The 55,822-nt window shown below is 69.9% G+C and carries 52 protein-coding genes (1 of these 52 cut by a window edge); 23 read left to right on the forward strand and 29 right to left on the reverse strand.

Annotated features, from left to right (window positions below; translation table 11 throughout):
- Positions 1–103 precede the first annotated feature (103 nt).
- The 8 genes from speB (at position 104) to GE300_RS16275 (ending at position 10,640) form a co-directional block, all read left to right on the forward strand.
- Positions 104–1,072, forward strand: a complete 969-nt coding sequence (gene speB, locus GE300_RS16240) for an agmatinase (protein ID WP_154447966.1) — start codon at positions 104–106, stop codon at positions 1,070–1,072.
- An 18-nt stretch (positions 1,073–1,090) separates the two neighbouring features.
- Entirely contained in the window at positions 1,091–2,455 is a 1,365-nt protein-coding gene (locus GE300_RS16245; protein WP_154447968.1) for a glutamine synthetase family protein, read from the forward strand.
- A complete protein-coding gene (locus tag GE300_RS16250) occupies positions 2,455–3,762 on the forward strand; it encodes an NAD(P)/FAD-dependent oxidoreductase (RefSeq protein ID WP_154447970.1) in 1,308 nt (435 codons plus the stop codon). The genes GE300_RS16245 and GE300_RS16250 overlap by 1 nt, the downstream gene beginning before the upstream one ends.
- Before the next feature lies 1 nt (position 3,763).
- Entirely contained in the window at positions 3,764–4,582 is an 819-nt protein-coding gene (locus tag GE300_RS16255; RefSeq protein WP_233417105.1) for an alpha/beta hydrolase, read from the forward strand.
- Positions 4,583–4,698: 116 nt separating this feature from the next.
- Complete coding sequence (locus GE300_RS16260; protein WP_154447974.1) at positions 4,699–7,245, forward strand: GcvT family protein; 2,547 nt, start codon at positions 4,699–4,701, stop codon at positions 7,243–7,245.
- Between the two features lie 278 nt (positions 7,246–7,523).
- Positions 7,524–7,826 (forward strand): DUF6280 family protein, encoded by a 303-nt coding sequence (locus tag GE300_RS16265; RefSeq protein ID WP_154447976.1) that lies wholly within the window; start codon positions 7,524–7,526, stop codon positions 7,824–7,826.
- Between the two features lie 386 nt (positions 7,827–8,212).
- Positions 8,213–9,724, forward strand: coding sequence for a glycerol kinase GlpK (gene glpK, locus GE300_RS16270; RefSeq protein ID WP_154447978.1), 1,512 nt, complete (start codon positions 8,213–8,215; stop codon positions 9,722–9,724).
- A gap of 25 nt (positions 9,725–9,749) precedes the next feature.
- Complete coding sequence (locus tag GE300_RS16275) at positions 9,750–10,640, forward strand: NAD(P)-dependent oxidoreductase (RefSeq protein WP_154447980.1); 891 nt, start codon at positions 9,750–9,752, stop codon at positions 10,638–10,640.
- A gap of 37 nt (positions 10,641–10,677) precedes the next feature.
- Here GE300_RS16275 and GE300_RS16280 read toward each other — a convergent pair whose 3' ends face one another.
- From GE300_RS16280 to GE300_RS16310, 7 genes are all read right to left on the reverse strand, one after another.
- The gene (locus tag GE300_RS16280; RefSeq protein WP_154447982.1) at positions 10,678–11,064 is read right to left on the reverse strand and encodes a VOC family protein; all 387 of its coding nucleotides are present in this window, start codon (positions 11,062–11,064) and stop codon (positions 10,678–10,680) included.
- A 5-nt stretch (positions 11,065–11,069) separates the two neighbouring features.
- Complete coding sequence (locus GE300_RS16285) at positions 11,070–11,771, reverse strand: orotate phosphoribosyltransferase (RefSeq protein ID WP_154447984.1); 702 nt, start codon at positions 11,769–11,771, stop codon at positions 11,070–11,072.
- Between the two features lie 156 nt (positions 11,772–11,927).
- The gene (locus tag GE300_RS16290) at positions 11,928–13,139 is read right to left on the reverse strand and encodes an MFS transporter (protein WP_154447986.1); all 1,212 of its coding nucleotides are present in this window, start codon (positions 13,137–13,139) and stop codon (positions 11,928–11,930) included.
- A gap of 113 nt (positions 13,140–13,252) precedes the next feature.
- Positions 13,253–13,588 (reverse strand): hypothetical protein, encoded by a 336-nt coding sequence (locus GE300_RS16295; RefSeq protein ID WP_154447988.1) that lies wholly within the window; start codon positions 13,586–13,588, stop codon positions 13,253–13,255.
- A complete protein-coding gene (locus tag GE300_RS16300; protein ID WP_154447990.1) occupies positions 13,585–14,007 on the reverse strand; it encodes a hypothetical protein in 423 nt (140 codons plus the stop codon). The genes GE300_RS16295 and GE300_RS16300 overlap by 4 nt, the downstream gene beginning before the upstream one ends.
- A 286-nt stretch (positions 14,008–14,293) precedes the next feature.
- Positions 14,294–14,410 (reverse strand): entericidin A/B family lipoprotein, encoded by a 117-nt coding sequence (locus tag GE300_RS16305; protein WP_154447992.1) that lies wholly within the window; start codon positions 14,408–14,410, stop codon positions 14,294–14,296.
- A 134-nt stretch (positions 14,411–14,544) separates the two neighbouring features.
- The gene (locus tag GE300_RS16310) at positions 14,545–15,483 is read right to left on the reverse strand and encodes an aldo/keto reductase (protein ID WP_154447994.1); all 939 of its coding nucleotides are present in this window, start codon (positions 15,481–15,483) and stop codon (positions 14,545–14,547) included.
- 166 nt (positions 15,484–15,649) lie between these two features.
- Between GE300_RS16310 and GE300_RS16315 the strand changes: the two genes are divergently transcribed.
- A complete protein-coding gene (locus tag GE300_RS16315; protein WP_233417106.1) occupies positions 15,650–16,321 on the forward strand; it encodes a helix-hairpin-helix domain-containing protein in 672 nt (223 codons plus the stop codon).
- A gap of 78 nt (positions 16,322–16,399) precedes the next feature.
- Here GE300_RS16315 and GE300_RS16320 read toward each other — a convergent pair whose 3' ends face one another.
- Positions 16,400–16,831, reverse strand: a complete 432-nt coding sequence (locus GE300_RS16320; protein WP_154447998.1) for an FKBP-type peptidyl-prolyl cis-trans isomerase — start codon at positions 16,829–16,831, stop codon at positions 16,400–16,402.
- Between the two features lie 201 nt (positions 16,832–17,032).
- Here GE300_RS16320 and GE300_RS16325 point away from each other — a divergent pair, with 201 nt between their 5' ends.
- Positions 17,033–17,962, forward strand: a complete 930-nt coding sequence (locus tag GE300_RS16325) for a DMT family transporter (protein WP_233417107.1) — start codon at positions 17,033–17,035, stop codon at positions 17,960–17,962.
- 418 nt (positions 17,963–18,380) lie between these two features.
- Here GE300_RS16325 and GE300_RS16330 read toward each other — a convergent pair whose 3' ends face one another.
- The 8 genes from GE300_RS16330 to xdhA form a co-directional block, all read right to left on the reverse strand.
- Positions 18,381–19,457 (reverse strand): BMP family ABC transporter substrate-binding protein, encoded by a 1,077-nt coding sequence (locus tag GE300_RS16330; RefSeq protein WP_154448000.1) that lies wholly within the window; start codon positions 19,455–19,457, stop codon positions 18,381–18,383.
- Entirely contained in the window at positions 19,444–20,181 is a 738-nt protein-coding gene (locus tag GE300_RS16335; protein ID WP_154448002.1) for an ion transporter, read from the reverse strand. The genes GE300_RS16330 and GE300_RS16335 overlap by 14 nt, the downstream gene beginning before the upstream one ends.
- 4 nt (positions 20,182–20,185) lie before the next feature.
- Positions 20,186–21,220 (reverse strand): ABC transporter permease, encoded by a 1,035-nt coding sequence (locus tag GE300_RS16340; protein WP_233417116.1) that lies wholly within the window; start codon positions 21,218–21,220, stop codon positions 20,186–20,188.
- Between the two features lie 107 nt (positions 21,221–21,327).
- Complete coding sequence (locus tag GE300_RS16345; RefSeq protein WP_407647729.1) at positions 21,328–22,392, reverse strand: ABC transporter permease; 1,065 nt, start codon at positions 22,390–22,392, stop codon at positions 21,328–21,330.
- Positions 22,379–23,911, reverse strand: a complete 1,533-nt coding sequence (locus GE300_RS16350; RefSeq protein ID WP_154448006.1) for an ABC transporter ATP-binding protein — start codon at positions 23,909–23,911, stop codon at positions 22,379–22,381. The genes GE300_RS16345 and GE300_RS16350 overlap by 14 nt, the downstream gene beginning before the upstream one ends.
- On the reverse strand, positions 23,908–24,894 hold the full coding sequence (gene xdhC / locus GE300_RS16355; protein WP_154448008.1) for a xanthine dehydrogenase accessory protein XdhC: 987 nt from the start codon (positions 24,892–24,894) through the stop codon (positions 23,908–23,910). Before xdhC ends, GE300_RS16350 begins: the two co-directional genes overlap by 4 nt.
- Complete coding sequence (gene xdhB, locus GE300_RS16360; RefSeq protein WP_154448010.1) at positions 24,891–27,311, reverse strand: xanthine dehydrogenase molybdopterin binding subunit; 2,421 nt, start codon at positions 27,309–27,311, stop codon at positions 24,891–24,893. Before xdhB ends, xdhC begins: the two co-directional genes overlap by 4 nt.
- Complete coding sequence (gene xdhA, locus GE300_RS16365) at positions 27,308–28,732, reverse strand: xanthine dehydrogenase small subunit (RefSeq protein ID WP_154448012.1); 1,425 nt, start codon at positions 28,730–28,732, stop codon at positions 27,308–27,310. Before xdhA ends, xdhB begins: the two co-directional genes overlap by 4 nt.
- 226 nt (positions 28,733–28,958) lie before the next feature.
- Here xdhA and dnaE point away from each other — a divergent pair, with 226 nt between their 5' ends.
- The gene (gene dnaE, locus GE300_RS16370; protein WP_154448014.1) at positions 28,959–32,459 is read left to right on the forward strand and encodes a DNA polymerase III subunit alpha; all 3,501 of its coding nucleotides are present in this window, start codon (positions 28,959–28,961) and stop codon (positions 32,457–32,459) included.
- Between the two features lie 3 nt (positions 32,460–32,462).
- On the opposite strand, the gene GE300_RS16375 is transcribed toward dnaE, so the two are convergent.
- Complete coding sequence (locus tag GE300_RS16375) at positions 32,463–32,669, reverse strand: SlyX family protein (protein WP_154448016.1); 207 nt, start codon at positions 32,667–32,669, stop codon at positions 32,463–32,465.
- 337 nt (positions 32,670–33,006) lie between these two features.
- Between GE300_RS16375 and GE300_RS16380 the strand changes: the two genes are divergently transcribed.
- Positions 33,007–33,483, forward strand: a complete 477-nt coding sequence (locus GE300_RS16380) for a flavin reductase family protein (RefSeq protein WP_154448018.1) — start codon at positions 33,007–33,009, stop codon at positions 33,481–33,483.
- 5 nt (positions 33,484–33,488) lie between these two features.
- Here GE300_RS16380 and GE300_RS16385 read toward each other — a convergent pair whose 3' ends face one another.
- Positions 33,489–33,974 (reverse strand): cell wall hydrolase, encoded by a 486-nt coding sequence (locus GE300_RS16385; RefSeq protein WP_154448020.1) that lies wholly within the window; start codon positions 33,972–33,974, stop codon positions 33,489–33,491.
- Positions 33,975–34,147: 173 nt separating this feature from the next.
- Between GE300_RS16385 and hisS the strand changes: the two genes are divergently transcribed.
- The 4 genes from hisS to panC are packed head-to-tail and all read left to right on the forward strand — an operon-like array spanning position 34,148 to position 38,331.
- Entirely contained in the window at positions 34,148–35,644 is a 1,497-nt protein-coding gene (gene hisS, locus GE300_RS16390) for a histidine--tRNA ligase (protein WP_154448022.1), read from the forward strand.
- Positions 35,645–35,648: 4 nt separating this feature from the next.
- A complete protein-coding gene (locus GE300_RS16395; protein WP_154448024.1) occupies positions 35,649–36,776 on the forward strand; it encodes an ATP phosphoribosyltransferase regulatory subunit in 1,128 nt (375 codons plus the stop codon).
- The gene (gene hisG / locus GE300_RS16400) at positions 36,773–37,486 is read left to right on the forward strand and encodes an ATP phosphoribosyltransferase (RefSeq protein ID WP_154448027.1); all 714 of its coding nucleotides are present in this window, start codon (positions 36,773–36,775) and stop codon (positions 37,484–37,486) included. The genes GE300_RS16395 and hisG overlap by 4 nt, the downstream gene beginning before the upstream one ends.
- Positions 37,477–38,331 (forward strand): pantoate--beta-alanine ligase, encoded by an 855-nt coding sequence (gene panC, locus GE300_RS16405; RefSeq protein WP_325063282.1) that lies wholly within the window; start codon positions 37,477–37,479, stop codon positions 38,329–38,331. The genes hisG and panC overlap by 10 nt, the downstream gene beginning before the upstream one ends.
- A 21-nt stretch (positions 38,332–38,352) precedes the next feature.
- On the opposite strand, the gene yghX is transcribed toward panC, so the two are convergent.
- Complete coding sequence (gene yghX, locus GE300_RS16410) at positions 38,353–39,249, reverse strand: YghX family hydrolase (protein WP_154448031.1); 897 nt, start codon at positions 39,247–39,249, stop codon at positions 38,353–38,355.
- Positions 39,250–39,415: 166 nt separating this feature from the next.
- Here yghX and GE300_RS16415 point away from each other — a divergent pair, with 166 nt between their 5' ends.
- The gene (locus GE300_RS16415) at positions 39,416–40,156 is read left to right on the forward strand and encodes a TetR/AcrR family transcriptional regulator (RefSeq protein ID WP_154448033.1); all 741 of its coding nucleotides are present in this window, start codon (positions 39,416–39,418) and stop codon (positions 40,154–40,156) included.
- Here GE300_RS16415 and GE300_RS16420 read toward each other — a convergent pair.
- The 3 genes from GE300_RS16420 to GE300_RS16430 form a co-directional block, all read right to left on the reverse strand.
- Positions 40,119–40,616: a cytochrome P460 family protein gene (locus GE300_RS16420; RefSeq protein WP_233417108.1), complete on the reverse strand. Its 498-nt coding sequence runs from the start codon at positions 40,614–40,616 to the stop codon at positions 40,119–40,121. The two genes, GE300_RS16415 and GE300_RS16420, sit on opposite strands and share 38 nt — an antisense overlap.
- Positions 40,613–40,921, reverse strand: a complete 309-nt coding sequence (locus GE300_RS16425; protein WP_233417109.1) for a cupredoxin domain-containing protein — start codon at positions 40,919–40,921, stop codon at positions 40,613–40,615. Before GE300_RS16425 ends, GE300_RS16420 begins: the two co-directional genes overlap by 4 nt.
- A 117-nt stretch (positions 40,922–41,038) precedes the next feature.
- Positions 41,039–41,479 (reverse strand): DUF1489 family protein, encoded by a 441-nt coding sequence (locus tag GE300_RS16430; protein WP_325063283.1) that lies wholly within the window; start codon positions 41,477–41,479, stop codon positions 41,039–41,041.
- A gap of 288 nt (positions 41,480–41,767) precedes the next feature.
- On the opposite strand from GE300_RS16430, the gene GE300_RS16435 reads away from it, so the two are divergent.
- Positions 41,768–44,035: an adenosylcobalamin-dependent ribonucleoside-diphosphate reductase gene (locus GE300_RS16435; RefSeq protein ID WP_154448039.1), complete on the forward strand. Its 2,268-nt coding sequence runs from the start codon at positions 41,768–41,770 to the stop codon at positions 44,033–44,035.
- A gap of 553 nt (positions 44,036–44,588) precedes the next feature.
- On the opposite strand, the gene ccmI is transcribed toward GE300_RS16435, so the two are convergent.
- The 7 genes from ccmI to GE300_RS16470 all read right to left on the reverse strand — a co-directional run bounded on the left by ccmI (position 44,589) and on the right by GE300_RS16470 (position 51,351).
- Entirely contained in the window at positions 44,589–45,746 is a 1,158-nt protein-coding gene (gene ccmI / locus GE300_RS16440) for a c-type cytochrome biogenesis protein CcmI (RefSeq protein ID WP_154448124.1), read from the reverse strand.
- Positions 45,746–46,222 (reverse strand): cytochrome c-type biogenesis protein, encoded by a 477-nt coding sequence (locus tag GE300_RS16445; RefSeq protein ID WP_233417110.1) that lies wholly within the window; start codon positions 46,220–46,222, stop codon positions 45,746–45,748. The genes ccmI and GE300_RS16445 overlap by 1 nt, the downstream gene beginning before the upstream one ends.
- A complete protein-coding gene (locus tag GE300_RS16450) occupies positions 46,219–46,782 on the reverse strand; it encodes a DsbE family thiol:disulfide interchange protein (RefSeq protein WP_154448041.1) in 564 nt (187 codons plus the stop codon). The genes GE300_RS16445 and GE300_RS16450 overlap by 4 nt, the downstream gene beginning before the upstream one ends.
- Before the next feature lie 6 nt (positions 46,783–46,788).
- A complete protein-coding gene (locus tag GE300_RS16455) occupies positions 46,789–48,789 on the reverse strand; it encodes a heme lyase CcmF/NrfE family subunit (protein WP_154448043.1) in 2,001 nt (666 codons plus the stop codon).
- Positions 48,790–48,902: 113 nt separating this feature from the next.
- A complete protein-coding gene (locus GE300_RS16460; protein ID WP_233417111.1) occupies positions 48,903–49,202 on the reverse strand; it encodes an SHOCT domain-containing protein in 300 nt (99 codons plus the stop codon).
- Positions 49,203–49,219: 17 nt separating this feature from the next.
- Positions 49,220–50,629, reverse strand: a complete 1,410-nt coding sequence (locus tag GE300_RS16465) for an ATP-binding protein (protein ID WP_154448044.1) — start codon at positions 50,627–50,629, stop codon at positions 49,220–49,222.
- On the reverse strand, positions 50,629–51,351 hold the full coding sequence (locus GE300_RS16470; RefSeq protein WP_154448046.1) for a response regulator: 723 nt from the start codon (positions 51,349–51,351) through the stop codon (positions 50,629–50,631). Before GE300_RS16470 ends, GE300_RS16465 begins: the two co-directional genes overlap by 1 nt.
- A gap of 171 nt (positions 51,352–51,522) precedes the next feature.
- On the opposite strand from GE300_RS16470, the gene GE300_RS16475 reads away from it, so the two are divergent.
- From GE300_RS16475 to GE300_RS16495, 5 genes are all read left to right on the forward strand, one after another.
- Positions 51,523–52,119 (forward strand): EF-hand domain-containing protein, encoded by a 597-nt coding sequence (locus tag GE300_RS16475; RefSeq protein ID WP_233417112.1) that lies wholly within the window; start codon positions 51,523–51,525, stop codon positions 52,117–52,119.
- A gap of 147 nt (positions 52,120–52,266) precedes the next feature.
- The gene (locus GE300_RS16480) at positions 52,267–52,653 is read left to right on the forward strand and encodes a DUF302 domain-containing protein (RefSeq protein ID WP_154448048.1); all 387 of its coding nucleotides are present in this window, start codon (positions 52,267–52,269) and stop codon (positions 52,651–52,653) included.
- A gap of 17 nt (positions 52,654–52,670) precedes the next feature.
- Positions 52,671–53,726, forward strand: coding sequence for a ferric reductase-like transmembrane domain-containing protein (locus tag GE300_RS16485; RefSeq protein ID WP_325063284.1), 1,056 nt, complete (start codon positions 52,671–52,673; stop codon positions 53,724–53,726).
- 123 nt (positions 53,727–53,849) lie between these two features.
- Positions 53,850–55,175, forward strand: coding sequence for an APC family permease (locus GE300_RS16490; RefSeq protein WP_154448050.1), 1,326 nt, complete (start codon positions 53,850–53,852; stop codon positions 55,173–55,175).
- A gap of 205 nt (positions 55,176–55,380) precedes the next feature.
- Positions 55,381–55,822 carry the 5' portion of a L,D-transpeptidase gene (locus GE300_RS16495; protein ID WP_154448052.1) on the forward strand. 221 nt of this gene lie beyond the right edge of the window, so the window shows 442 of its 663 coding nt (coding positions 1–442); the start codon lies at positions 55,381–55,383; its stop codon lies beyond the right edge, outside the window.

Here is a 55,822-nt window from a genome sequence, read left to right on the forward strand (position 1 = left end):
CGACGATCATCCTGGTGGTGGTGGCGCTGGGCGTGGCGCTGGCCGGGCTGGCGATGCGCCGGCGCAACTGACGGCGCGGCGCGAGACTGGAAGGAGAACGACGATGAGCGAACGGGGCGACCAGGCCTTCCGCAAGACCGACCCCCGCGGCCGCTGGGCCGAGATGGGTTATGCCGGCGCGCTGAGCTTCCTGCGCCGGCCCTACAGCCGCGACGCGGCCGGCGCCGACGTGGTGGTCAGCGGCCTGCCCTGGGACGGCGCGACCAGCAACCGGCCCGGCTGCCGGCTGGGACCGCGGGCGATCCGCGCCGCCTCGGCCGAGACGGCGCAGCTGAACGCCTTTCCCTGGGGGTTCGACCCGTTCGAGACCCTGCGTGTGATCGACTGGGGCGACGCCTGGATCGACCCGCACCATCCGCAGACCGTCGCGCCGGCGATCGAGGCGCATGCCGCCGCGATCCTGGACGCGGGCGCGCGCATGCTGACCCTCGGCGGCGACCACTTCGTGACCTGGCCGCTGCTGAAGGCCCATGCGGCGAAACACGGCCCGCTGGCGCTGATCCAGTTCGACGCGCACGGCGATCTGTGGGAGGACGATCCCGAGCGCATCGACCACGGCACGATGATGGGCCGCGCCATCCGCGACGGGCTGGTCGACGCCGCGACATCCGCGCAGGTCGGCATCCGCACCTTCCACGACAGCGACGAGGGACTGGAGATCCTGACCGCGCCGTTCGTGCACCGCGAGGGCGTGGCCGCGACGGTGCAGGCGCTGCGCGCGCGGGTCGCCGGCGCGCCGGTCTACGTCTCGTTCGACATCGACGTGCTGGACCCGGCCTTCGCCCCGGGCACCGGCACGCCGGTGCCGGGCGGGCTGGCCAGCTGGCAGGCGCTGGAGATCCTGCGCGGGCTGTCGGGTCTGAACCTGGTGGGGCTTGACCTGGTCGAGGTCTCGCCGCCCTATGACCATGCCGAGATCACCGCGATCGCGGCCGCGACCGTGGCGCACGACTGGCTGTGCCTGCTGGCCGAGGCGAAGGGCGCGCCGCGCCGCGCGGTGGGCAGGCTGTGAATTGCGAACGGTGAGATCATGACAACCCAGGATTGGACAACGCGGCTGCCCTCGGCGGTGCAGACATGGCTGGCCGGCCGCCGCGTCGAGGAGGTCGAGTGCGTGGTCGCCGACATGGCCGGGATCAGCCGCGGCAAGGCGATGCCGAACGCGAAGTTCATCCGCGGCGACCGCATGTACCTGCCGATGTCGATCTTCTACCAGACGATCGACGGCGCCTATGTCGACATGGACATCACCAACCAGTGGACCGAAAGCGACATGGTGCTGGTGCCGGATTTCGGCGCCGCGACCTCGTCGCCCTGGGCGCAGGACGTGACCGTGCAGGTGATCCACGACATCCTCGACCACGACGGCAACCGGATGCCGCTGGCGCCGCGCAACGTGCTGAAGCGGGTGGTGGAGCTGTACGCCGCCGAGGGCTGGAAGCCGGTGATCGCGCCCGAGATGGAGTTCTACCTGACCAAGCCGAACACCGACCCGGACCTGCCGATCGAGCCGCCGATCGGGCGCACCGGGCGGGTCGTCGCCTCGCGCCAGGCCTATTCGATGACGGCGGTGGACGAATACGGCCCGGTGATCGACGACATCTACGATTTCGCCGAGGCGCAGGGCTTCGAGATCGACACGATCATCCAGGAAGGCGGCGCCGGGCAGATCGAGATCAATTTCACCCATAGCGACCCGGTGGCGCTGGCCGATCAGGTGTTCCTGTTCAAGCGCACCATCCGCGAGGCGGCGCTGCGGCAGAACTGCTTCGCCACCTTCATGGCCAAGCCGATGCAGCACGAGCCCGGCTCGGCGATGCACATCCACCAGTCGGTGGTCGACATCGAGACCGGGCAGAACGTGTTCACCGGCCCCGATGGCGAAAGCACCGAGCTGTTCGGCGCCTTCATCGCCGGTCAGCAGACCTATCTGCCGCAGGTGATGCCGATGCTGGCGCCCTATGTGAACAGCTACCGGCGCTACGTGCCGCACGGCTCGGCCCCGATCAACCTGGAATGGGGTCCGGACAACCGCACCACCGGGCTGCGCATCCCGGTGTCCGGCCCGGACGCGCGCCGGGTCGAGAACCGGATCGTCGGCATGGACGCCAATCCCTACCTGGCGATCGCCGGCTCGCTGGCGTGCGGCTACCTGGGCATGAAGAACCGCGTCACGCCGCGGCCGCCGGTCGGCGGCGAGGCCTATGATTTCGACTACGCGCTGCCGCGCGGCCTGCTGGAGGCGGTGGACGGCTTCGAGGGCAACGACGAGCTGGAACAGGTGCTGGGGCGCAGCTTCTGCACGGTCTACGCGCGGCTGAAGCGGCACGAGGCGGAAAGCTTCCTGGCGGTGATCAGCCCGTGGGAGCGCGAACACCTGCTGCTGAACGTATGATGGACCTGCTGCGACTCAACGAACCCGACGGCGAGCACCCGCAGAGCTACTACGCCGCCACCGCCGGCCCGGCGCCGGCGTGCGAGCCGCTGCGCGGCGCGCGTACGGCGCAGGTCTGCATCATCGGCGCCGGGTTCACCGGGCTGTCGGCGGCGCTGTACCTGGCCGAGCGCGGGCTGGACGTGGTGGTGCTGGAGGCGAACCGGGTCGGCTGGGGCGCGTCGGGGCGCAACGGCGGGCAGCTGGGCTCGGGCCAGCGCCTGGGGCAGCTGGAGCTGCGCCGGATGCTGGGCGCGCCCAAGGCCGCGGCGCTGTGGCAGCTGGCCGAGGACGCCAAGGCGCATGTGCGCGCGCTGGTGGACGAGCACGGCATCGCCTGCGACCTGAAGCGCGGCCACATCCGGGCCGAGCTGACCGAGGCCGGCGCCCGCGCCGCCGCCGACGAGGCCCGGCACCTGCGTGACGACCTGGGCTACGAGCGGATCAGCGTGCTGGACCGCGACGCCGTCGCCCGGCATACCGGCTCGCGCCTCTATGCCGGGGGCACGCTGGACACCGGTGCCGGGCACCTGCATCCGCTGAGCTTCGTCCGCGGCCTTGCCCGCGCCGCCATCGACGCCGGCGCGGTGATCCACGAGAAGAGCCGCGTGCTTTCGGTCGGCGAGGATCGGCCGCACGTCGTGCGGACCGAACACGGCAGCGTCACCGCCAGGCGCGTGTTCTTCGCGCTGAACGGCTATCACGGCGGGCTGGAGCGGCGCTCGGCGCGGCGGGTGATGCCGATCAACAACTTCATCGTCGCAACCGAGCCGCTGAGCCCGCGGGCCCACGCCGAGATCCTGCCCGGCGACGTCGCGGTGGCCGACAGCAAGTTCGTGGTGAACTACTGGCGCAAGTCGGCGGACAACCGGCTGCTGTTCGGCGGCGGCGAGACCTACCGCTACCGCTATCCCGGCGACATCGGGCGCCTGGTGCGGCGCAACCTGGCGCAGGTCTACCCGCAGCTGAAGGACATCCGCATCGACTATGCCTGGGGCGGCACGCTGGGGATCACCCGCTCGCGGCTGCCCTTCTTCCGCGCCATCGGCGGCACGCGGCTGGTCGCCGGCGGCTTCTCGGGGCACGGCGTGGCGCTGGCGACGCTGGCCGGCCGGCTGATGGCGCAGCACATGGTCGGGCGGCACGACGGCTTTCGCACCTTCGCCAGCCTGGCGCCGCCGCCGTTTCCCGGCGGCGGATGGGCGCGCCAGCCGCTGCTGGTGGCGGCGATGAGCTGGTATGCGCTGCGCGACCGGCTGGGGGTCTGACATGCGCATCGCCGACTGGGACGACGCCTATGCCAACCGCGACCACATCCATGGCGCGGCGCAGTACATCGACCGCTGGCCGGTCGCGGCGCGCGCGTTCCGCGACGGATTGGCGAGTGCCGGGCGGGCGCGGCTGGACCATGCCTACGGGCCGGCGCCGCGCCAGCGGCTTGACCTGTTCGCGCCCGACGGCGCGGCGCGCGGGCTGGTGGTGTTCGTGCATGGCGGCTACTGGATGGCGTTCGACAAGTCGGTCTGGTCCGGGTTCGCCGCCGGCGCGGTGGCGGCCGGCTGGGCGGTGGCGGTGCCCTCGTACACGCTGGCCCCCGCGGCGCGCATCGCCGAGATGACGCGCGAGATCGCCGCCGCGGTGGCCGAGGCCGCGCGCCTGGTGCCCGGCCCGGTGCGCGCCGCCGGGCATTCCGCCGGCGGTCACCTGGTGGCGCGGCTGACCTGCGCCGACAGCACGCTGGCGCCGGCGGTGCGGGACCGGCTGGCGCATGTCGTCCCGATCAGCGGGCTGCACGACCTGCGGCCGCTGCTGCGCACCGCGATGAACGCGACGCTGGGGCTGGACCCGGTTGCCGCCGCCGCCGAAAGCCCGGCGCTGCTGACCCCGCGCGAGGGCGTGCGCGTCACCACCTGGGTCGGCGGCGACGAGCGGCCCGAGTTCCTGCGCCAGTCGGCGCTGCTGGCCAATGTCTGGACCGGGCTGGGCGCCGACATGGCGTCGGTGGTCGATCCGGGCACGCATCATTTCAGCGTCATCGACGGGCTCGGCAGCGCCGACAGCGCGCTGACCCGGTGCCTGCTGGGCTGACGCGGCGGGCGCAGGGGTCGCAAACGGACCCTCGATGGTCCTGAACTGGTAGAACCCGCCCGCCCGGCCGTGGCCCCCTGTGCGAACGGCGGCAACGGAGGCAGCGGAGGCAGCGGATGCGGGACACGGCAAGGGTGGTGGTGATCGGCGGCGGGGTCGTCGGCTGTTCGGTGCTGTATCATCTGGCGCGGGCCGGGTGGACCGACGCGATGCTGATCGAGCGGTCCGAGCTGACCAGCGGCAGCAGCTGGCACGCGGCGGGCGGGTTTCACACGCTCAACGGCGATCCGAACGTCGCGCAGCTGCAGTCCTATACCATCGGCCTGTACCGGGAACTGGAGCAAGCCTCGGGCCTGTCCTGCGGGCTGCACCTGACCGGCGGCTTCATGATGGCCGACAGCCCCGAGCGGATGGACTTCCTGCGCTACACCCACGCCAAGGGCCGCGCGCTGGGGATGCAGACCGAACTGGTCTCGGCCGCCGAGGCGAAGGCGATGTTCCCGATCCTCGACGACAGCCACTTCGTCGGCGGGCTGTGGGACCCGGTCGAGGGCCACCTGGACCCGTCGGGCACCACCCATGCCTATGCCAGGGCGGCGCGGAACCTGGGCGCCGAGATCGTGCTGCGCACCCCGGTGACGGACCTTGCGCAGGACCCGGATGGCACCTGGAACGTGATCACCGAACAGGGCACCGTCCGCGCCGAGCATGTCGTCAACGCCGCCGGCCTGTGGGCGCGCGAGGTGGGGCGCATGGTCGGGCTGGAGCTGCCGCTGCTGGCGATGGAGCACATGTACCTGCTGACCGAGGATATTCCCGAGATCGCCGCCTACAACCAGCAGACCGGGCGCGAGGTCTGCCACATCATCGACTTCAAGGGCGAGATCTATACCCGCCAGGAACGCGGCGGCCTGCTGGTCGGCACCTATGAGCAGGCCTGCCGGCCGTGGTCGCCGCAGACCACGCGCTGGGATTTCGGCCACGAGCTGCTGGAGCCGGATCTCGACCGCATCGCGCCGAACCTCGAGGTCGGTTTCCGCCACTTCCCGGCGCTGGAGCGGGCGGGGATCAAGCAGATCATCAACGGCCCCTTCACCTTCGCCCCCGACGGCAACCCGCTGGTCGGCCCTGTGCAGGGGCTGACCAACTTCTGGTCCGCCTGCGCGGTGATGGCGGGTTTCAGCCAGGGCGGCGGCGTCGGGCTGGTGCTGGCCAACTGGATGACCGAGGGCGATCCCGGCTTCGACGTCTGGGGCATGGACGTGGCCCGTTTCGGCGAGTGGGCGACGCTGAAGTACACCAGCGCCAAGGTGCGCGAGAACTACTCCCGCCGGTTCTCGATCCGCTTCCCGAACGAGGAACTGCCGGCCGCGCGACCGCAGCAGACGACGCCGCTGTACGACATCCAGGTGCGCGACAACCACGCGGTGATGGGCGACAGCTGGGGGCTGGAGGTGCCGCTGTGGTACGCGCCCTCGGCCGAGGCGGCGCAGGACGTGCCCAGCTTTCACCGCTCGAACGACTTCGAGCACGTCGGCGCCGAGGTGCGCGCCGTGCGCGAGGGCGTCGGCGTGACCGAGATCGCCAATTTCGCCAAGTACGAGGTGACCGGGACGGGCGCGCGCGGCTGGCTGGACCACCTGCTGACCAACCGGATCCCCAACCCGGGGCGGATCGCGCTGTCGCCGATGCTGAACCGGCGCGGCAAGATGATCGGCGATTTCACCGTCGCCTGCCGGGACGAGGACAGTTTCCTGGTGTTCGGCTCGTCCGCCGCGCAGATCCATCACATGCGCTGGTTCGAGCGGCATCTGCCGGGCGACGGCTCGGTTTCGGTGCGGCGGCTGGGACAGACGCTGGTCGGCCTGATGATCGCCGGGCTGAAGTCGCGCGACGTGCTGGCGCAACTGGTCGACGCCGACATCGGCCCGCAGGCGTTCCGCTTCATGGATCACCGGCAGATGGACGTCGCCGGCTGCCCCTGCGCGGTGAACCGGATCAGCTATACCGGCGATCTGGGCTACGAGATCTGGATGGAGCCGGCCTATGCGCGGCGAATCTATCTGGCGCTGAAGGAGGTCGGGGCGGCGCATGGCATCCGCGATTTCGGCATGCGCGCGCTGCTGTCGATGCGGCTGGAGAAGAACTTTCCGACCTGGGGCCACGAGCTGCGACCGATCTACGGGCCGTTCGAGGCGGCGATGGACCGGTTCGTGAAGCTGGACAAGGGCGACTTCATCGGCCGCGCGGTGGCGGCGCAGGAACGGGCCGAGGGGCCGCGGCTGCGGCGGGTGTCGCTGCTGGTCGACGCCGCAACCGCCGACGTGATGGGTGACGAGCCGGTCTGGGCCCGGGTGGGCGACACCGACCACGGCACCACGACGCCGCCGCACGGCACCGGTGCGCAGCGGCACGGGCCCGGCGGCCCGGTGCCGCGCGCGGACCCGCAGCGCGACGGCGAGTGGCGGGTGGTCGGCTGGGTGACCTCGGGCGGCTACGCGCACGGCATCGGCGCGTCGATGGCGCAGGGCTACGTGCCCGCGGCGCTGGCCGGGGACGCGGGCGTGGGGCGGTTCGCCGTCGAGATCCTCGGCACGCGGCGGCCCGCGCGGATCGCGCTCGAGCCGCCGTTCGACCCGGCGGGCGACAGGATGCGCGGCTGAGCCCGGATCTGCGGCGGAAAAGTGTCGCTTTTGCGACCCGGCCCCTTGTCTTGCAGGGTTTGGGTGCCATATCCCGATGTAGTTCGGTGCAGTGGCATCCGTACGCCGCGAATGGCTTTTTCCTCGCTACGGCAAGAGATTGACCGAAGGAAGGGGGCGTGCGGCGGTGTTTGCTATGCGTCGCCTGCATGGATGACTTGTCGAGAATGCAATGGTGATGCGTCAAAAAAGGGTCATATTGCACCGCAAACAAGAAAGACGGGAGATCGAGAAAGCGTATGTTCGATTACGTTGATCAGACCGCGTACGCCAATGACCAGGGCAAGCGCGCACAGAAGCTGTTCGCTGCGGTGGTTCTGGCGGCGTTGGACGACGCCATCGCGGACGACAAGAAATATGGCAACGGCCAGGACGTGATCGCGCGTTGGGCGCGGTCCCGCGACGGTCGCGAAGTGCTGACCTGCGCCGGCATCGAGCCGAACGAGCGGACCGTGAAGGGCCTGATGGACTTCGTGTCCAAGGGCGTGCGGACCTCGGTCGCATTGAGCCGCGAGGAAAGCGAGCGCCGCGCGGCCGCCTGAGGCCGCTGCGCCATTCCCCTGGCCGGCCCGCGCGGGCCAGCCGTATCCGGATCGTTCCGGACCAGAAAAACCCCGCCGGCGGAGACCCCGTCGCGCGGGGTTTTTCTGTGCCCGGCCGCCGTCGCGCGCCGCACGACGAAACCCACGGGGGAAGCGTGGTTTCAGGAGCGGGTGCCACGCGATTCGCGCCGGCGGGGAGCAGGACCGACCCTGCGCCCGATTCGGTTTCCGTCCGGTTAATCCGCCGCGCCGGCCCTTGAAGGCCGCGGCGTGGTGCGCGGTCATGCGGGGTTGCCACGCGGGGTTGCCCACGCGGGGGTTGCGGGGTCCGGCGCCGCAAGGCACTCTCGCCCCGGCGCAAGACCGCGACGACCGGGAGGATCCTCATGAGCCACGTTCTGGCCATCGACCAGGGCACCACGTCGAGCCGGGCGATCCTGTTCGACGGATCGCTGAAGATCGTCGCCTCGGCGCAGGAGGAGTTCGCGCAGCATTTCCCGCAGTCCGGCTGGGTCGAGCACGATCCGCAGGACCTGTGGTCCACCACCGCCGGCACCTGCCGCGCGGCGATCGAGCGCGCCGGCCTGGGCCCCGAGGCAGTGGCCGCCGTCGGCATCACCAACCAGCGCGAAACCACCGTGGTCTGGGACCGCGACACCGGCCAGCCGGTCTACAACGCCATCGTCTGGCAGGACCGCCGCACCGCCGCGTTCTGCGCCCGGCTGCGCGAGCAGGGCCACGAGGCGATGATCACCGAGCGCACCGGGCTGCTGCTGGACCCGTATTTCTCGGGCACCAAGCTGGCGTGGATCCTGGATACCGTCGACGGGGTGCGCGACCGGGCCGAGGCCGGCAAGCTGGCCTTCGGCACGGTCGACAGCTACCTGATCTGGCGGCTGACCGGGGGCAAGGCGCATGTCACCGACGCCACAAACGCCTGCCGCACGATGCTGTACAACATCCGCCGGCAGGGCTGGGACCAGGAGGTGTGCAGGCTTCTGAACATCCCGATGTCGATGCTGCCCGAGATCCGCGACAGTGCCGCCGAGTTCGGCATGACCCGGCCCGACCTGTTCGGCCGCGAGGTGCCGATCCTGGGCGTCGCCGGCGACCAGCAGGCCGCGACCGTGGGCCAGGCGGTGTTCCGGCCCGGCATGCTGAAATCGACCTACGGCACCGGCTGCTTCGCGCTGCTCAACACCGGCGACACGCCGGTGCCCAGCCAGAACCGGCTGCTGACCACCGTCGCCTACCAGCTGGACGGCAAGCCGACCTATGCGCTGGAGGGATCGATCTTCATCGCCGGCGCGGTGGTGCAGTGGCTGCGCGACGGGCTGAAGATCATCCGCGAGGCCGCCGAGACGCAGCCGCTGGCCGAGCGCGCCGACCGGGGACAGGAGCTGTACCTGGTGCCGGCGTTCACCGGCCTCGGCGCGCCCTACTGGGACGCCGACTGCCGCGGCGCGATCTACGGGCTGACGCGCAGTTCCGGCCCGGCCGAGCTGGCCCGCGCGGCGCTGGAATCGGTCGCCTTCCAGACCCGCGATCTGTGGGAGGCGATGCAGGCCGACTGGGGCGCCGGCGGCGAGGCGGTGCTGCGCGTCGACGGCGGCATGTCCGCGTCGGACTGGACGATGCAGTTCCTGGCCGACATGCTGGGCGCGCCGGTGGACCGCCCCGAGGTGCTGGAGACGACCGCGCTGGGCGCGGCCTGGCTGGCGGGGATGAAGGCGGGGCTCTATCCGGGACAGGAGGAGTTCGCGCGCGGCTGGGCGCTGGAGCGCCGGTTCGAGCCGGCGATGGACGACGCGGAACGCGCGCGCCGGTACGCGGGTTGGAAGGACGCGGTGGCGCGGACGTTGACGCGGTCCGCGGTGGCGCGGACGTTGACGCGGTGACCGTGCGGATGCGGGGGATCAGGGAATGAAGGCTGCAGTTATCGGCCTGGGCGCGATGGGCATGGGCGCGGCGCAGTCGCTGCTGCGCGCCGGCATCGAGACCACCGGATACGACATCGTCGAGGAGGTTCTGGACCAGTTCGCGGCCGAGGGCGGCGGGCGCGCCGACGCCGCCGCCGCGGCGGTGAAGGGCGCCGACGTGGTGCTGGTGTTCCTGCTGAACGCCCAGCAGGTGCGCAGCGTGCTGTTCGGCAGCCGCGACGGCGCCGTCGCCGCGGCCGATCTGGGCACCGTGTTCGTGCTGAACGCCACCATGGGCCCGGCCGAGGCCGAGGCGCTGGCCGACGATCTGCTGGCCGCCGGCATGCAGGTGATCGACGCGCCGGTGTCGGGCGGGCGCGAGAAGGCCGCCGCCGGGGATCTGACGCTGATCGCCTCGGGCGCCGATGCGGCGTTCGACCGCGCGCTGCCGGTGCTGGAGGCGATCTCGTCGCGGATCATCCGGCTGGGCGAGACGCCCGGCTCTGCCGCGCGCGTGAAGATGATCAACCAGCTGCTGGCCGGGGTGCACACCGCGGCGATGGCCGAGGCGATGGTGCTGGCGGCGCGCGACGGGCTGGACCTGAAGGTGGTGCATGACGTGGTCAGCGAGAGCACCGGCCAGTCGCGGATGTTCGAGAGCCGCGGCCAGCAGGTGGCCGAGGGCGCCTACACCCCGCATTCCTCGGTCGACATCGTCCGCAAGGACCTGGGCCTGGTCGCGGCGATGGCGGGCGATCTGGACCTGCCGCTGCTGCGGCACGCGCTGGCGCTGTTCGAGGACGCCGCCGCCGGCGGTCTGGGCCGGCAGGCCGACGCCTGCATCGCCCGCCTGCTGGCCGAGCGCGCCGGGGTGGAGCTGCCCGAGAAGGGCTGAGCCTGCGCGCGGCGCGGTGCCGCCCGCCGCGAGCCGCTCAGGCGGCGCGGTACCGGATCAGGTCCCAGCGGTTGCCGAAGATGTCCTCGAACACCGCGACGCGGCCGTAGGGCTCGTCGCGGGGCGCCTCGAGAAAGCGCACGCCGGCCTTGCTCATGCGGGCGTGCGCGGCGTCGAAGTCGTCGACCGAGAGGAACAGGAACACCCGGCCGCCGGTCTGGTTGCCGATCGCCGCCTGCTGTTCGGGCGTCGCTGCCCGCGCCAGCAGCAGCCGGGTCTGTCCGCCGGGCGGGACCACCGTCACCCAGCGCCGACCGCCGCCCTGGTCGATGTCCTCGGCCAGGGTGAAGCCCAGCGGCCCGGTGTAGAACGCGATCGCCGCATCGTAGTCCGGCACCACCAGCGCGACGGCGGAAAGGTGCATCGGCGCTAGCCCTTCGCGACCACTTCGGTGGCGCCGCCGTGGGCGCCGGACCAGTCCAGCGGCGCGTGCAGGAATTCCTCGACCGCCTTGATCGTCTGCGCGTCGAACCGGCCGCTGTCGCGGGCCGCGTCCAGCACGTCCCACCAGCTGGCCAGGTAGTGCAACTGCAGGCCGTTCTCGGCCAGCGTCTCGATGCCGCCCCTGAAGATGTCGTAGTAGAACACGACGCAGGTGTGCGCGCAGGTCGCCCCGGTGGCGCGCACCGCCTCGGCGAAGCGCAGCTTCGAGCCGCCGTCGGTGGCCAGATCCTCGACCAGCAGCACGCGCTGGCCCTCGCGGATCACGCCCTCGATCTGTGCGTTGCGGCCGAAGCCCTTGGGCTTCTTGCGCACGTACTGCATCGGCAGGCCCATGCGGTCGGCGATCCAGGCGGCGAAGGGGATGCCCGCCGTTTCACCGCCGGCGACGGCGTCGAACTGCTCGAAGCCGGCGTCGCGGTTCAGGCCGGCGACCGCGAAATCCATCAGCGCCGAGCGGATCCGCGGGAACGAGATCAGCTTGCGGCAGTCGATATAGACCGGGCTCGCCAGTCCCGAGGTGAAGATGTAGGGCTCGTCCGGGCGGAAGTGGACGGCCTCGACCTCCCACAGCATGCGGGCGGTCAGGCGGGCGATCTCGGACTTGTCGGGGAAGGTGTTGGGGAACATGCGCGGCCTCCGGGTCGGTTGGCCGTTGTTTTGCGCCTTCCGGCCGCGGACGCAAGGCCTGTTTCGGCGCGGGGAGGTCGGGGCAAGCGGCGGGTCGGGGACCGCATCCCGAGATTCCGCTGCATCCGAGCGGGCGGGGCGCCGCCTGCGGCACCGTCAGCGAGCGGCGGCCTGCGCGACGCGGTAGCGCAAGGCGATCAGCCGCAGCAGCGCGGCGGCGGCGGCGAACAGCACCGCCGCCGAGGCGACGCCGGCGGCGGTGCCGGCGCGGGCGATCGCCGGCTGCAGCAGCAGCGGCGAGGCGAACTGGCCGAGGAAGATCGCGGTGGTGAAGCCGCCCATCACCCTGCCCATGCGCGCGCGCGGCGTGATCCGCATCAGGAAGCTGGGCAGCCCCGGCATCGTCAGCCCCAGGCCCAGCCCGGTCAGCGCCAGCCCGGCGAAGGTCAGCGGCAGCGCCGGCGCCAGCCCGGCGATCAGCACGCCCGCGCCGGCGGCGGCGGTCGCCAGCGGCACCACCAGCCCGGGGCGCAGCCGCCGGGTCACCGCCCCGAAGTTCAGGCTGGCCAGCGCCGAGACCAGCGTCACCGTGCCCAGCGCCAGCCCGGCGACGCGCGGCTCGGGGTGGCCCTGTTCGGCCAGCAGGAACGGCATCTGCACCGGCACCGCGTAGAAGCCCGCCATCACCAGGAACGCGGCGGCGTAAAGCAGGAAGCGCGGGCCCTGCGGCTCGCGCCCGGCGCTCTGGCCGGGGGTGCCGGGGCGCAGGCGGGCGGGCTCGTGCAGGATCAGCGGCACCGCCGCGAGCAGTACGATCGGGATCGCGTAGACCCAGAACGGCCCGCGCCAGCCGGTCTGCGCCAGCAGCCCGCCCAGGGTGATGAACACGACGCCGCCGAAACCCATCGCCGAGCCCTGCCAGCCAAGGATGCGGCCGCGCCTTTCGCCGTCGAAGTAGTCGCCGATCAGCGCCGTCGCGGTGGTCATGATCGCCGCCACCGCCATGCCCAGCGCCACCCGCGAGGCCAGCAGCGCGCCGAGCTGGTCGACCCACAGCCCCGCGGTGCCGGCGGCGACGTAAAGCGCGATGCCGCCGGTCAGCAGCGGAATCCGGCCGATCCGGTCGGCCAGCGCCCCCACCGGCATCGCCGTCAGCGCGATCGCGAGCGAGGTGATGGTGATCACCAGCCGCACCAGGATCCCGGCGTCGGGGGTATCCTGGAAGGCGAGCACCATCTGCGGCAGCGAGGGCGAGATCGTCGCCCCCGCCATTACCGTCATCATCGAGCAGAACAGAAGCACGGCGACCCCGACACGGCCGGGATCCTGCACGGGCACCGGGCCCGCGTCGGCAATCGATGCAGTCATGAAATCACTCCGAAGCTATTGGTCCTACATGGCCCTTCGCCCGGACGAAGGCAAACCGAAGCGCGGCCGCGGGGCGGAAACACTGCGTCCGCCCAGCGCCGACGCGCCGGCACTCAGCCCCGCCAGTCGTCGAGCAGGGTGGCGATGTCCTCGGTGCCGGTGGCGGCGGCCGCGCCCGGCTCCGGCACGGCACCGGCCTCGAGCAGCAGCCGCGCGCAGGCAAGATGGTCGCGGCCGGCGCGTTGCCGCAGACCCGCGCGAAGACGTAGGGCGTCAGCCCCTGCCAGCGCGCCGCCGGGTCGGCGCCATGATCGAGCAGCGCCCGCACCACCGGCGCCGCACCATCGCCGTGCCGCCTGGTGCAGCGCGGGCAGCGTGGTCGCGGCCTGGCCCGACGGGTGTTCGGCGATGCCCTCGTTCGGGGCGGCGCCGTGCTGCAGCAGCGTCACCGCCTCGAGGTCGTCGAACTCGAGAGCGCGCGGCAGGGCGTTGGTGCCCGCGGCTCTCGCGCCGTGGGCGAGCAGCAGCCGCAGGCCGTCGCGGTGCGGCAGTTCGGTGGCGTGGTACAGCGACTCGTTGCCGTTCGGATCGGCGCCGCGCCGCAGCAGCGGCTCGGCCAGCGCAGGTTGTCTGCACGGCCCAGCGCGCCGTCAAGCGCCGACCGCTTGTGCGCCGAGCCGGGCCCGGCCGGCATGCCGTCGTTCGGGTCGGCGCCGGCGTCGAGCAGCAGGCGGGCGATCGCCAGCATGTCGGCGCGCCGGTCCGGCGCCATGCGGATGTACTGCGAGAACGCCAGGTGCAGGATCGGCGTGCGCTGGCCGACGCCGCGGGTGGCGGCCCGCGGGTCGGCGCCCGGCGCCGCCTGCACCGCGGCCCGGTCTTAGGTGGCGATCGCGGCGGCACGGGCACAGGCGTCGGCGTCGCCGCGCAGGACGGCGCGGCGAAGCTGCCTGGCATTGGCGCGCAGGCGCGCGAGGCGGGATGTCGGCATCGGTTCTTCCCCATCGGGGCCCGAGTGTCCGCCAGGCGCGGGCCGGTGAAAAACCGGTGGATGTGGGTTCGAGAGACGGGCGCGCGTCGGCGCTGTCCGCGGACCGGGATGCCCCCCGCCGGGCGCGATCAGTCCAGCCGCGGCGGAACCGGCGGATCAAGCCTCAGAAGGTGTTGTCCAGCGCCTGCCCGGCGCTGGTGACGTCGCGGCCGACGCCCTTCACGGTTTCGCAGGCGGCCAGCGAGGTCAGGATCAGGACGAGGGCGACGGCGCGCATCATGGGGTGTCTCCGCAGACATGGATCAGGCCGCAATCTACCGCCCCTGCGGGGGGCTGTCCATCCGCGCCGACCGCGTGTCGGCGCCACGCCGATCGGTGGCCCGCCGGTGCCGGGGCGGCGGGCGCGCACGGCCGTCAGGCCTCCTCCAGCCGGTCGGTGGCAGGCGGCGGGGCGGGGACCAGCGCGGCGATCTCGTTGTAGAGTGCGTCGGTCATGTCGAAGTCCAGCGCCGCCAGCGACGGCTCCAGCTGATTCGAGCGCGAGGCCGAGATGATCGGCGCGCTGACGCCGGGGTGCATCGCCGCCCAGGCCACCGCCAGCGTCGCCGGATCGACGCCCAGCCCGGCGGCGATCGCCGACAGGCCCGAAGCCGCGGCGTGCATCCAGGCCGGTGCATAGCGGTCGCGGTACATCGCGTCCTCGGTCAGCCGCCCGGCCGCGCCGGCGGCGTACTTGCCGGTCAGCAGCCCGCCGCCCAGCGGCGAGTAGACGTGCACGGCGATGCCTTCGGCGATCGCCATCGGCAGCAGCTCGACCTCGGCCTGGCGCTTGACCAGGTTGTACATCGGCTGCAGCGCCCCGATCCGCGGCGCGCCCAGCGCCTCGGCGCGGGCCTGCGCCTTCATCACCTGCCAGGCGGAGAAGTTCGACACGCCCAGCACCTTGTAGACCCCCTGCCGGTGCAGCGCCGCCATCGAGGTCAGCACCTCGTCCAGCAGCTCGTCGCCGGGCCAGCGGTGCAGGTACAGCACGTCGACATGGTCGGTGCGCAGGCGGCGCAGGCTTTCGGCTGCCTGGGCCTCGATCTCGGATCCGCGCTGGCCGGTGGCGGTCAGGCATTTCGAGATCAGCACCACCTTTTCGCGCTCGGGCTCGGCCAGTTCGCCCAGGATCGTCTCGGCCTGGCCGCCGGTGTAGGCGTAGGCGGCGTCGAACATGTTGATGCCCGCGTCGCGGCAGCGCCGGTACAGCGCCGCCGAGGCGGTGGCGTCGGCCTTGCCGCCGAACTGCATCACGCCGAAAGCGAACCGCGACACGGGTTTGCCCAGCTTGGGCGCGAGATCCTGGGACATCGGGAATCCTTTGTGGGGTGGTCTGCGCGGAGAGTGGCGCAAGCCGGCGGGTGTTGCAATCGGCACCGTACCGCCGATTATTGTGCAGTGCAGTATGAATTGCCTTGCAGTGCAACGCGACAATCACCATTATACCGGAAAGACAACACCCGAAACCGGAGTCGACATGTTTTTCGCTGCCAAGATCGATCCGACCCGCCTGTTCCCACGGCCGGGCGAAGGACCGATCGAGTACTGGACCTCGCTCAGCCCGATGGCGCCGCTGTTCGGCGTGCCGTGGCGGTTCGCCGACATCGCGACCGAGGGCCCCGCGCCGCGCCGCGCCAGCAAGCCCCAGCGCAGCGCGATCCGCAAGGACGTGGCCGACGCCGAACTGGTGACCGAAAAGGCGCCCGGCAGGTCCGCCCCGGCGGCCACCCCGGCAAACGGCGCCGCGCCGCATCCGGCGCCCGCGAAGCCCGCGCCCGCGAAACCCTCGCCGGTCGAGGCCGTGGCGGACAAGCCGGTGGCGCCCAGGGCCGACGCCCCGAAAGCCGACGCCGCGAAAGCCGACGCCTCGAAGGCTGAAACCGCCAAGCCCGAGGCCGCGAAGGTGGAAGCCGCCAGGCCCGAAGCGGTGAAGGCTGCGCCGAAGGCCGCGGACGACCTGACCCAGCTGAAGGGCGTCGGGCCGAAGATGGCCGCGAACCTGAATGCGCAGGGCGTCAGCAGCTTCGCCGACATCGCCGCCTGGGACGACGCCAGGATCGATCAGATGGACGAGGCGCTGGGCGGGCTGCCCGGCCGCATCCGCCGCGACGACTGGGTCGGCCAGGCGAAGGCGCTGATCAAGGGCTGAGTTCCGTTCGAGCAGAAAAGACGAAAAAAAGGCCGCGGTCCCGAAGGGAGCGCGGCCTTTTCCGTCCGGGTGGCCGGATCAGGCGATCTCGACCAGCTTGACCTCGAATTTCAGCGTCTTGCCGGCCAGCGGGTGGTTGGCGTCCAGCTCGACATGCTCGTCGGTGACGCCGGTGACGACCACCGGGATCTGCTGGCCCTGCGGCGTCTGCATCTGCAGCTGCGTGCCCGGGTCGGTGGGGATGTTGTCCGGAATCGTCTCGCGCGGGACGGACTGGACCAGCTTGTCGTCGCGCTCGCCGTAGGCATCGGCCGGCGGGACGGTGACCGAGCGCTCCTCGCCCACTTCCATGCCGGTGACGCCCTTGTCGAGCCCGGGAATGATCTGGCCGCTGCCAAGGGTGAACTCCAGCGGGTCGCGCCCGTCGGAGGAATCGAACACCGTGCCGTCCTCGAAGGTGCCGGTGTAGTGAAGGCGCAGCGTGTCTCCAGCCTCTGCGGCTTTGCTCATGATGTTGCTCCTGTGGTGGGTATGCGGTTGCCGGGGCCGCGCGCGGTCCTTTTGTCTGGCGCGCGGTCCAACGGTACTCGGGGCGAATCGTAACAAGCCCGACCGGCGGATGCAAACAGCCGGCGGAAAGGCGCAGGAACCGGGTCGCGCGGGGGCGCGGAAACCGCTAGAGCCGGGCCGTTCCGCCCGGAGATCCGCGCCATGTCCCTGACCCGTCCTGCCCTGTCCCCGATGCCCGCCGCCATGGGCGGCGCCGAATGGGCGATGCTGCTGGCGCTGTCGCTGCTGTGGGGCGGATCGTTCTTCTTCGTCGGCGTCGCGGTGACGGCGCTGCCGGTGGCCAGCATCGTCGCGCTGCGCGTCGGGCTGGCGGCGGCGGTGCTGTGGCTGGTGCTGGCCGCGACCGGCCGCAGGCTGCCGCGCGAGCGGCGGGTGATCGCCGCGCTGGCGGTGATGGGCGTGCTGAACAACGTCATCCCGTTCGGGCTGATCGTCTGGGGCCAGACCAGCATCGGCGCCGGGCTGGCGTCGATCCTGAACGCCACGACGCCGCTGTTCGGGGTGGTGGTGGCCGGGCTGTTCCTGGCCGACGAGCGGATGAGCGCGCGCCGGCTTGCGGGCGTCGCGCTGGGGTTCGCCGGCGTGGTGGTGATGATCGGCCCCGAGGCGCTGTCGGGGCTGGGCCGCGCCGGCTGGGCGCAGCTGGCGATCCTGGGCGCGGCGCTGTCCTATGCCTGCGCCGGCACCTTCGGGCGGCGCTTTGCCGGCTGGGGCGTCGATCCGGTGGTGGTTGCGACCGGCCAGGTCACCGTCTCGGCGCTGATGCTGGCGCCGGCGGCGCTGCTGCTGGACCGGCCGTGGACGCTGCCCGCGCCGGGGGCGGGGGTGCTGGCGGCGGTGCTGGCGCTGGCGGTGCTATCCACGGCGCTGGCCTATGTGCTCTATTTCCGGGTGCTGGCACGGGCGGGGGCGACCAACATCCTGCTGGTGACGTTTCTGGTGCCGGTGTCGGCGATCCTGCTGGGCGTGGCGTTCCTGGGCGAGGCGCTGGCTCCCGCCCACGTCGCCGGCATGGTGCTGATCGGCGCCGGGCTGGCGGCGATCGACGGCCGGCTGCTGCGCCGCCGCTGATCCCGCCGCTGATCCCGCCGCTCAGCCTTTGCCGCCGCCATTCGCCGCTGCCACTCGCTGCCGGCGCGTCGGCGATCCGGCGCGGCACGGAGGTGTCCCCGTCGGGGCGCGCCGGCCAGCCCTCGCGGTGCCGGCCGCGGTCGCCATCGGCTTCCCGAGTCTGGTCGTGGAACAGCAGCATCCGGGTCGGGTTGGGCATGTCGAAGCCGTGAGCGTCCAGCGCCCGGTGGGCCGCCCCGACCGCCCGCGCGCGGGTGCGAACGGGGTGGCGCGGTCCGGCGTCGCCCGCCGGCGCGACCGGACGTCCTTGCCGGGCGGCGGCGGCAGCCGCCCGCGTCAGGCGGCCCGTCGCGAAACGCCCCGCCGGAGCGGGTCCGGCGGGGCGTCCTGGTCTGATCTTGCCATGCCTGGCAGCGGCTCAGTTCGGCAGCTGGCCCTCGATCCCCTCGACGTAGAAGTTCATGCCCAGCAGGGTGCCGTCGTCGGCGGTCTCGCCCTCGGCAAGCCAGGGGCTGCCGTCCTGCTTGTTGATCGGGCCGGTGAACGGATGGACCTCGCCGGCGGCGATGGCGTCGGCCAGCGCCTGGGCGCTTTCGCGGACCTCTTCCGGGATCGCCTCGGTCATCTCGCCGATCTCGGTCATGCCCTTGTCGATGCCGTGCCAGGTGTCGACGCTTTCCCAGGTGCCGTCGATCACCGCCTGGGTGCGCTCGATGTAGTACGGGGCCCAGTTGTCGATGATCGAACTGACGCGCGGCTTCGGCTTGAACTCGGCCATGTCCGAGGCCTGGCCGAACATGATCACGTCCTTGCCCTCGAGCGCCGCCATCGGCGAGGTCGAGTCGGTGTGCTGCATGATCACGTCCGCGCCCTGGTCGTACAGCTGGTTGGCGGCATCGGCCTCCTTGGCCGGGTCGAACCAGCTGTTGACCCAGATGATCTTCATCTGCACGTCCGGGTTCACGTCCCTGGCGGCGAGGTAGGCGGCGTTGATGCCGCGCACGACCTCCGGGATCGGGAACGAGGCGATGTAGCCGATGATGTTGCTTTCGGTCATTTTCCCGGCGATGTGGCCGATCACCGCGCGCCCCTCGTAGAAGCGGCCCGAATAGGTCGAGACGTTGTCGGCGCGCTGGTAGCCGGTGGCGTGCTCGAACTTCACGTCCGGGAACTGCTTGGCGACCTTGATCGTCGGGTTCATGAAGCCGAACGAGGTGGTGAAGATCAGATCGTGGCCGGACTGGGCCAGCTGGCGGATCACGCGCTCGGCGTCGGGGCCTTCGGGCACGTCCTCGACATAGGTGGTCTCGACCTTGTCGCCGAAGTATTCCTCGACCGCCTGGCGACCGAGGTCGTGCTGGTAGTTCCAGCCGAAGTCGCCGATCGGGCCGACGTAGACGAAGCCGACCTTGACCGGATCGTCCTGGGCGGCGGCGCCGGCGGCCAGCCCCACCGACAGCGCGGCGGCGGTGAGCAGCAGGTTACGTCTTTTCATGCTGAGTCTCCTTGTTGGTTTCTTCTGTGGTTTTCTGGACGAGCGCGGCCGAGATCAGCCCGGTCGGCACCGCGATCACCGCCAGCCCGACGAGCAGCACCAGCCCGGTGAAGACCTTGCCGCCCGCCGTCACCGGGTAGATGTCGCCGTAACCCACGGTCGACAGCGTCGCCACCGCCCACCACATCGCGTGGGGCACGGACTTGAACAGCTCCGGCTGGGCCGGATGCTCGAACTGGTAGATCCCCACCGCCGCCAGGAACAGCATGATCAGCGTGAAGATCACGAACACCAGCAGCTGGTCGCGCACGTCGCGCAGCGCGCCGAGCAGGATGTCGAACGCACGCGCCAGCCGCATCAGCTTGAGGATGCGCGCAAGCTGGATCAGCCGCAACACCCGGGCCGAACTGAGGTCGGTGCCGCCCAGCAGCAGCGCCGGCGCCCAGGCGATCAGGTCGATGATCCCCCAGAAGCCGAAGGCATAGCCCAGCGGCCGCGGCGCGCTGGCCAGCCGCAACAGGTAGTCGGCGGCGAAGGCCATGATCACCAGCGCCTCGGCCAGCCGCAGCGCGTCGCGCAGCCGCGCCGGCAGGTCGGGCATCGTCGCGATCGCGTAGGCCAGCACAGCCAGCACGATCATCGCGTTGTTGAAAATGACATAGGGCCGGCCGAGGCGCGGGTCGTCGCCCTCGAGCACGTCGTGGATTCGGGCGCGGATCTGCATGCATTCAGCCCGTCCTGTGGAACACGCGGCCCAGCGAGGCCGGCGCGGCGAGGCTGGCGCGCAGCCGGTTGCCCGACATCACCACCAGCACCAGGATGGTGCAGATGTAGGGCGTCATCGACAGGTACTGCGACTGGATCGACGGCGCCCAGACCACGGCCAGTGCCGCGGTCGCCGCCGTGGCGGCCCACCATCCCAGCACCGGCGCGACCGGCCGGCCCTGCTGCCAGCGGCGCACGCTGGCGTTGACCGCCAGCAGCAGCAGCGCCAGCGCCAGCAGCCACAGCGGTGTGATCCGCGCGGCCTGGAAATTCAGCTGCAGGATCGTCACGCCGCCGAACAGGTAGGCGCCCAGCGCCACCCGGCCCGGCTTCCAGGTCGCGAACACGACGATGGCCAGCGCGATCCAGCCCGCCCCGGCGGTCATGCCCTCGGTCCACTGCGGCACGCGTACCAGCGACAGCGCCGCGCCGCCAAGGCCCGCGCAGGCGCCGCCGAAGGCGATCGCCGCCAGCCGGATGCCGATGACGTTGTAGCCCAGCGCGTGCGCGGCGTCGTGGCTTTCGCCGACCGCGCGCAGGATCAGCCCGGCGCGGGTGCGGCTCAGGAACAGCCAGACCGCCGCCAGCAGCGCGAAGGCGAGGTAGAGCATCAGATCGTGCCCGAACAGCACCCGGCCGATCACCGGAATGTCCGACAGGAAGAAGTCGAGCCGCGGAAACGCCGGCGGCTTGATCCCCGCGTAGGGCTGGCCGATCAGCGCCGCCAGGCCGAGGCCGAACAGCGTCAGCGCCAGCCCCGTCGCCACCTGGTTCGACAGCAGCATCTGGGTCAGCACGCCGAACACCAGCGCCAGCGCCGCGCCCGCCAGCGCGGCGGCGACGACTCCCAGCATCGGCGAGCCGGTCTCGACCGCGACGGCGAAGCCGGCGATGGCGCCGATGATCATCATCCCTTCGACGCCCAGGTTCAGCACGCCGGATTTCTCGACCACCAGCTCGCCCAGCGCGGCCAGCATCAGCGGCGTCGCGGCGATCATGATCGACACCGTCAGCAGCACCGGGTTCAGCCCGTTGGCGATGGCGAACACGATCAGCGCCAGCACCGCGGTCAGGGTGACCGCCAGCAGCGGCAGTTCGGGGCGTCTCATGCAGCCCTCCGGATGCGGCGCAGGCGGTAGCGGGACAGCACCTCGGTCGCCAGCAGGAAGAACAGCAGCATGCCCTGGAACACCGAGATCGCGGCGGCGGGGATCTGCAGGGTGAACTGCGCCGTCTCGCCGCCGATGTAGGTCAGCGCCATCACCAGGCTGGCCAGCACGATGCCCAACGGGTCGAGACGGCCGAGGAAGGCGACGATGATCGCGGTGAAGCCGTAGCCGACCGGCAACGAGGGCACCAGCTGGCCGACCGGACCGGCCGCCTCGAACATGCCCGCCAGCCCGGCGAGCGCGCCCGACAGGCCCAGGCACGCCGCGATCATCACGTTCGTCGACACCCCGGCGAAGCGCGCGGCGCGCGGCGCGGCCCCCATCAGCCGCACCCGGTAGCCGAAGACGTGGCGGTGCAGCGCGACATAGGCGGCGACGGCGATGCCCAGCGCCACCAGCACCCCGACATGCGCGCGGGTGCCGCCGAGGATGATCGGCAGCGTGGCGCTGTCGTGGAACATGCGGCTTTCGGGAAAGTTGAAGCCGGCCGGGTCGCGCAGCGGCCCCGAGACCAGCGCCGAGAGCCACAGCTGGGCGACGTAGACCAGCATCAGCGAGACCAGGATCTCGTTCGCGCCGAAGCGGATCTTCAGAAGCGCCGGGATCATCGCCCAGAGGAAGCCGCCCAGCATCCCCGCCAGTGCCATCAGCGGCAGCAGCCACAGCCCGGGCACGTCCCAGAACGCCAGGCCGACCGCGCCGCCGGCGATCGCGCCGATGACGAACTGGCCCTCGGCGCCGATGTTCCACACCCCGGCGCGGAAGCCGAACGACAGCCCGACGGCGATCAGCGCCAGCGGCGCGGCCTTGACCAGCAGCTCAGAGCGCGAGAACGGGTCCAGCAGCGGATCGACGAAGATGATGCGGATCGCCTCGACCGGGTTCTTGCCCAGCGCGGCGAACAGCACGCCGCCGGCGATCATCGTCAGCGCGACCGCCAGCACCGGCACCGCGGCCTGAAGCGCCGCCGGGGGCGCGGTGCGCGGCTCAAGCATCAGCACGGGTGGCGTCCTTTCCGGGGTGGTCCCGCATGCTGCCGCCCATCATCAGCCCGATCTCGTCGATGGTCAGCGAGCCGGTGCGCTGCGGCGCGGACAGCCGCCCGGCCTCGAGCACCGAGAAGGTGTCGGAGATCTCCATCAGCTCGTCCAGGTCCTGGCTGATCACCAGCACCCCGGTACCCTCGGCGGCCAGGTCGCGCAGCGCGGTGCGGATCGTGGCGGCGGCGTGCGCGTCCACCCCCCAGGTCGGCTGGTTCACCACCAGCACCTTGGGGCGCTGCAGGATCTCGCGGCCGATCACGAACTTCTGCAGGTTGCCGCCCGACAGCGCCCGCGCCTTGGTCTCGGCCGAGGGCGTGCGCACGTCGAAGCGGCGGATGACGGCGCGGGCGAAGTTGGCGGTGGTGGCGGTCTTGATGAAGCCGCGATAGGCCAGCCGCTGGCGCCGGTTGCCGGTCAGAAAGCCGTTCTCGATCAGGCTCATGTCGCCCGCGGCGGCGTGGCCCAGCCGTTCTTCGGGGGCCGACAGCAGCCCGTACTGCCGGCGCTGGTTCGGGCCCATCGCGCCGATCTGCCGGGACTCGAGCACCAGCTTCTCGGCGTCGACGCGGGTCTCGCCCGACAGCACCCGCATCAGCTCTTCCTGGCCGTTGCCGGCGACGCCGGCGATGCCCAGAACCTCGCCGGCGCGCAGCTCCAGCGAGACGTTGTTCAGCGTGGTTCCGAACGGCGTCGCCGCGGGCAGGGTCAGCCCGCGCAGCCGCAGCAGCGGCAGGCCGGGGGTGAACAGCCGCGGCAGCGGCCGGGTCAGTTCCAGCCCGATCATCATCTCGGCCAGCTGGCGCGCGGTCTTCTCGGCCGGGCGGCACTCGGCCACCACCCGGCCCGAGCGCAGGATCGTCGCCCGGTCGCACAGTGCGCGGATCTCTTCCAGCTTGTGCGAGATGTAGAGGATCGCCACCCCCTCGGAGGCCAGCTGCCGCAGGGTGCGGAACAGGGTGTCCACCTCCTGCGGGGTCAGCACGCTGGTGGGCTCGTCCATGATCAGGATGCGCGGGCTCTGCAGCAGGCAGCGCACGATCTCGACGCGCTGGCGCTCGCCCACCGACAGATCGCCGACCAGGCGGCCGGGGTCGAGCGGCAGGCCGTAGGCGTTGGCGACGTCGCGGATGCGCTGCCACAGCTCGGCGCGGCCGGGCGGGTCGGACATGCCCAGGGCGATGTTCTCGGCCACGTTCAGCGCCTCGAACAGCGAGAAGTGCTGGAACACCATCGACACCCCGGCGGCGCGGGCGGCCTGCGGGCCGCGCGGCTCGTACAGGTTGCCGTCGACGTACATCTCGCCCTTGTCGGGGGTGACCAGGCCGTAGATCGCCTTGACCAGGGTGGACTTGCCGGCGCCGTTCTCGCCCAGCAGCGCGTGGATCTCGCCGGTGCCGACCTCGAAATGGATGTCGCTGTTGGCCAGAACGCCCGGATAGGACTTCGTCAGCCCGCGGATCGAGAGGAGTGCGCTCAACCGGAGTGCCCCTTCGCCTTCTTGTCCCTGTCGATACCGGTCCCGGTGCCGCTTCTGCCGGCGGACAGGTCCCTGAGTAGCGCATGAACCACGCCGACGGCAATGGCTTGCGGTTGTTTGCCCAAAGCGGGATCGCCGATCGGGCAGTCGAGCCGGGCGAGCCGTTCGGGCGGGTGGCCAAGGTCGCGCAGCCGGTTCAGGAACCGCGCCTTCTTGGTGGCCGAGCCGATCAGCCCGAGCTGCGCGAAGGGCCGCGACAGGATCGCGTGGCAGATTTCCAGGTCCAGCGCGTGGGAATAGGTCAGGACGTAGTGGCGCGCATCGGCGGGTGCGTGCGCGGCGGCGCGGGGCAGGTCGCCGGCGACCAGCATGTCGGCGTGGTCGGGGACCGTCGCGGGGAACCGCGCGCGGGCGTCGTCGACCCAGGTCACCCGCACCGGCAGGCCCGCGAGCGTCGCCACCAGCGCGCGGCCGACGTGGCCCGCGCCCCAGATCCAGACCGGGACCGGGCTGTCGGTGGTGGGTTCCACGAACCAGCCGTCCAGCAGCGCCGGGGCGACGGGCCGGCCGCCGCGCGCCGCGCGCAGGGCGCGGGTGACGGAAAGCGGCGGCTCGGCCCGGCCCGAGGCGGCGGGGCGGGCGAAGGCGCCGGTGTCGGGGATCGCGGCAAGCTCGGTTTCGGTGATACGTTCGATCAGCAGCGTGACCGAGCCGCCGCAGCACTGGCCGAGCGCCGGGCCGAGCGGCTGCGTCAGCAGGCTTCGGGCGAAGGGCGCCCGCTCGCTCAGCAGGCCTCGGGCGTGGGCGGTGGCGTCGTACTCCAGCGCGCCGCCGCCGATGGTGCCGTCCTGCCCGTCCTGCCAGACCAGCATCGCGGTGCCGGTCTCGCGCGGGGTGGAGCCGGCGTGCCCGACCACGACGATCCGGGCGACCGCACCGTGTGCGGCCACCGCCTGCGCCAGCGCGGGGCGGTCGAGGCTCATTCCGCGCCCCACGGCTCGCCGCGCATCCTGTCAACGGCGCGCAGGATGCGCTCGGGGGTGGCGGGGGCGTCGAGCGCCGGATAGACGCTGCCGTCGCCGCATTGCGACACCGCGTGGCTCAGCGCCATCAGCGCCGAGATGCCCAGCATCAGCGGCGGCTCGCCCACCGCCTTGGAGCGGTAGATCGTCCGTTCGCGGTTCTCGCCGTCCCAGAGCGCGACGTTGAACGCGCGCGGGCGGTCGGCGCAGGCGGGGATCTTGTAGGTCGACGGCGCGTGCGTGGCGAGGCGGCCGTCCGGCGTCCAGACCAGTTCCTCCATCGTCAGCCAGCCGGCGCCCTGCACATAGCCGCCCTCGATCTGGCCGATGTCGATCGCCGGGTTCAGCGAGGCGCCGCAGTCGTGCAGGATGTCGGTGCGCAGGATCCGGTTCTCGCCGGTCAGCGTGTCGATGGCGACCTCGGTCACGGCGGCGCCGTAGGCGAAGTAGTAGAACGGCCGGCCCTTGCCGGCGCGGCGGTCCCAGACGACCTTGGGCGTGGCGTAGAACCCGGTCGCCGACAGCGACACCCGGGCCATGTAGGCGGCCTGCACCAGATCCTTGAAACTCAGGACCTCGTCGCCGATCTCGACCCCCTCGGGGGTGAAGCGGACGCGGGCCGCTTCGGTCTGCCAGCGTTCGGCGGCGAACGCGACCAGGCGCTGGCGGATCGTCTCGCAGGCGGCCTTGCAGGCCATGCCGTTGAGGTCGGAGCCCGAGGACGCCGCCGTGGCCGAGGTGTTGGGCACCTTGCCGGTGTCCGTGGCGGTGATGCGCACCGCCTCGAGCGGCTGCTCGAACACCCTGGCGGCGACCTGCGCGACCTTGGTGTTCAGGCCCTGGCCCATCTCGGTGCCGCCGTGGTTCAGGTGGATCGAGCCGTCGGTGTAGACATGCACCAGCGCGCCGGCCTGGTTCAGGTGCGTCAGGGTGAACGAGATGCCGAACTTCACCGGGGTCAGCGCGATGCCGCGCTTGAGGACCGGGCTGCCGGCGTTCGCCGCCTCGATCGCCGCCCGGCGCGCGACGTAGTCCGAGGTCTCGGCCAGCCGGTCGGTCAGCGCGTTGATGATGCAGTCCTCGACCGGCATGTGGTAGGGCGTGGTCTGCAGGTCGGTCGCCGGCGTGTGCACCGCCGGCTCGGGCACCGCGCCGGTCATCCCGCGCGAGGCCTCGTCACCGGGCAGGTCGGTGGGGGTCGGTGTGTCCGCCTCGGGCGCCGGGGCGTCGGCATCGCTGTCGCGGTAGTAGTTGGCGCGGCGCACCTTAAGCGGGTCGCGGCCCAGCGCATGGGCGACGTGATCGACGATGCGCTCGATCCCGACCATGCCCTGCGGGCCGCCGAAGCCGCGGAAGGCGGTGGCGGACTGGGTGTTGGTGACCAGCCGGTGCGAGCGGATGCGCACATGCGGCAGGTGGTAGGCGTTGTCGGCGTGCAGCATCGCGCGGTCGGCCACCGGCAGCGACAGGTCCTGGCTCCAGCCGCAGCGGCAGTACTGCACCACGTCGAGCGCGGCGATCCGGCCGGCGTCGTCGTAGCCGACGTCATAGTCGATGCGGAAGTCGTGGCGCTTGCCGGTGATGACCATGTCGTCGTCGCGGTCGTAGCGCATCCGCGCCGGGCGCCCGGTGCGGATGGCGGCGATGGCGCAGGCCACCGCCAGCGCGTTGCCCTGGCTTTCCTTGCCGCCGAAACCGCCGCCCATGCGCCGGGTCTCGACCCGCACCAGCGCATAGGGCAGGCCCAGCGCGCCGGCGACCTTGTGCTGGATCTCGGACGGGTGCTGGGTCGAGCAGTGCACGGTGACGTCGCCGGCGTCGCCCGGCATCGCCAGCGCGGCCTGGCCCTCGAGATAGAAATGCTCCTGCCCTCCGATGTGGATGCTGCCCTGCAGGCGGCGGGGCGCCCGGGGCAGCGCGGCCTCGGCGTCGCCCTGGGCGAAGGTCAGCGGCGGCTCCAGTTCGGGCGCACCGCGCTCCAGCGCGTCCTCGATGGTCAGGATCGGCGGGTCCTCGGAGATCTCGGGCGTGCCCAGCCGGGCGGCGCGGCGGGCGGCGAGGTGGCTGTCGGCGATCACCAGGAACAGCGGCTGGCCGACGAAGTGCACCCGGTCGGTGGCCAGCAGCGGCTCGGGCGCGGGCGCGGGCGAGACGTCGTTGGCGAACGGCAGGTCGGCGGCGGTCAGCACGTCGATCACGCCCGGCGCCGCGCGGACCGCCGCAAGGTCGAGGCCGTTCAGTCTGCCGCGCGCCTCCGGGCTGAGGCCGAAGCACAGATGCACCGTGTCGGCGGGCAGCGGCACGTCGTCGGTATAGCGCGCCCGGCCGGTGACGTGCAGCGCGGCGCTGTCGTGCGGGCTGGGCTTGCCGGCGCTCATGCCGGGGCCCCCTCGATGCGCGACGGACGGGCAAGGCGGGTCTGCGTGCCCTGATCCTCGTGGAAGTTGCGCAGCAGCATGTTGCGCGCGGCGCGCAGCCGGTATTCGGCGCTGCCGCGCATGTCCGACAGCGGCGTGTAGTCCTGCGCGAAGGCGGGCAGCGCCGCCTCGACGGTGGCCAGCGTCCACGGCTTGCCGGCCAGCGCCTGCTCGACATGCGCGGCGCGCCTGGGGATGCCGGCCATGCCGCCGAAGGCGATCCGCGCCGCGGTCACGGTGCCGTCCTCGACCCGGATGTTGAAGCAGCCGCAGACCGCCGAGATGTCGCTGTCGAAACGTTTCGACAGCTTGTGGCAGCGCAGCCGGTCGGGCTGCGCGGGGATGTGCACGCTCTCGACGAACTCGCCCGGCTTGCGGTCCTGCCTGCCGTAGTCGAGGAAGAAATCCTCCAGCGGCAGGGTGCGCCGCGCGTCGCCCGTGCGCAGCGTCAGTTGCGCGCCCAGCGCGATCAGCGCCGGTGGGCTGTCGCCGATCGGCGAGCCGTTGGCGATGTTGCCGCCCAGGGTCGCCGCGGCGCGCACCTGCGCCCCGCCGAAGCGGCGGATCAGCTCGGCGAAGTCCGGGTGCCGCGCGGCCATCGCCCCGCGCAGCCGCGACAGCGTCACGCCGCCGCCCACGGTCAGCGCGCCGTCGGCGCCGGTCTCGAGCCGCTGGTGGTCGCGCAGCCGGTGCAGGAAGCCGACCGGGCGCGGCCGGCGCAGCCCCTTGGTGATCCACAGACCGACATCGGTCGCGCCCGCGACCAGAGTGGCATCCGGCCGCGCCGCGTACCAGTGCGCGAAGGCGTCCAGCGTCGCCGGCACGCAGTAGTCGCGGCAGCAGACGTCGGCGCCGTCGTCGAGCCGGGCCAGCGCCGCGGCCTCGTCGGCCAGCCAGCCGGGCTGCGGCCGGGCCGCCGCGTCCTGCGCGGCGCGGATGATCGGCGCGTAGCCGGTGCAGCGGCAGAGGTTGCCGGCGAGGATGTCGTCGAAGTCCTGCCGCCCGTCGCGATGCGCGGTGTAGAGCGACATCACGAACCCCGGCGTGCAGAACCCGCATTGCGAGCCGTGGTGGTCGATCATCGCCTGCTGCACCGGGTGCAGCTCGCCGCCGGGGCCGGAGATGCCCTCGACGGTGCGCACCGCGCGGCCGTGCAGCTGGGGCAGGAACAGGATGCAGGCGTTGAGCGCGCGGTGCACCGGCGCGCCGTCCTCGAGCGTGGTGACGCAGACGGTGCAGGCGCCGCAGTCGCCCTCGTTGCAGCCCTCCTTGGTGCCGGTCAGCCGGCGGCTCTGGCGCAGCCAGTCGAGCAGCGTGACATCGGGCGCGGGATCGTCCAGCGTCACCGTCTCGCCGTTCAGCAGAAAGCGGATCTGGCCCATCAGCGGGTCTCTCCTGTCGCGGCGGCCGGTCGGGTCCGGCCGCGGCCGATTTTTGTCCGTTTGGTCAAATGGATCGGAAAACGCGCGCCGGCGCAAGCGTCACCTGAGGGGAGCTGGCGGAGCGCGCTGGCGCGCGCAAGACCCCGAGCAGGGCCGGGGCCGGCCCCGCGGCGGGCGCCCGGGTCCGGGGTTGACCCCGGCGCGCCCGGCGCGGCTATATCTGCCAATGACCGAACCCCGATTCATCCATCTTCGCGTGCATTCCGCCTATTCGCTGCTGGAGGGGGCGATCCAGGTCAAGGCGCTGCCCGGCATGGCGAAGGCCGCCGGCATGCCCGCCGTCGCCGTGACCGACACCGGCAACCTGTTCGCGGCGCTGGAGTTTTCCGAGACCGCGGCGAAGTCGGGGGTGCAGCCGATCATCGGCTGTCAGCTGCCGCTGGCCGATGCCCCGCCGGCGCGCCCGGGCGAGAAGGGCGCGGCGGCGCGCGCGGTGGTGCTGCTGGCGCAGGACGAGGCGGGATACGCGAACCTGATGGCGCTGTCCTCGAAATACTACCTGGACAGCGGCGACGAGGAATTGCGGATCACCCTCGACGATCTGCAGGCGCATGCCGGCGGACTGATCTGCCTGACCGGCGGCGCCGAGGGGCCGCTGGGGCAGATGCTGCGCGAGGGCCATGCGGCCGCGGCGCGGACGCTGGCCGAGCGGCTGCAGCGGCTGTTCGGCGACCGGCTTTATGTCGAGGTGCAGCGGCATCCGTCAGGCGGGACGAAGCGGACCGCGGCCGAGGCCGCGACCGAGCCGGGGCTGGTGGACCTTGCCCATGCGCTGGACCTGCCGCTGGTGGCCACGAATGACGTGCACTTCACCGATCCGGGCATGTACGAGGCGCACAACGCGCTGCTGTGCATCGCCGACGGCGCCTATGTCGACCAGGCCGCGCCGCGCCGGATGCTGACCGACCAGCACTATTTCAAGACGCCGCAGGAGATGGCCGAGCTGTTCGCCGATCTGCCCGAGGCGATCGAGAACACCGTGGAGATCGCGCGCCGCTGCGCCTATCGCGCCCGGACCCGCGATCCGATCCTGCCCAGATTCGCCGACGACGAGGTCGAGGAGCTGCGCCGCCAGGCGAACGAGGGCCTGCAGGCGCGGCTGGCGGTGATCCCGCACGCGGCCCCGGTCGAGGAATACCGGAAGCGGCTGGATTTCGAGTTGGGCATCATCGAGGGGATGGGCTTTCCCGGCTACTTCCTGATCGTTGCCGATTTCATCAAGTGGGCCAAGGATCACGACATCCCGGTGGGGCCGGGGCGCGGCTCGGGCGCCGGCAGCCTGGTCGCCTATGCGCTGACGATCACCGATCTGGACCCGCTGCGCTACAGCCTGCTGTTCGAGCGGTTCCTGAACCCCGAGCGAGTCTCGATGCCGGATTTCGACATCGACTTCTGCATGGATCGCCGCGAGGAGGTGATCAGCTATGTGCAGGAAAAGTACGGCCGCGACAAGGTCGCCCAGATCATCACCTTCGGCGCGCTGCTGTCGAAGGCCGCCGTGCGCGACGTCGGCCGCGTGTTGCAGATGCCCTACGGCCAGGTCGACCGGCTGTCGAAGCTGATTCCGGTCGAGGGGGTGAAGCCGGTCAGCATCGAGAAGGCGCTGGCCGACGAGCCACGGCTGCGCGAGGAGGCGCGCGGCGAAGAGGTCGTCGCGCGGATGCTGGACTACGCGCAGAAGGTCGAGGGGCTGTATCGCAACGCCTCGACCCACGCCGCCGGCGTGGTGATCGGCGACCGGCCGCTGGTGCAGCTGGTGCCGCTTTACAAGGACCCGCGCTCGGACATGCCGGCGACCCAGTTCAACATGAAGTGGGTCGAGCAGGCGGGTCTGGTGAAGTTCGACTTCCTCGGCCTGAAGACGCTGACGGTGATCCAGGGGGCGATCGACCTGATCCACGGCCAGGGGCGCGACCTGCATATCGCCCCGGACGGCAGTACGCTCTACCAGCCGCCCGAGGGGGCAGAGAACCAGATCAACGCGATCCCGCTGGAGGACGAGGCGACCTACAGGCTCTACGCCTCGGCCAAGACCGTGGCGGTGTTCCAGGTGGAATCCACCGGCATGATGGATGCGCTGCGGCGCATGAAGCCGACCTGCATCGAGGACATCGTCGCGCTGGTGGCGCTGTACCGGCCCGGCCCGATGGAGAACATCCCGAAGTACTGCGAGGTCAAGAACGGCCTGTCCAAGCGCGACCGGCTGCATCCGCTGATCGATCACGTGCTGGACGAGACCCAGGGCATCATCGTCTACCAGGAACAGGTGATGCAGATCGCGCAGGAGATGGCGGGCTACAGCCTGGGCGGCGCCGACCTGCTGCGCCGCGCGATGGGCAAGAAGATCCAGGAGGCGATGGACGCCGAGCGGCCGAAGTTCCTGGACGGCGCGGCCAAGAACGGCGTCGACAAGAAGAAGGCGCAGGAGGTCTGGGACCTGCTGGACAAGTTCGCCAACTACGGCTTCAACAAGTCGCACGCCGCCGCCTATGCCGTCGTCAGCTACCAGACCGCCTGGCTGAAGGCGAACCACCCGGTCGAGTTCATGGCCGCGGTGATGAACTGCGACATCCACCTGACCGACAAGCTGAGCATCTACAAGCAGGAGGTCGACCGGCTGGGGATCGAGGTGATTCCGCCGTGCGTCAACCGCTCGCAGGCGCTGTTCAGCGTCAGCGCGGGGCGGGTGGTCTACGGCCTCGGCGCGCTGAAGAACGTCGGCACCGAGGCGATGCGGATGATCGTCCGCGCGCGCGAGGACGGCGGCCCGTTCAGCGACATCTTCGATTTTGCCCGCCGGGTGGACCTGAAGCGGGTCGGCAAGCGCCCGCTGGAGATGCTGGCCCGCGCCGGCGCGTTCGATGCGCTGGACAGCAACCGCCGCCGGATGTTCGAGAGCATCGACAGGCTGGTCGCCTATTCCGCAGCGGCGCACGAGGACAAGGCCTCGGCGCAGATCTCGATGTTCGGGGCGGCGGGCGAGGAACTGCCCGCGCCGAGGCTGCCGCAGCCCGAGGACTGGCTGGCCACCGAGCGGCTGCGGGCCGAGCACATGGCGGTGGGCTTCTACCTGTCGGGGCATCCGCTGGACGACTACATCGGCCCGCTCCGGCGGCAGCGGGTGATGACCCTGGCCGAGATCGAGCAGAAGGTGAAGGGCGGGCCGATCGCCGCCAGGATCGCCGGCGCCGTCGCCGTGAAGCAGGAGCGCAAGTCGGCGCGCGGCAACCGCTTCGCCTTCGTCACGCTGAGCGATCCGACGGGGATCTACGAGGTGACGATGTTCTCGGAACCGCTGGAGAAGTACCGCGACCTGCTGGAGCCCGGCGCGAACGTGGTGCTGGCGGTCGAGGCGACCTACGAATCGGAGCAGCTGAAGCTGCTGGCGCGCGGCGTGCAGACCGTGGACGAGGCGGTGCTGGGCGCGGCCCCCGCGGGGCTGAAGATCTTCGTCGACGATCCCGCGGCGCTTGGCTCGGTCGCGACCCGGCTGGAGGAGGCGGCGGGCGGGACGAAGCGCGCCGGCGGGCCGGTGAACCTGGTGCTGATGCACCCCGGGTTGCCGGGCGAGGTCGAGGTCGAACTGCCCCGGCGCTATCCGGTGACACCGCAGATCATGGGGGCGATCAAGCACGTTCCCGGCGTCGCCCATGTCGAGGAGTTCTAGCCGCTAGTAATGCGGCGGCTTCTCGTGGCCGATGACGACCCCGCCTTCGGCCTCGGCGAGGGCGGCGCGTTCGCGCAGCTGCTGCACCAGGCGTTCCAGCCGGTCGATGCGGTCGGCCTGGGCGCGGACGATCTCGGACAGGTCCTCGAGGGCGGCGGCCTGGTGGGTCAGCGTCTCTTCCAGGCCGGTCAGGCGATCAGTCTCGGGCATGGTCGGTCTCCTGGGTTCGCGGTCGTGCGGCGCGCGCCGCGCCGGCGGTCGGCGTCTGCGCTTCGCCAAGGCGTTTGCGGATTAACGGGCGGCTTCCGACCCGGTTCCGCATCGGGGTGCGCGGCGCGGGGGGGCGTTTCGGCGCTTGCCGCGACCCGGCGCCGGTTTCCGTCGTGCGGCAATGCGGATAGAGATGATCAAAATGGCCCCGGCAAGCGTTTGCACTGGCATGTCTGACCGGGGTTCCAGCCTGCGGCGCGGGAAGCTGGCAATTGCCGGGCCGGGGCCGGGCCGTGCGGTCCGACGAAGGAGGGTGCCGAGGCATGGGGTTGCAGGCATGAGCAGGAACGAGCGCGCGCTGCGCGACGCGCTGGGGCGCTATGCGACCGGGGTGACGGTGGTCACCACGCAGACCGCGCGCGGTCCGCTGGGCATCACCGCCAACAGCTTTGCCGCGGTGTCGCTGGACCCGCCGCTGGTGCTGTGGTCGCCGGCGCGGCGGTCGCGGCGGTTCCCGGCGTTCGAGGCGGCGTCGCATTTCGCGATTCACGTGCTGACCGAGGAGCAGCGCTGGCTGGCCGAGCGGTTCGCGCGCAGCGGCGGCGACTTCGCGGGAATCGAGACCACGCCCGGCCTGGGCGGTGCGCCGCTTATCGCCGGGTGCGCGGCGCGGCTGGAATGCCAGCACGCGGCGCAGCACGAGGGCGGAGACCACCTGATCCTGGTGGGCGAGGTGCGGCGCTTCGCGCAGGGCTCGGGCGCGCCGCTGATCTTTTTCGGCGGCGACTACCGGCGGCTGGGCGGACCGCTGTAGGCGGCTCAGCGGTAGAAGATGTTGCCGCCCAGCGCCACGGTGCGGCGGAGCGTGGCGAACCAGCCCGGCTTCATCCATTTCGCGTGGAAGAACAGCGCGCCGTCGGTGACGTCCTCTTGCGGGTTCGCCAGCGCGACTTCGGTTGCCCTGGTGGCGTTGGCCAGCTTCACCTGGTCGCCGAACACCTCGGGCTTGCCGTCGCAGCGGTACGAGAACTGGCAGCCGTCAGCGACCACACCGCAGACGCTGTTGGGAAAGCGCGGGTCTTCGGCCCGGTTCAGGATCACGTTCGCCACCGCACGCTGGCCGCTGAGCGAATTGGCCGCGGCTTCGTAGTAGACCGCCTCGCGCAGGCAGGTGAAGTCCGCGTCCGTGAAGCTGACGGCGGGGGTCTCCGTCTCGGTGCGGCTGATGGTGTCTTCCTGCGGGGCTGCGCAGGCGGCGACGACAAGGACGCCGAGGGTGATGAACCGGGGAAGGGATGCGAGCATTGCGCTGTCCGTCGTGATTGGTGTCCCGGCTAGGCTTTCCGTGACGGCGGCGCCGCGGACAACCCTGTTGTTCCCGTCCTCGCCATATCGGCGGGGATCCGCGCGCGGCCACGCGCGCTTGCCCCCTTCGGGGTGCTGCGCTAGGACACGCCCGCAGGCGGGAGAGATCCGAGATGGCGAAAGACAGGAAGGCTCGGCGCCCCAGGGCGCAGCAGCCGAAGGGATTCCGGGATTATTTCGGGGCCGAGGTCACTGCGCGCAGTGCCATGCTTGCGCGGATCACGCAGGTCTATGACGCCTACGGCTTCGACCCGCTCGAGACCAGCGCCGTCGAGACCGTCGAGGCGCTGGGCAAGTTCCTGCCCGACGTGGACCGCCCGAACGCGGGCGTGTTCGCCTGGCAGGACGAGGACGACAGCTGGATGGCGCTACGCTACGACCTGACCGCGCCGCTGGCGCGGGTCTACGCGCAGTACCGCAACGATCTGCCCAGCCCCTATCGCCGCTATGCGGTCGGCCCGGTCTGGCGCAACGAGAAGCCGGGGCCGGGGCGGTTCCGGCAGTTCTACCAGTGCGATGCGGACACCGTCGGCTCGGCCTCGGCCGGGGCGGACGCCGAGATCTGCGCCATGCTGGCCGACACGCTGGAGGCCGTCGGCATCGCGCGCGGCGATTACATCGTGCGGCTGAACAACCGCAAGGTCCTGAACGGGGTGATGGAGGTCGTCGGCCTGCTGGACCCGGCCGATCCCGAGGCGCACGCCGAGCGGCGCGGCATCGTGCTGCGCGCCATCGACAAGCTGGACCGGCTGGGGCTGGACGGCGTGCGCGCCCTGCTGGGCGAGGGCCGCAAGGACGAAAGCGGCGATTTCACCAGCGGCGCGGGCCTGTCGGCCGATGCCGCCGAGGTGGTGATCGGCTTCATGCAGGCCCGCGGTGCGGACGCGGGCGCGACCATCGCCAACCTGCGCGGACTGGTCACCGGATCGGCCGGCGGCAGCGAGGGCGTGGACGAGCTGGAGCGGATCGGCGATCTGGTCGCCGCGCAGGGCTACGGCACAGACCAGTTCCTGGTGGATCCGTCGGTCGTCCGCGGCCTGGGCTACTACACCGGCCCGGTCTACGAGGCCGAACTGACCTTCGAGATCACCGACGAGAAGGGGCGCCCGCGGCAGTTCGGCTCGGTCGCCGGCGGCGGGCGCTACGACGATCTGGTCAAGCGGTTCACCGGCCAGGCGGTTCCGGCGACGGGCGTCTCGATCGGTGTCGACCGGCTGCTGGCGGCGCTGGCCGCCAAGGGCCGGCAGGCGGCGCAGGCGGCGGGGCCGGTGGTGGTCACCGTGATGGACCGCGAGCGCATGGCCGACTACCAGCAGATGGTGCGCGAGCTGCGCGACGCCGGGCTGCGGGCCGAGGTCTACCTCGGCAATCCGAACAAGTTCGGCAAGCAGCTGGAGTACGCCGACACACGGCAGAGCCCGGTTGCGGTGATCGAGGGCGGCGACGAGAAGGCCCGCGGCGTGGTGCAGCTGAAGGATCTGGCGCTGGGCAAGCGGCTGGCGGCCGAGATGGAGACCCATGACGAGTGGAAATCCCAGCCCGCGCAGATCGAGGTGCCGCGCGACGCGCTGGTCGCGGAAGTGCGCAAGATGATCGCGCGCGCGGGCTGAGCCGATGATCGAGCGCGCATACCTGGACGACGCCCGCACCGGGCAGGGGCTGGCCCGGCTGGAGGCCGAGGTCGCCCGGCTGATGGCGCTGTTCGCCGAGGCCGGCGCGGCCAAGGTGGACCCCGCCGCGCTGCAGCCCGCCGAGGTGCTGCTGGACCTCTACGGCGAGGACATCCGCGCCCGCGCCTTCGTCACCTCGGACGGCGAACGCGAGATGATGCTGCGCCCGGATTTCACCGTGCCGGTGGTCGAGCGGCACATGGCGCACGGCGCCGAGCCGGCGCGCTACTGCTATGCCGGGCGGGTCTGGCGCCGGCAGGACAGCGGCGCCAGCCGGGCCTCGGAATATCTGCAGTGCGGGTTCGAACTGTTCGACGGCGCCGACCCGGCGGCCGCGGACGCCGAGGCGTTCGCGTTGTTCGCGCGCGCGCTTCAGGGGCGCGGGCTGCAGCCGGCGACCGGCGACATGGGCCTGCTGTTCGCCGCCATCGACGGTCTGGCGACGACCGACGACCGCCGCCACGCGCTGCGCCGCCATGTCTGGCGACCGGTGCGCTTCCACCGGCTGCTGGAGCGTTATGCCTCGGTCCGGCACCCGAAGGCGGATCTGGTCTCGGAGGTGGGCGACGACCCGCTGCCGGCGGTCAGGGCCGCCGGCCGGGCGGTGGGCAAGCGCAGCGCGCAGGAGGTCGCCCAGCGCATCAAGCGGCTGGTGCGCGACGCGGCCACGCCGCCGCTGGCCGACATCGAGGTGGACCTGATCGAGGCGCTGCTGGACCTGCGCGCGCCGGCGGCGCAGGCGCTGACCAAGCTGCGCGACCTGGCGCGCGAGTCGACGTCGCTGGCCCCCGCCGTGGACCGTTTCGCGGCGCGGCTGGAGGCGCTGGACACGCGCGGCGTCGACGTGCACGACCTGCCGTTCGAAGGCTCCTTCGGGCGGACCACGCTGGAATACTACGACGGCTTCGTGTTCGGCTTCTATGCGCCCGAGCGGCCGGACCTGCCGGTGATCGCCAGCGGCGGGCGCTACGACGCGCTGACCCGGGCGCTGGACGCGGCCGGCGGCGGCGTACCGGCGGTGGGCGGCATCATCCGCCCCGAGGCCCTGCTGGCGCTGGAGGCGGGCCGATGACGCTGAAGCTGGGGGTGCCGTCGAAGGGGCGGCTGCAGGACGACACCTTCGCCTGGTTCGCGGATCGCGGCGTGACGCTGAAGCGCACCGGCGCGGGCCGCGAGTATGCCGGGCGGGTGGACGGCGCCAGCGGTGTCGAGCTGGTGCTGCTGTCGGCGGGCGAGATCCCGCGCGAGATGGCGCAGGGCCGGATCCACATGGGCGTCACCGGCCAGGACCTGGTGGCCGAGAAGCTGCGCGCCGGCACCGTGGCCGAGGTGGCCGAGCTTGGCTTCGGCCACGCCGACCTGATCGTCGCGGTGCCGGCGTTCTGGATCGACGTCGACACGATGGACGACCTGGATGCCGCCGCCGCCGCGTTCCGCGCCGCGCACGGCCACCGGCTGCGGGTGGCGACCAAGTACCACGCGCTGACCCGGCGGTTCTTCCGGGAGCACGGCGTCGCCGACTACAGCCTGGTGGACAGCCAGGGCGCGACCGAGGGCACGGTGAAGCACCAGACCGCCGAGGCGATCACCGACATCACCTCGACCGGCGAAACCCTGCGCGCGAACCACTTGAAAGTGCTGGCCGACGGGATCATCCTGCGCTCGCAGGCGACGCTGTTCGCATCCCGCAGGGCCGAATGGGGGGAAGATGTGCGCGCCGCATACACCGCGTTGATGCAGAAACTGCTGCCGGACGACGGGGGGGGCGCGCCGTGGACGTGATCCGCACCGTTCCGGAACTGGCCGCGCGGGTCGCGGCCTGGCGCGAGGACGGCGAGCGCATCGGGCTGGTGCCCACCATGGGCGGGCTGCACGGCGGTCACACGCGGCTGATCCGCGCCGCGAAGGAGCGCGACGAGAAGGTCGTGCTGACGCTGTTCGTGAACCCGACCCAGTTCGGACCGGACGAGGATCTGGCCGGCTACCCGCGCAGCGAGGCCGAGGACCTGGAACTGGCCCGGATCGAGTTCGTCGACCTGGCCTTCGTGCCCGAGGCGGCCGAGATGTACCCGCCGGGGTTCTCGACCCGCGTGCAGGTCGACTACGACGAGGACGTGCTGTGCGCCGCGGACCGGCCCGGGCATTTCGACGGCGTGGCGCAGGCCGTCACCAAGCTGCTGAACCTGTCGCGCGCCGACAGCGCCTATTTCGGCGAGAAGGACTGGCAGCAGCTGCAAATCGTCCGCAAGCTGGTGCGGGATCTGAATATCGCCACGCGGATCGTCGGCGTGCCCACCGTGCGCGAGGGCGACGGGCTGGCGATGTCGACCCGCAACCGCACGCTCGGCGCCGAGCACCGGGCGATCGCGCCGCGCCTGTTCGCCGAGATCACCCGCGCCGCCAGCCGCATCGCCCAGGGCGAGCCGACCGAACTGGCCTGCGTCGAGGCCGCCGAGAACCTGATCATCGCCGGCTTCAGCGACGTCGAGTATCTGGAATGCCGCGACGCCGAGCGGCTGCGCATCGCGCCTTCGCCGGGGCACGGCGCGCGGGTGTTCGCGGCCGCCCGGTTGGGCGGCGCGCGGCTGATCGACAACGTGCCGGTGCCGGATCTGCTGGCGCGCTGACGCCCGGCGCGGCGCGCCGGCTCAGGCGGTCTGCGCCAGGTGGTTTTCGAAGAACAGGATCGTCCTGTCCCACGACAGTTCCGCCGCCGCGGCGTCGTAGCGCGGCGTGGTGTCGTTGTGGAAGCCGTGGTTCACGTCCGGGTAGAAATGCGCCGAGAACTCCTTGCCGTTGGTGCGCAGCGCCTCTTCATAGGCTGGCCAGCCGGCGTTGATGCGATCGTCCAGCCCGGCGTAGTGCAGCATCAGCGGCGCCTCGATCTTCGGCACGTCGGCGACGTCCGGCTGGCTGCCGTAATAGGGCACCGAGGCCGCCATGTCCGGGTAGGCCACCGCCAGCGCGTTGCACACCCCGCCGCCATAGCAGAAGCCGACCGCGCCGGCGCGGCCGTTCGACAGCTCGTGATTGTGGACCCATTCGAAGCCGGCGAAGAAGTCCTGCAGCAGCTTGGCGCGGTCCAGTTGGCTCTGCATCTCGCGCCCCTGCTCGTCGGTGCCGGGGTAGCCGCCCAGCGGGCTGAGCCCGTCGGGCCCCAGCGCCAGGAAACCGGCCTTGGCGACGCGGCGCACGACATCCTCGATGTAGGGGTTCAGGCCGCGGTTCTCGTGCACCACCAGCACCGTGCCGAACGGCCCGGCGCCGGTCGCAGGGCGGGCCAGCAGGCCCGAGATCTCGCCGTGACCCTCGGGCGAGTCATAGCTCACGCGTTCGGTCACGATCGCGGGGTCGTCGGGCGCGACCTGCTGCGCCAGCGCGTAGTCCGGCTTCAGCGCCTCGAACATGGCGGCGGCGGACATGCCGCCAACGGCGAATGTCGCGGCGCCGTCCAGGAATTCGCGCTTGGTGACGCGCCCGTGCACGTAGCCGTCGAACAGGTCGAGCACGCGCTGGTCGAAGTCCTTTGCGGTCAGTCGGTTCATGTCGAAAATCTCCCCCAATGAAGTTGCCCTCAACGTCTACGTTCTACGCCGGCCGTTCCGTCGGCGCTTGTGACGATAATTTGATTTTCGACCGCCGGCACGGCGGCGGCGGTCTTGACAGGCTGTCATCGCGAGTGCTGCTTGGGGCAAACCGGAGGCACCCGAAATGTCCAGCCGTCCGTCCCGCAGATCCGAGGCCGCCGACGCGCCCGCCGCGCCGCGGCGCCGGCTGGACGCCGAGACGCGCCGGCGGCTGATGATCGAACGGGCGGCCGAGCATTTCGCCCGGCACGGCTTCGACAGCCCGACCCGCAAGCTGGCCGCCGACATGGGGGTGACCCAGGCGCTGATCTACAAGCATTTCGGCTCGAAGGCCGGGCTGATCGACCGCACGCTCGAGACCGTGCTGGGCGGCGGCCGGGAGCGGCGGTTCGATCCGCAGGCGCCGCTGGAGCAGGCGCTGACCACATTCTACCGCGCGTTGGTCGGCGGCATGACCGAGACCCGCGTCCGGCTGTTCGTGCGCGCCGGGCTGGACGGCCGGGCCTGGCCGACGCGGCGCGGCGACGCGCTGACACGGACGCTGTTCCTGCCGGTGATCGCCGGGTTGCGCGCCGCCGCGGGGCTGGCGCCGCTGGAGGACCGGCCGCCGATGCGCGGCGAGCGCGAACTGGTGATGATGCTGCATGCTGCGATGGTGTTCTTCGGCATCCGGCGCTTCGTCTACAACATGCCGATGCCGGAGAACCTGGACGACGTGGTGGCGCTGCAGGTGCGGACCTTCGTCGCCGGCGCGGTGGCGCAGATCGCGCACCTGCACCGGGACGAGGCCGAGGCCAGCCTGACGCTGCGGCTGGCCGTGGCCGAGATCACTCCGCCCGATCCCGAAGGAACGTCCAGTAGGTGAAGGTGTAGTCGCGCTCGGCGCGGCTGGCGTGACAGGAAAAGCAGCCGTCGAAGCTGGCATCGGGGCGCGGGCTGCCGTCAGGCAGGTACCAGGCGTAGTCCCAGGTCTCGTTCGCGGTCGACCAGGCGGCGTTCGTCTCCATCACGAAGATGTTGACCACCGGCTCGAGCGCGATCAGCCGGCCGTCGGCGCCGAACATCGGCGCGCCGTCGGCGCCGATCTGCGCGTCGTGGTCCTCCATGATCAGCACCGTGCCGTCGGGCAGCGGCGCGCCGGCCTGCGCGGCGGCGTGCGCCTCCGGGCTGACGTACATCTTGCGGACCCGGTTGCGGTCGAGCCGGTCGACGTCGAGATAGTTCACGAACCGCTCCTGATAGCCGTCTGGCAGGGCGACCTCATCGGGACCGGCAAGCGCGGCGGTTGCCAGCAGCACCGCGGCGGCGGCGATGTAGCGGGTCATCCGGACACCTCCACGGTCAGCAGCATGTGCGGATGAATCACGCATTCCACCTGAAAGATGCCGGGGGTGCGCAGGACCAGCGTTCGCTCCTCGCCCGGCTCCTGGGCGCCGATGTCCAGCGCGTGGCCGGCGGTGGGCACGAACACGTTGTGATTGGCGGCGTCGTCGTTGACGAAGCGGATCGTGTCGCCGGTCGCGGCCCGGATCCGGTCGGGCGCATAGGTCTCGCCCGACATGGTGACGGTGAACTCCTCGGCCAGGGCCGCGCTTGCGCAAAGCGCGAAGCCGGCCGCGGCGGCGGTCATGGCGGCGTGCATCCTGTCCTCCCCCTCAGACCCGATTGCCGGATCAGCATGAGGCAGCCCGGCACAAGTTGTCAAATGACAACTTGTGCCGGGATCACCGCCTGTGCGGGCGGCGGGTCACAGAACGCCGAGGTTCGCCAGCGCCGCGTGCAGGTCCGCCGGCAGCGCATCGTCGCCGGCGGCGCCTTCGGGCAGATCCCGGGGCGCGTCCTCGGGCTTGAGATAGCGCCAGCCCTGGAAGGCGCGGCGCGGCTGCGGCGCGGTGCGGATCAGAACGGGCTCCAGCACGAGGGCGCAGCGGCGCACGCCCTCGGCGTCGATCCGCTCCTGCAAGCCCAACAGGCGCTGGCGCGCCAGCACCACGCCCTTGATGACCCAGTAGATCGAGCCGCCGGCGAGCAGTTCCGCCTCGCGCCGCGGCCACATCCGGGTGACGTGGGTGGCGACCGGGCCGAAGCCCGCCGCGCGGTTGCGTGCGATCACGACCTGCTGCCATTCCGACAGCGTCTCGACGCTTTCGGTGCCGACCGACAGCTTGATCAGGTGCAGTTTCGCCACCGCCGATGCCCCGCGATTCCTGTGGTGAGGCGGGCAACCTAGCAGAGCGGGGCGGGGCGGGAAACCGGGCCGCTGTCAGGCGGTGGCGGATCGGCGATGGCGGCACAACCGTCCGGCGACGGTTTTGTTGAATCTGCCGCCAGGACCGGGTTGCCCACGAGATGTGGTTTTCCGCGCACGCGGATTGCCCCGTATCTTGATGTCGGCGATTGACGGGGCGGGGGGTTCGCCATATTCTCCGGAGCCCTTCCCGCCAGTACCGACCGCACAGAATCGAAGGCGTCCGACATGACCCGCTTTACCGCCCCCATCGCCGAATCCATCTGGGACATGAAGTACCGCCTGAAGAAGGCGGACGGCACGCCGGTGGACGCCAGCGTCGAGGACACCTGGCGCCGCATCGCCCGGTCGCTGGCGGCGGTGGAGGCCGAGCCTGACGCCTGGGAGGACAGGTTCTACGCCGCGCTGGAGGATTTCCGCTTCCTGCCCGCCGGCCGGATCGTCGCCGGCGCCGGCACCGGTCGCACGGTGACTCTGTTCAACTGCTTCGTCATGGGCACGATTCCCGACAGCATGGGCGGGATCTTCGACATGCTGAAAGAGGCCGCGCTGACCATGCAGCAGGGCGGCGGGATCGGCTACGACTTCTCGACCATCCGCCCGCGCGGCGCGGCGGTGAAGGGCGTGGCGGCCGATGCCTCGGGGCCGCTGTCGTTCATGGACGTCTGGGACGCGATGTGCCGCACGATCATGTCCGCCGGGTCGCGCCGGGGTGCGATGATGGCGACGATGCGCTGCGACCACCCGGACATCGAAAGCTTCATCACCGCCAAGCAGGACCCGGCGCGGCTGCGCATGTTCAACCTCAGCGTGCTGGTGACCGACGACTTCATGGACGCGGTGAAAGCCGACGGTCCCTGGGACCTGAAATTCGACGGCAAGGTCTATCACACGATCCAGGCGCGCGACCTGTGGAACAGGATCACCCGCGCGACCTATGACTACGCCGAGCCGGGCGTGATCTTCATCGACCGGATCAACCAGCGCAACAACCTGTACTATGCCGAGGCGATCGCCGCGACCAACCCGTGTGGCGAGCAGCCGCTGCCGCCCTATGGCGCGTGCCTGCTGGGCTCTATCAACCTGGCGAAGCTGGTGACGGACGCGTTCGGCGAGACCGCTGCGCTGGACGAGGACGCGCTGGACGAGCTGGTCGCCACCGCCGTGCGGATGATGGACAACGTCGTCGACGCCTCGCGCTTCCCGCTGCCGCAGCAGGCGGAAGAGGCCGCCAACAAGCGCCGCATCGGCCTGGGCGTCACCGGCCTTGCCGACGCGCTGGTGATGGTCGGCGAACGCTACGGCTCGGTGGAGGCCGCGCGCGTGACGGAGCGCTGGCTGAAGCGGATCGCCCGCGCGGCCTATCTGGCCTCGGCGCATCTGGCAGCCGAGAAGGGCGCCTTTCCCCTGTTCGACCGCGAGAAATACCTGGGCGGCGAGACCCTGCAGGAGATGGACGACGACGTGCGCGCCGCCATCGCCAAGCACGGCATCCGCAACGCGCTGCTGACCTCGATCGCGCCGACCGGGACGATCAGCCTGTTCGCGGGCAACGTCTCGTCGGGCATCGAGCCGGTGTTCGCGCACAGCTACACCCGCAAGGTGCTGCAGAACGACGGCTCGCGCACCGAGGAAGAGGTGGTCGACTACGCCGTGCAGGCCTGGCGCGACCGCAACGGCGACGCGCCGCTGCCGGACCATTTCGTCGATGCCCAGAGCCTGCACCCGCTGGAGCATGTGCGGATGCAGGCGGCGGCGCAGAAATGGGTGGATTCGTCGATCTCGAAGACCATCAACTGCCCGGCCGACATCGCCTTCGACGACTTCAGGGACGTGTACCTGCAGGCGTGGGAACAGGGCTGCAAGGGGTGCACCACCTACCGCCCGAACGACGTCACCGGCTCGGTCCTGAGCGTGACCCCTTCGGCCGGAGACGCGAAGCCCGAGCCGGAGGAAAGCGGCGAGGTGGTCTACCTCTCCGAGAAGCTTGACCGGCCGCAGGAGCTGGAGGGCACGACCTACAAGATCAAGTGGCCCGAGAGCGAGCACGCGATCTACATCACCATCAACGACCTGGTGGTCGGCGGCGTGCGGCGTCCGTTCGAGGTGTTCATCAACTCGAAGAACATGGAGCACTTCGCCTGGACCGTGGCGCTGACCCGGATGATCAGCGCGGTGTTCCGGCGCGGCGGCGACGTCAGCTTCGTGGTCGAGGAGCTGAAGGCGGTGTTCGATCCGCGCGGCGGCGCCTGGGTGCAGGGCAAGTACATCCCGTCGATCCTGGCCGCGATCGGCGGCGTGATCGAGCGCCACATGATCGCGATCGGTTTCCTGGCCGGTGAAGGCAAGGCGGCGGCGGAAGATCCCCAGATCGCCGCCCTGCGCGCCGGCGAGAGGCCCCGCGGCCCGGCCTGCCCGAACTGCGGCCAGTACGCGCTGCGCATGATCGAGGGCTGCCTGACCTGCGCGGACTGCGGGCATTCGAAGTGCGGGTGACCTGCCGGGATGCGGCCTTGTTGAAGCTGAAAGCTATTCCAGTTCATTCCGCATAGGTTTCTGTCCACTTTGTCAGCGTTTACTGGCCATCGGGCTCATTTCCGGTGGCCCGTTGGTGCCAACGTGGAGGTGGGCCCAGCGGACGATTTCTCAGAACAAAAACCTGTCAAATGCGGATTCTCGTGCGGCAATGTCGCAACGGCCTGCCCGCCACCAGCGACCGATGCAGCCGAAACGAGTTTGGATAACTGAGAAAGCGTCGAGTCGCCTGCTGTTCCCGGCCCGTATCGAAGCGGGCGTCCGAGCCAAGATTATGAGGGGTCAAGGCGATACCGTGGCCCCTCTTCGTGGTCATTCGGACAATCATCCTGTTCCCGGTGCTCGCTGAAACCCAAGAGGAGCAACCGGGTCTATCCGGAGTTGCCAATTCAACGAATCCGACTGCTCCGCCAGCAGGGGCGCACTCCGGTCTCGACAAAGCCAGGGCAGAAGAAACGGATCTCTCCACGCTTTCCGCATCCCGGGCCGACAAGGTGTGAGTGCCAGATCCTTGCTAGCCTCCAAGTTCGGATAACGCCTCGCGGATCGACTGCCTTCTGGGATCGTTCGATGGCAAGTCGGTGGCCAGCGCGTCGGCGGCCTCATAGGCCTCGCGGGCCTTTGCTGTCTCGCCCAGCACACCATACGCGTTGGCAAGGCGTAACCAGCCTTCCAGGTCGTCGGGGCTTTCGGCCAGACGGTCGGCCAGGCGATCGACCATCGAGCGGATGAAGGCTGCCCTGTCGGCCGCGCTCATCTCGGACGCTGCTGCGACATCATCCGGCGTCGGGCCGGGTGCGCCCCCCGCCAGGGGCGCAAAGGCCGCGAGGTTCACCGGCGCGCGTCCGATCGCCTCACCGATCCGGTTCGCCTGCGCGACGAATATTTCCATCCAGGGGGCCGGACCGGCGGCCTGCTCGAGACGGGAAACCAGCAGATCATGGGCTTCCTCGCTGTCGCCGGCCTGATCGAGCGCGATTGCCTCGTAGTAGGAGGCGGCGGGATTCGACGGGTCCATTTCCCGCGCGCGCCGGATTGCGTTCCGTGCCTTCGGCGTCACCACGCCGTCCGCGGCCGCGACTAGTGCTTCGGCGTATTGCGACAGCATTGCCGAGGCCGCGTCGTCGCGTTCGATCACGGTTTCCATTGCCGAGGCGGCGGCGGCAAACCTGCCCATGCGCATGTAGGTCTGCCCAAGCAGCATCCAGCCTTCTGTCGGACCACCTTCGGGATCGCCCTGAAGGCGTTCGCGCAACCGTTCGGTCAGTTCGGCGATCTGCGCCTGCTCGCCACGCTCTTCCTGCCGATCCGCGAACGGCACGCCCGGGATGCCGGGCGAGCCAAGTTGCGCATAGAGAAGACCCGCGACCAGCGGGACCACAAGGGCCGATGCCCACAGCGCGCCGCGTCCTCCCGCTTCGGCGCGTCCCCGGGCCGGGCGCCGGCGACCGAGCTTCAGCAGCCGCCGCTTGATCTCGATCCTGGCAGCCTCGGCCTCATCGTTCGAAAGCAATCCGCGTTCGGCGTCCCTGTCGACCTCTTGCAACTGGTCGGCAAGGACCGCCACCGCGCCCTCCTGCCGGTCGGTGCTTGCGGCGTCGGCTTTCAGCAAGGGGTGGAGCAGAATGGCGACGGCAGACACAGCGAGGACCGCAAACAAGACCCAGAGCATCACGCAGTGCCCCCTTTTTCGGCGGCCAGCATTCCAGCGACCACCCGTTCGTCGTCATCGCTCAGTCTCTCCGCGACCTGCCGCTTCCGGCCGCTTCTCAAGACGACGATGACGATGCCGGTCCCGAACAGGGCAAGAAACGCCGGGGTCAGCCAGAGCGCGTAGGTTTCCGGCTTGAACGGAGGCTTCAGCAGCACGAAATCACCATAGCGCGCCCGCACGAACTCGATGACCTCTGCATCGGTATCGCCAGCCACAAGCCGTTCGCGGACCAGCAACCGCAAATCGCGCGCGACCCCGGCGTTCGAGCTGTCGATGTCCTGGTTCTGACACACGACACAGCGCAGATCCTTCGAGATTTCGCGGGCTCGCGCCTCCAGCGCGGGATCGGCCAGGATCTCGTCGGGTTCGACGGCCAGGGCGGTGAAGGGCAGGACGGCCAGCATCACTATCGCGGACAGGGTCTTCCAGTTCATGAGGTGCCTCCGTCCCGCGATCGGGCCTGCGCCAGGGCGGTCGCAAACTTCTTCTCGGCCGCGGCGCCCACGACCGGGCCGACATAGCGATAGAGAACCGTTCCGTCGCCCGCGACGATGAAGGTCTCCGGCACGCCCGATAAGCCCCATTCGATGCCGGCGCGGCCGTCCAGGTCCGAGCCGATCCGCTCGTAGGGGTTTCCAAGCTCTTCCAGCCAGACGCGCGCATCATCCGGCTTGTCCTTGTAGTTGATGCCAAAGAGCCGGACACCGTCGCGTTCGACCATGCGGGTCAGAACCGCATGTTCGGCCCGGCACGGCACGCACCACGAGGCGAAGACGTTGACCACCACCGGCTCGGGGTTCCCGTACAGATCCGCGCGCGACAGGCCCGGAAGGCCGACCCCCTCGACGGGCGGCAAGTCGAACTCCGGTGCGGGCTGCGAGATGAGAACCGACGGGATCGCGCTCGGATCGCGGTCGGGGTTCAGCCCCCAGAGGAAGAACGCCCCGATTATCAGGGCGACCAGGATGGGAAGGGCCGCGATGGCACGTTTCATGTCGTTTCATTCCGCCGGTGTTGCTACTGGTCCGCTGCGCGAGGCCCGGCGCGGGGCACCGACGCGCAGGCGCCTGTCGGACAGCGAGAGGCCACCGCCGAGAACCAGCATCGCCGCGCCGATCCAGATGAAATTCACCAGTGGCTCGTAGAGGATGCGAAGCGTCCACGCGCCCTGGTCTGCAACTGTTTCAGAGGCGGGTTCGGCAAGCGACGCATAGAGATCGCCCGCAAGCGTCGACCGTATCGCCGACTCGGTCGTGCTGCTCCGGGCGACAGGATACGAGCGCCTTTCGGGGTAGAGCGTTGTCACGCTGTCGCCATTCCGGCTGACCGCGAGGGTGCCCCGATCGGCAATGTAATTGGGACCCCGCACTGTTTCGACACCGTCGAAGCGGACGTCGAAGCCCGCGATCTCGATGACGGAGCCCGGCTGAACGAAGACGATCTCTTCCGATTTCCAGGCGGTCGAGCCGATGAAGCCAAGCATCGCAACCGCCAGTCCGGTGTGCGCCAGCGTCATGCCGTGGGCGGCACGCGGCAGGTTCCGCGCGCGGCGCATCGCTTCGGCCGTCGGCACGTCGAAGAGCCTGATCCGAACGGCCCACTCGCGCAGCGTGGCGATGAGCAGCCATACCGCGATCGCGACCGACAGGTAGGCAAGGACGGGCCCGCCCCGCGCGAGATACCAGGTTGCAAGTCCGGCAAGTCCCGCCAGTACCGCGACGAACCAAAGCCGTTGAAGGACCCCCTTCAGGTCGGCGCGCTTCCACGACAGGAACGGGCCGATGGCCATCGCCACGACCAGCGGCAACATGATCGGGATGAACGTGGCGTTGAAGTAGGGCGGTCCGACGGACACCTTGTCGCCAGTCAGCGCCTCCATGAACAGGGGATAGAGGGTTCCGAACAATACGGTTCCGGTCGCCGTCGCCAGAAGCAGGTTGTTGATCAGCAATCCGGCCTCGCGGCTGACGGGCGCGAAGAGGCCGCCGCCTTCCATCGACGGGGCGCGCCAGGCATAGAGAGTGAGCGAGCCTCCGATCGTCACTCCGAGCAGTCCGAGGATGTAGAGACCACGTTCCGGATCGACGGCGAAGGCATGAACGGATGTCAGCAGGCCGGACCGCACGATGAACGTGCCCAGAAGGGAAAGCGAGAAGGTCAGGATCGCGAGGAGTATGGTCCAGCTCTTGAAGGCGTCGCGCTTTTCGGTGACGATCGCCGAGTGCAGAAGCGCGGTGCCGAGAAGCCAGGGCATGAAGCTCACGTTCTCGACCGGATCCCAGAACCACCAGCCGCCCCAGCCCAGTTCATAGTAGGCCCACCACGACCCGAGCGCGATCCCGGCCGTCAGGGACATCCACGCAGCCAGCGTCCACGGGCGCACCCACCGTGCCCAGGCGGCGTCGACCCGCCCCTCGATCAGCGCGGCCACGGCAAAGGAAAACACGATCGAGAAGCCGACGTAGCCGAAATACAGAAGCGGCGGGTGCATCGCCAGACCGACATCCTGCAGAAGCGGGTTCAGGTCGTTGCCGTCCAATGGCGGCGGAAACACGCGTTCGAACGGGTTCGACGTCAGCAACAGGAACGACAGGAAGCCGGTGCTGATCCAGGCCTGAACCGACAGTGTCCGCGCCTTGAGCGCATCCGGGATGTTTGACCCGAAAAGCGCCACGCCCGCGCCGAAGGCCGCCAGGATCAGCACCCAGAGCAGAAGCGACCCCTCGTGGCTGCCCCAGGTGCCCGCGATCTTGAACAGCATCGGCTTGAGCGAATTCGAGTTCTCGACAACGTTTGCGACGGTGAAATCGCTGACCACGAAGGCCTGCATCAGCGCCGCGAAGGCGATGCCTATGAAAACCAGTTGCGCGATGGACGAACTTCGCGCGCTGCGCATCCACAGCGCATTGCCACGGGCCGCACCGAGCATGGGAAGTACGCTTTGTACCAGTGCGGTGGCCAGCGCGAGGGCGAGGGCGAATTGTCCGATTTCGGGTATCATCGCGATTTCCTGGTCATTCGAAGGTCATCCCGGGCGGGTGCAGCCTTCCCGGGCGGGAAGGTCAACAGTTTATGGCTCACAATTCGGTGGGAAACATACCGACTGGCTCGCCGTCACAATCCGAGTTTCGCCTTGCGGCGCTCGTACTCCTCGTCGTCGATTTCACCCTTGGCATAGCGTTCGCGCAGGATCTCGGCCGCGTCCGATTTGCTGCCTGGGCCGGATCCGGAGGAAAAGCCGCGGACGGCGAACACGATCAGGGCGATGATCGCCCCCCAGAACAACAGCATCATCAGGCCGCCAAACATGCCGAAGCCACCTCCCCACATCATGTGACCGAAACCGTCGCCCCAACCATCCGCCGAATCGGCAAACGCCGCTCCGGCCGACGATCCAAGGGCTGACAGGGCCATGAGGGATATCCCTTTTGTCATCGCATGTTCCTTTCTTCCTGTTCGCGCGCTGTTTCCAGCGGCAGTGTGACGGTCACGAGAAGACCGCCTTCGGTGCGGTTCGACAGCGCCACGTCGCCGCCATGAGCCCGCACGATCGTTCGCGCGGTCGACAGACCAAGGCCGGTGCCGCCGGTTTCGCGCGAGCGGGATTTCTCCAGACGGAAAAACGGCTCGAATACCTGCTCGAGTTCGGTTTCGGGGATGCCGGGGCCCCGGTCCGCAACGTGTATCTCGACGTGTTCGGTGTCGTGCCGGTACGTGACCTCGGCACCTCCGCCGTAGCGCTGCGCGTTCTCGATGATGTTGCGCAGGGCGCGCCGCACCGATTTCGGGCGCAGCCGCACCCACAGGCTGTCGGCCGCATCCAGGGTAAAGCCGTCGATCATGTCGGCCTGCAACTGCTTCAGGTAGGCGCCCAGTTCCACGTTCTCGTAGGCTTCGGTACTGGCCATGCCGCTTGCGAACGCCAGCGTTGCATCGACCATTTCCTGCATTTCCTCGACCGAAGCGACGAGGCTTTCGCGTGTTTCGTCTTCGTCCACCATCTCGGCGCGCACCCGCATGGCGGTCAGCGGAGAGCGCAGATCATGGCCCAAAGCCGCAAGCAGCCGCGTTCGGTCCGCGACAAAGCGGGTCAGCCTTGCCTGCATCCGGTTGAATGCCTGCGTCAGACCGCGCACCTCGCTGGGGCCTATCAGCGGCAGGGGATCGACGGCTTCCCCGCGTCCCAACCGGTCGGCTGCGTGCGCAATGCGCAACAGCGGTCCGGTCAGGCGGGTCAGAAGAAACCAGCAGGCCGAGACCAGAATGATCATCGCCGTGATCCCGAAACTGACGATTGACGCCCAGGGCCATTGCAACGGCGGCCGTTCGAACCGTGTTCCGACATTCAGCCATTGCCCGCCCGTCAGGGCGATCGACAACTGCATCTCGATCGCGGAAAGCTCGCCCCGCATCATCGCCAGATGCATTTTGGCCATTTCCGACGCGAGGTGCGGCATCGGCATGATGCCGCGCTCGACCTCATGCAGTTCCACGCGGATTTCCCGCGCTTGCGCACCGCCGAGAAGTCCGCGAACGCGCGCCTCGACGGCTCCGCCGTCGGCATGGCTCGAATGATCGACGGCGGGAGTGTCCGACAACTCGAAGCGCACCAACGGAGAGTTCGCGGCTCTCAGGATCGCCTGCTGCAAGGATTCCGGCGCCTCCTCGAGCAACAGTGCGACGTTCGCGGCCCGGCCGGCCGCCTCGAAGCCCAGCGCGGCGCGCACCGCAAGGCCACGCTCGTCGACGAACAGCCACAGGCTGATCGTCTGCGCCACCGCCAGCGCCGCGATGATCAGCAGGACCAGCTGGCCGCGAAGACTGTCGATGGCGCGCGGCATCAGGTCATCTCGCGAACATCGGCAGCCAGACAATAACCGCCGCCGCGCACGGTCGTGACGATGCGCGGGCGCGACGGGTCAAGCTCGATCTTCCGGCGCAGCCGGCTGATCTGGTTGTCTATCGTCCGGTCAAAGACCGACGCCGCCCGGCCCGCCGTCAGGTCGAGCAGCTGGTCGCGGCTCAGGACGAGACGGGGCCGCTCCAGCAGCACGGTCAACAGCTTGAATTCCGCGCTGGTCAGATCTGTCTGCGCACCGTCCTCGCGCGACAGCACCCGACTGTCCGTGTCCAGAACCCAATGGGCAAAGGCGATACGTCTGCCCGAAAGTCTGCCGGCATAGGGCTCGGCCTTCGCCGAACGGCGCAGGATGGCCTTGATGCGGGCGACAAGTTCGCGCGGGTTGAAGGGTTTCGCCAGATAGTCGTCGGCCCCGATCTCGAGGCCGACGATCCGGTCGGTTTCTTCTCCGAGCGCGGTCAACATGAGGATCGGAACGGTTCCGGTGGCCGAGAGCCGCCGGCACACGGACAAGCCGTCTTCCCCGGGCATCATGACGTCCAGAACGATGAGGTCGAACTGGCCGTTGGCGAGCTTCGCATCCATGTCGACCGCATCGCGGGCCGAGATCGCGCGCATCCCGTTCTTTTCGAGATACCGCGTCACGGCATCGCGGATTTCGCGGTGGTCATCGACGACAAGAATGTGCGGCGGTTTGCTCATGCCCCTTCCTTTACCCGAACGCCGCGTGCCTTCCCGAACAGAATTGTCACGAGATGTAACGGGCACCGCAATTGTGACGCGCCGATACAAAACGCCGGGGTGCCTGGCATACCCTCGTGACAAACACCTGCCATATGTTCCCTGTCGCAACACTGACAGGAGGTGACCCGAATGAAACGCAACACCCTTTTCGCCGCAATGGCCCTGACCGCAACCGTCCTTGGCGGCGCCGCTCTCGCGGATGCCGATCACGGAAACGGCGGAAAGCCCGGCGCCAAGCCCGGAGCGGGCATGATGCACGGCGGTGGCCCCGGCACGATGGGCATGATGGGGGGCATGGACGGCATGATGGACATGATGCAGCGCATGCACGGCAACATGATGGGCGGCGGCATGATGGCTGGCATGGGTCCCATGGGCGGCGGCATGATGCAGATGTTCGACGCCGACGGCGACGGCACGGTCACGCCCGAAGAGATGCGTTCGCAGTTGCAGGCCAGGCTCGCCGAATACGACAGCGACGGTGACGGGTCCCTCTCGATTGCCGAGTTCGAGACCCTGCACAGCGCCATGATCCGCGAGATGATGGTGGATCGCTTCCAGCACCTCGATGCCGACGGCGACGGCGCGGTGACGGCGGAAGAGATGACGGCACCCGCCGACATGATGGAGCGGATGCAGGGGATGCGGTCGAACATGGCGCAGTCGCCCGGTCAGCCCGGCAATGGCCAGGGCATGGGCGACGGACCCATGATGAACGACAATTGAGCGGACCGGCGCCGGCTCAGGCCGGCGCCGCTTCCCGAAACGTCTGACTCGCGAAACACACGGACACGAACGCCAAACCGCACTATGTATCGCCACGCCCAGACAGTGGCGGGCAACCACCGCAAACTCGAAACGGAGAAAACCGCAATGGCCTATACCTATGATCGCGTTCTGAAAGATGTCGCCATTGACGACGCCGAACTGCTTGTTCGCGACGCGTTGGCGGAGAAGGGTTTCGGCGTGCTGACCGAGATAGACGTGAAGGCGACGATGAAAAAGAAGCTGGACGTCGAGATTCCGGCCTATCGCATCCTCGGCGCCTGCAACCCGCAAATGGCGTACAAGGCCATCGAGATCGAGCCGCGCATCGGCGCGATGCTGCCGTGCAACGTCATTCTGCGTCAGGTGGACCGAGATACCGAAATCAGCGTCATCGACCCCGTGGCGTCAATGCAGGCAGTGGAAAACGCCGACCTGCACGCGGTCGCCGGCCAGGTCCGCGACCTGCTCCGGGCGGCACTGGACGCGGTCTGACCGAACGCGGCCGCTTGGTGCATTTGCGGGTGGCCGGCAATCACGACGATGTGAAGCTTGGCGCCGCGACCTGGTGCGCGATCGATTTCCCGCTGGCCGAGAAGTGGGGCGGGCGGCTGGTGCGGTGCGGGATCATTGCCGGTGACCATGATCACCTCGACTTTCGATGGTATGCCGGGCAAGGTCCGGGCAGTGCGCCATGCCCCACACCATCGCAGGCGCGGCCCTGGCGCATTTCTTGCGCAGGATCATGCCGACTTGATCAGGCGATTACGGGACACTATTGGGGAATGTGGCTTTTCACGCCCAAATCGAAACGCCCAAACCGAAACACCGAAACACCGAAACACCGGTATTTCTTCAATCCGGAGATGTCCGACGCCATGAACGGGAAACCCACGCTCTTCAGACATGGACTCGTCCTCGGATTATCCGGTTTGGCCGGATATCTGCTGCTGGAATCCCGGGCTGAGTGGTCGGAAATGCATCGCTATAACCGCGCCTTGGGGGATCTTTCGCTACTGCTGATCGCCATGGCCATGGCGCTGGGTCCGCTGGCGCGACTTTCCACGGCCCGGTTCGTCCGGAAACTTCTGCCCTACCGTCGGGAACTTGGCATCTATGCCGTTCTTGCGGCGATCGTGCACACGATCATCATTCTGCTTGGCTGGGTCGAACTGGATTTCGCCCGGTTGTTCGGCTTCGAGTTTCACCCGCAGCTGCAACGCTACGTGATGGTGCAGCACGGGTTTGCACTTGCCAACATCCTCGGAATCGCGGCGCTGCTGTATGGCATCGTGCTGGCGGCCACATCGAACGATTTCAGCCAGAACCGCCTTGGTGCATCGGTCTGGAAGTACATCCAGCAGGGCACTTACGTCTTGTGGTGGCTGACCGTATTGCACACGGCCTACTTCCTGTTCTTTCACTTTCTCGACTTCCATCGCCAGACCCCCGAGCCGAATTGGGCGCAATGGCCGTTCATGGCCCTTGTCGGCGCCGTCCTGGCATTGCAACTGGCGGCAACGATCAGGACATGGCACGCCCAGCGGCACCGGCGGGCCGCGACGTGAGACCGGCGAAACCGACGGGCAGCCGAAGCGCGGGTTCGGGGCGGGGTCGCCGCGCAGGCATCAGGCGCGCCTGCCCGCGGCAGCAGTGCCACGACAATCAGGCTGACTGGCAAGGCGGGTCCAATGGACAACGGGGATAGAAGCAGCCTCTACCGCGAGGGCTCGATCACCCTGGGCGGGGCTGTCGCGATGGGAACCGGCGTGATGATCGGCGCGGGCATCTTCGCGCTGACCGGTCAGATCGCGCAGCTGGCCGGGCCGCTGTTCCCGCTCGCCTTCATCGCCGGCGCGATCGTCACCGGCTTCAGCGCCTACAGCTATATCCGGATGTCGAACCAGTGGCCGTCCTCGGGTGGCATCGCGATGATCCTGCAGAAATGCTACGGCCCCGGTGCCGTCGCCGCCGGGGCCGCCCTGCTGATGGCGCTCAGCATGGTGATCGCGGAAAGCCTCGTCGCCCGGACCTTCGCGACCTATGTCCTGCGCCCCTTCGAAATCGAGGGTGGTCCGCTGGTCCCGGTGCTCGCAGTGGGCGTCATCGTCTTCGCCTATGTGGTGAACATCTCCGGCAACCGGTCGGTGGGGGTGTTCTCGCTGATCATGGCGGCAATCAAGATCGGCGGCATCGGGCTGTTCGGCATTGCCGCGATATGGTCCAGCGGCTTCCGGTTCACGGCTGCGTCCGACCCGGCACAGGCCTATGGGTTGACCGGGTTCATCGCCTCGATGGCGTTCGCGATCCTGGCCTTCAAGGGGTTCACCACCATCACCAACAGCGGGTCCGAGATTACCGAGCCGAACCGCAACGTGGGCCGGGCGATCATGCTTTCGATCGGGATCTGCGTGGCCGTGTACCTGCTGGTGGCCTTCGGTGTCGGATCAAGCCTGACGATCGACCAGATCGTCGCGGCGCGCGACTATTCGCTGGCCGAAGCGGCGCAACCCGCGCTCGGACGGACCGGATTCCTTCTGACCGTGATCCTTGCCGCGGTTGCCACGGCGTCGGGCGTGCTGGCCAGCGTGTTCGCGGTATCGCGGATGCTGGCGATGCTGACCGACATGAAGATGATCCCGCACAGCCATTTCGGAATGTCGGGCCCGATCCAGCGGCATACGCTGGTCTATACCGTTGTCATCGCTTCACTGCTCGCGGTGTTCTTCGATCTGGGTCGGATCGCCTCGCTCGGCGCCTTCTTCTACCTTGTGATGGACATGGTCGTGCACTGGGGCGTCTTCCGCTTCCGGCGCAAGGAGATCGGGGCGTCGGGTCTGGTGCTGCTGACTGCCCTGATGCTCGACGCGGTGGTGCTGGCGGCCTTTACGGCGATGAAGCTCCAGAGCGATCCCATCATCGTGGTCTATGCAATCTCCGGGATCGCGGCGGTCTTCGCTTTCGAGCGATCGTACCTGTCACGATGGCTGGCACCGCAGGTGGCTCATGAACACTGAGGCCGTCGTGAGCAGGTCGGGATACCACCGACGGTTCGTCGTAACGGAAATTTTTATTGAACCTCAAGTACCTTTAGGCGTTAGGACCATAGACAAAGCGCGGCACTCCTGAGGCAACTTGCCGCCTCTTTGCTTTCGGGCGAACAGCAATACGTTCGGGATATGGCTCGGCCCGACGACCAGTTTGTGAAAGGGATCAGGAAAGATGCTGACAAGACGTCATTTCATCCAGACGACCACAGCGCTGTTTTCGGCGTCAATCTCCAGCCCGCTCCTGGCCAGCACCTGGCCGACCGAGGCGCAAAAGATGGCCTGGGACGCTCGGGTCACACCGCCTGGCTACGACCCGGCGACATCGAACCCGTGGGGCCTGCACCACCGCTTTCTGCCCCAGCGGGTTGTCGCGAAAGCCGGGCTCGTACCCGGTGACATCCATGTCGATGCCGTGGCGCGGTATCTCTACCATATCGAAGAAGGTGGCACGGCGATGCGTTATGGCGTGGCGATCGCGCGCGGCAACCTCTACGAACCAGGCACTTATACGATTCGCCGCAAGGTCGAATGGCCGCATTGGACGCCGACGCAGAACATGATCCAGCGCGATCCGGAATATGCGCAGTACGCCGATGGGATGGAACCCGGGCCGA

It is taken from the genome of Halovulum marinum, assembly GCF_009697225.1.
GTDB lineage: Bacteria > Pseudomonadota > Alphaproteobacteria > Rhodobacterales > Rhodobacteraceae > Halovulum > Halovulum marinum.

What these genes read in the sequence shown, in the direction of transcription:
- GE300_RS16290 (WP_154447986.1), bottom strand. Translation starts at nt 13,139, where the DNA reads ATGACTGCATCGATTGCCGACGCGGGCCCGGTGCCCGTGCAGGATCCC.
- GE300_RS16375 (WP_154448016.1), bottom strand. Translation starts at nt 32,669, where the DNA reads ATGCCCGAGACTGATCGCCTGACCGGCCTGGAAGAGACGCTGACCCAC.
- yghX (WP_154448031.1), bottom strand. Translation starts at nt 39,249, where the DNA reads ATGAACCGACTGACCGCAAAGGACTTCGACCAGCGCGTGCTCGACCTG.
- xdhB (WP_154448010.1), bottom strand. Translation starts at nt 27,311, where the DNA reads ATGAGCGCCGGCAAGCCCAGCCCGCACGACAGCGCCGCGCTGCACGTC.
- GE300_RS16340 (WP_233417116.1), bottom strand. Translation starts at nt 21,220, where the DNA reads ATGATCGCCGCGACGCCGCTGATGCTGGCCGCGCTGGGCGAGCTGGTG.
- GE300_RS16245 (WP_154447968.1), top strand. Translation starts at nt 1,091, where the DNA reads ATGACAACCCAGGATTGGACAACGCGGCTGCCCTCGGCGGTGCAGACA.
- GE300_RS16255 (WP_233417105.1), top strand. Translation starts at nt 3,764, where the DNA reads ATGCGCATCGCCGACTGGGACGACGCCTATGCCAACCGCGACCACATC.
- GE300_RS16250 (WP_154447970.1), top strand. Translation starts at nt 2,455, where the DNA reads ATGGACCTGCTGCGACTCAACGAACCCGACGGCGAGCACCCGCAGAGC.
- hisG (WP_154448027.1), top strand. Translation starts at nt 36,773, where the DNA reads ATGACGCTGAAGCTGGGGGTGCCGTCGAAGGGGCGGCTGCAGGACGAC.
- GE300_RS16385 (WP_154448020.1), bottom strand. Translation starts at nt 33,974, where the DNA reads ATGCTCGCATCCCTTCCCCGGTTCATCACCCTCGGCGTCCTTGTCGTC.
- GE300_RS16450 (WP_154448041.1), bottom strand. Translation starts at nt 46,782, where the DNA reads ATGAAACGTGCCATCGCGGCCCTTCCCATCCTGGTCGCCCTGATAATC.
- GE300_RS16455 (WP_154448043.1), bottom strand. Translation starts at nt 48,789, where the DNA reads ATGATACCCGAAATCGGACAATTCGCCCTCGCCCTCGCGCTGGCCACC.
- dnaE (WP_154448014.1), top strand. Translation starts at nt 28,959, where the DNA reads ATGACCGAACCCCGATTCATCCATCTTCGCGTGCATTCCGCCTATTCG.
- GE300_RS16475 (WP_233417112.1), top strand. Translation starts at nt 51,523, where the DNA reads ATGAAACGCAACACCCTTTTCGCCGCAATGGCCCTGACCGCAACCGTC.
- GE300_RS16305 (WP_154447992.1), bottom strand. Translation starts at nt 14,410, where the DNA reads ATGATGCGCGCCGTCGCCCTCGTCCTGATCCTGACCTCGCTGGCCGCC.
- GE300_RS16465 (WP_154448044.1), bottom strand. Translation starts at nt 50,629, where the DNA reads ATGCCGCGCGCCATCGACAGTCTTCGCGGCCAGCTGGTCCTGCTGATC.
- GE300_RS16315 (WP_233417106.1), top strand. Translation starts at nt 15,650, where the DNA reads ATGTTTTTCGCTGCCAAGATCGATCCGACCCGCCTGTTCCCACGGCCG.
- xdhA (WP_154448012.1), bottom strand. Translation starts at nt 28,732, where the DNA reads ATGGGCCAGATCCGCTTTCTGCTGAACGGCGAGACGGTGACGCTGGAC.
- GE300_RS16435 (WP_154448039.1), top strand. Translation starts at nt 41,768, where the DNA reads ATGACCCGCTTTACCGCCCCCATCGCCGAATCCATCTGGGACATGAAG.
- GE300_RS16470 (WP_154448046.1), bottom strand. Translation starts at nt 51,351, where the DNA reads ATGAGCAAACCGCCGCACATTCTTGTCGTCGATGACCACCGCGAAATC.
- GE300_RS16480 (WP_154448048.1), top strand. Translation starts at nt 52,267, where the DNA reads ATGGCCTATACCTATGATCGCGTTCTGAAAGATGTCGCCATTGACGAC.
- GE300_RS16265 (WP_154447976.1), top strand. Translation starts at nt 7,524, where the DNA reads ATGTTCGATTACGTTGATCAGACCGCGTACGCCAATGACCAGGGCAAG.
- GE300_RS16310 (WP_154447994.1), bottom strand. Translation starts at nt 15,483, where the DNA reads ATGTCCCAGGATCTCGCGCCCAAGCTGGGCAAACCCGTGTCGCGGTTC.
- GE300_RS16320 (WP_154447998.1), bottom strand. Translation starts at nt 16,831, where the DNA reads ATGAGCAAAGCCGCAGAGGCTGGAGACACGCTGCGCCTTCACTACACC.
- GE300_RS16380 (WP_154448018.1), top strand. Translation starts at nt 33,007, where the DNA reads ATGAGCAGGAACGAGCGCGCGCTGCGCGACGCGCTGGGGCGCTATGCG.
- GE300_RS16335 (WP_154448002.1), bottom strand. Translation starts at nt 20,181, where the DNA reads ATGCAGATCCGCGCCCGAATCCACGACGTGCTCGAGGGCGACGACCCG.
- GE300_RS16260 (WP_154447974.1), top strand. Translation starts at nt 4,699, where the DNA reads ATGCGGGACACGGCAAGGGTGGTGGTGATCGGCGGCGGGGTCGTCGGC.
- GE300_RS16445 (WP_233417110.1), bottom strand. Translation starts at nt 46,222, where the DNA reads ATGAACTGGAAGACCCTGTCCGCGATAGTGATGCTGGCCGTCCTGCCC.
- GE300_RS16325 (WP_233417107.1), top strand. Translation starts at nt 17,033, where the DNA reads ATGTCCCTGACCCGTCCTGCCCTGTCCCCGATGCCCGCCGCCATGGGC.
- GE300_RS16460 (WP_233417111.1), bottom strand. Translation starts at nt 49,202, where the DNA reads ATGGCCCTGTCAGCCCTTGGATCGTCGGCCGGAGCGGCGTTTGCCGAT.
- speB (WP_154447966.1), top strand. Translation starts at nt 104, where the DNA reads ATGAGCGAACGGGGCGACCAGGCCTTCCGCAAGACCGACCCCCGCGGC.
- GE300_RS16415 (WP_154448033.1), top strand. Translation starts at nt 39,416, where the DNA reads ATGTCCAGCCGTCCGTCCCGCAGATCCGAGGCCGCCGACGCGCCCGCC.
- GE300_RS16425 (WP_233417109.1), bottom strand. Translation starts at nt 40,921, where the DNA reads ATGACCGCCGCCGCGGCCGGCTTCGCGCTTTGCGCAAGCGCGGCCCTG.
- GE300_RS16490 (WP_154448050.1), top strand. Translation starts at nt 53,850, where the DNA reads ATGGACAACGGGGATAGAAGCAGCCTCTACCGCGAGGGCTCGATCACC.
- glpK (WP_154447978.1), top strand. Translation starts at nt 8,213, where the DNA reads ATGAGCCACGTTCTGGCCATCGACCAGGGCACCACGTCGAGCCGGGCG.
- hisS (WP_154448022.1), top strand. Translation starts at nt 34,148, where the DNA reads ATGGCGAAAGACAGGAAGGCTCGGCGCCCCAGGGCGCAGCAGCCGAAG.
- GE300_RS16285 (WP_154447984.1), bottom strand. Translation starts at nt 11,771, where the DNA reads ATGTTCCCCAACACCTTCCCCGACAAGTCCGAGATCGCCCGCCTGACC.
- GE300_RS16330 (WP_154448000.1), bottom strand. Translation starts at nt 19,457, where the DNA reads ATGAAAAGACGTAACCTGCTGCTCACCGCCGCCGCGCTGTCGGTGGGG.
- GE300_RS16275 (WP_154447980.1), top strand. Translation starts at nt 9,750, where the DNA reads ATGAAGGCTGCAGTTATCGGCCTGGGCGCGATGGGCATGGGCGCGGCG.
- GE300_RS16420 (WP_233417108.1), bottom strand. Translation starts at nt 40,616, where the DNA reads ATGACCCGCTACATCGCCGCCGCCGCGGTGCTGCTGGCAACCGCCGCG.
- GE300_RS16395 (WP_154448024.1), top strand. Translation starts at nt 35,649, where the DNA reads ATGATCGAGCGCGCATACCTGGACGACGCCCGCACCGGGCAGGGGCTG.
- ccmI (WP_154448124.1), bottom strand. Translation starts at nt 45,746, where the DNA reads ATGCTCTGGGTCTTGTTTGCGGTCCTCGCTGTGTCTGCCGTCGCCATT.
- xdhC (WP_154448008.1), bottom strand. Translation starts at nt 24,894, where the DNA reads ATGAGCCTCGACCGCCCCGCGCTGGCGCAGGCGGTGGCCGCACACGGT.
- GE300_RS16280 (WP_154447982.1), bottom strand. Translation starts at nt 11,064, where the DNA reads ATGCACCTTTCCGCCGTCGCGCTGGTGGTGCCGGACTACGATGCGGCG.